Here is a 57,671-nt window from a genome sequence, read left to right as displayed (position 1 = left end):
GCACGGACGGCGCCAGCGCGTGAGCGGCGTCGAGACGCTCGTCCGCGCCGGCTACGGCGTGGTGTTCCGCACGGTCTTCGCGAAGATGGACCCCGAACGGGCGCACCACCTCGCGTTCGCCGTCATCCGGTGGCTGCCGAAGGTGCCCGTCGTCGCCGGCGCCGTCGAGCGCTCCGCCCGGCCGCCCGCCGAGGACGGGATCACCACGATGGGCATCCACTTCCCGTCCCGTTTCGGGATGGCCGCCGGGTTCGACAAGGACGCCCGCGCGATCGCCGGACTCGGCGTGCTCGGGTTCGGGCACGTCGAGGTCGGCACCGTCACGGCGCGACCCCAGCCGGGCAACGAGCGTCCGCGGCTCTTCCGACTGATCGCCGACCGTGCGCTCATCAACCGGATGGGCTTCAACAACCACGGCGCCGTCAAGGCCGCCGGACGCCTCGAGCGTGCCCGCCGGAACCCGGGGCGCCCGGTCATCGGCGTGAACATCGGGAAGAGTCGGGTGGTCTCGGTCGAGGACGCCGTCGAGGACTACCTCGAGTCGACGCGCCTGCTCGCGCCCTTCGCCGACTACCTGGCCGTGAACGTCAGCTCGCCGAACACGCCGGGCCTCCGCGGACTGCAGGAACTCGACCACCTCCGCCCGCTGCTCGCCGCCGTCCACGAGGCCGCCGGACGGACCCCGGTCCTCGTCAAGATCGCGCCGGACCTGACGGACGAGCAGATCGACGCCATCGCCGGACTCGCGGTCGACCTGGGCCTGGCCGGGGTCATCGCGACGAACACCACCGTCGAGCGCGGCGGACTGACCACCCCGGCCGCCGACGTCCGGGCGATGGGTGCGGGCGGGCTGTCCGGCGCACCGCTCGGGGAGCGCTCGCTCGCGGTGCTGCGACGCGTCCGTGCCGCCGTGCCCGCGGGGTTCTGCGTCATCGCGGTGGGCGGCGTCACGTCGGAGGCGGACGTCCAGGCGCGGATCGAGGCCGGTGCGACGCTCGTGCAGGGCTACACCGCGTTCCTCTACGAGGGGCCGACCTGGGCGATGCGGATCAACCGGCTCCGGCGGCGGCGACTGCGCCACAGCTGACGCGACTGCGCCGCAGCTGACGCGACTGCGCCGCAGCTGACGCGACTGCGCCACAGCTGACGCGTCAACGGCTCCGCGGACGACGCAGTGCGTCGTGCTGCTCCGCTGACGACCCGTCCCATGCCGGACCGCGACCTGCGTCCCGCGTTGCGCACCGTCGGCCGGGAGGCGCGCGCCGGGCTGGTACCGAGCCGCCCGTCAGCGGGAGGTGCGCGTCGGGCTGGCGCCGCGCCTCCCGGCCGATCGCTCGACGCGATCGGCGCCCCCGGACGACGAGAGCGCCGCCGACCCGGAGGTCGACGGCGCTCTCGTCCGCCGGCTGCCGGCGGAAGGCCCTGTTTCAGAGCAAAGGGTCTGTGTCAGAGCGTCGGATCTGTGTCAGAGCGTCGGGTACTGCCCGCGCTTGACCTGCGGCTTGGGCAGGCGGAGGAACCGCAGCTGCCACCCGCGCGTGAGGATGTAGAGGAAGTTCCCGCGCTGGAAGGTCCGGCCGGCGGCGGCGAAGCGTCGACGCAGCATGAACCAGATGACCGTGCAGTCGAGCACGAAGAGCAGCACGAACGCCCAGATGAACAGCAGCGAGTACGAGGCCGCGGGCGTCTGCGCGGCGACGAAGCCGACGATCAGGAAGAGCACGAGGACGGGCATCATGACCTCGCCGACGTTCCAGCGGGCGTCGATGAAGTCGCGGATGAAGCGGCGCTCCTCGCCCCGGTCCTTCGCCGGGAGGTAGCGCTCCTCGCCGTTCGCCATGCCGACCCGCGCACGCTCGCGCTCCGTGTTCAGACGCGCCCGGGCGGCCTTCTTGTCCGCGGGGGAGTTGCCGACGATCGGACGCCGGTTCGCGGCTTCCCGCTCGCGTCGCGAGGGCGTCGGGCGACCCTTGCCGTGTGCGACGAGGTCGTCGTCACCGGGGTTCACGGTCACGTTGGTCTTGGGGGCTGCCTTCGCCACGGTGGTTCCTAACGGCGTTGTGCGGGCTGGACGTCCTCTAGATTACCGGCCATGACCGACTCCGAGAAGCACAGCCCCGACGCCGGGTCCCAGGCACCCGCGACCGACCCCGCCCTGCTCGAGGCGCTGCGCGAGCACGTGCACGGTGCACTGCCCACGACGATCGCCGACCTGTCCGCCCTGGTCCGCATCCCGTCGGTGTCGTGGTCCGCGTTCGACCCCGCCCAGGTGCAGCGCAGCGCGGAGGCGGTGGCCGACCTGGTGCGGTCGACCGGTGTGTTCGACGAGGTCCGCATCGTCCGCTCCGCCGTCGAGGGCGACACCCCGACCGACACTGCCGACACGGACACCGAACTCGGCCAGCCGGCGGTGCTCGCGGTGCGCCCTGCCCGCAACGGCAAGCCGACCGTGATGCTGTACGCGCACCACGACGTGCAGCCGCAGGGCGACGACGCGCTCTGGGAGACCCCGCCGTTCGAGCCGACGCTCCGCGGTGACCGCCTGTACGGGCGCGGCGCCTCGGACGACAAGGCCGGCGTGATGACCCACGTCGCGGCGCTCCGTGCCGTGCACGCCCAGTTCGGCGACGACCTGGACCTCGGCATCGTGCTGTTCGTCGAGGGCGAGGAGGAGTTCGGCTCCCGCTCGTTCCGCACCTTCCTGCGGGAGCAGCGTGACCACCTCGCCGCCGACGTCATCGTCGTCGCGGACAGCGACAACTGGTCGACCGAGGTGCCGGCGATCACGGTGTCCCTGCGCGGCAACACCACCTTCAAGCTCACCGTGACGACCCTCGAGCACGCGAGCCACAGCGGCATGTACGGGGGAGCGGCGCCGGACGCCATGATGCCGATGGTGCGTCTGCTCGCCTCGCTGCACGACGACGACGGAGCGGTCGCGGTCGCGGGGCTGACCGCGCACGACGCGCCCGTGCCGGAGCGCTCCGAGGCGGACTTCGCGGCCGAGGCCGCCCTGGTCGACGGTGCGCGTCCCGTGGGCAGCGGTCCCGTGCTGTCCCGGATGTGGTTCCAGCCGTCGATCACCGTGACCGGTCTCGACGTCCCGAGCGTCGCGAACGCGTCGAACACGCTGCTGCCCACCGTCTCGGCGCGGGTGTCGGTGCGGGTCGCGCCCGGCCAGGCCGCCACCGAGGCGTTCGCCGCCGTGGAGGCCCACCTCCGCGACCGCGTCCCCTTCGGCGCCCGGATGGAGATCACGGAGGTCGACACCGGTGACGGTTTCCTGGTGGACGCGTCCGGCTGGGCGGTCCGCGAGGCCCGCACCGCGATGTCCGAGGGCTGGGGCGCCGACCCGGTGGAGCAGGGCATCGGCGGGTCCATCCCGTTCGTCTCGGACCTGGCCGCGGAGTTCCCGGAGGCGCAGATCCTCGTGACCGGCGTCGAGGACCCGGACACCCGGGCGCACAGCCCCAACGAGTCGCAGCACCTCGGCGTGCTGCACCGTGCCGTCCTGTCCGAGGCCGTCCTGCTCGCCCGCCTGCAGGGCCGCGCATGAGGTGTCTCCTCCACAGGTGCTGGACCGGGGTCCCGGAGGTCGGTTCGCGTGCTTAGAATCGACGCGACGGCCGGTGAACGTCACCGCCAACGAGGGAGACGCCGATGAGCGACACCATCACGACCGAAGCAGCGACCGACGCCCCGTCGCACGGTGTGCTGCTGAGCGACGCGGCTTCGGCGAAGGTCGCGAGCCTGCTCGAGCAGGAGGGCCGCGACGACCTGCGCCTGCGCCTCGCCGTCCAGCCCGGCGGCTGCTCGGGCCTGATCTACCAGCTGTACTTCGACGAGCGGCTCCTCGACGGTGACGCCACCGCGGAGTTCGACGGGGTGGAGGTCGTCGTCGACAAGATGAGCGTGCCCTACCTCGACGGCGCCACGATCGACTTCGAGGACACCATCCAGAAGCAGGGCTTCACGATCGACAACCCGAACGCGCAGGGCAGCTGCGCGTGTGGCGACAGCTTCCACTGATCGTCCGACGATCCGACACGCGAACGGGGAGCGACCGACACGGTCGCTCCCCGTTCGCGTCCCCGGACCGGTTCCCCGACGTCGATGACCAGGGGAAACCGGCTTCCGCAGCCCTCGTTCCGTCCACAACGCGTGTCGGTTGTGCGCTCGGTGTCGACGGCTGCGAGTAAGCTAGGAGTGTTCCAACCAAGCTGGGAGCCACCCATGTGCCGGCCTCGTGCCGACCGCGGAGCTCGTCGACGGGATCCTCGTCGTCAGCCAGTCGACCACCGACTGGATCCGGCCCACGTCTTTCCGAGAGGTAACAGTGCGTTCGAATCGCCGTATACGTTGGGCGGCCGTCCCGGTGGCCGTCGGTCTGGTCATCGCACTGGCTGGTTGCTCGCAGCAGCAGCTGAACGGATGGCTCCCCGGCACGGAGGAGACGAAGGACGTCACCAACCACACGAGCCGCATCGTCGGCCTGTGGACGACGAGCTGGATCGTCCTGCTGGCGGTCGGTCTGATCGTGTGGGGCCTCGTCATCTGGGCCGCGATCGTCTACCGCCGCCGGAAGGGCCAGACCGGCCTGCCCGTGCAGATGCGGTACAACATGCCGCTCGAGATCTTCTACACGCTCGTGCCGCTCATCCTCGTGCTCGGCTTCTTCGCCTTCACCGCGAAGGACCAGGAAGCGATCGAGAAGCCCTTCGCGCAGCCGGACGCCACCGTGCACGTCTACGGCAAGCGCTGGGGCTGGGACTTCAACTACATCGACCAGAAGAACCCGAACGACAGCGTCTACTACCAGGGCATCCAGGCCCAGGAAGAAGAGAACGGCGGCGGGGCGGTCGACGAATCGCTGCTCCCGACGCTGTACCTGCCGGTCGGCAAGAAGGTCGAGATCGAGCTCAGCTCGCGCGACGTCAACCACTCCTTCTGGGTCATCGACTTCCTCTACAAGAAGGACATGCTCCCGGGGAAGACGAACTACGAGTACTTCATCCCGGAGAAGGAAGGCACGTACCAGGGCAAGTGTGCCGAGCTCTGCGGTGAGTACCACTCGCTGATGCTCTTCCAGGTGAAGGTCGTGTCGCAGGCGGAGTACGACGACTACCTCCAGTCCCTCGCGGACGAGGGCAACGTCGGTCTGCTCGGCAACGAGTACGACACCAACACGAACCAGCCGAACAACGAGGCGCCTGCCGAGGCGTCGAGCGACAAGAAGTAAGGGCGCGTCTCAATGACAACGTCATTCGTCGGCCAGGCGACCACCAGGCCCTCGACGCCGGACTTCCAGGCATCGAAGGTCGGTCGCAAGGGCAACATCATCGTGCGGTGGGCGACGTCCACCGACCACAAGACGATCGGGTACATGTACCTGATCACCTCGTTCCTCTACTTCCTGCTCGCGGGCATCATGGCGCTCGTCATCCGCGCGCAGCTGTTCGAGCCGGGTCTCCAGGTCGTGCCGACCAAGGAGCAGTACAACCAGCTCTTCACGATGCACGGCACGATCATGCTGCTGATGTTCGCGACGCCGCTCTTCTCGGGCTTCGCGAACGCGATCATGCCGCTGCAGATCGGCGCGCCGGACGTGGCGTTCCCACGTCTGAACGGCCTGGCCTTCTGGATGTACTTCTTCGGCAGCGCCATCGCCGTCGGCGGCTTCCTCACCCCGCAGGGTGCAGCTTCGTTCGGGTGGTTCGCCTATGCGCCACTGAGTGACACGACGTTCACACCAGGGTTGGGTGGCACGTTGTGGGTGTTCGGTCTCGGCATGACCGGCTTCTCCACGATCCTCGGTGCGGTCAACTTCATCACCACGATCATCACGATGCGTGCCCCGGGCATGACGATGTTCCGCATGTCGATCTTCACCTGGAACGTCCTCGTGACGAGCCTCCTCGTGCTGATGGCCTTCCCGGTCCTCGCGGCAGCGCTGTTCGGCCTCGGTCTCGACCGCGTGTTCGACGCCCAGATCTTCAACCCGGCCAACGGTGGGGCTCTGCTCTGGCAGCACCTGTTCTGGTTCTTCGGGCACCCCGAGGTGTACATCATCGCGCTGCCGTTCTTCGGCATCGTCTCTGAGGTCTTCCCGGTCTTCAGCCGCAAGCCGATCTTCGGGTACAAGACCCTCGTCTACGCGACCATCACCATCGCGGCCCTGTCGATCACGGTGTGGGCACACCACATGTACGTCACCGGCGGCGTGCTGCTGCCGTGGTTCTCGCTCATGACGATGCTCATCGCGGTCCCGACCGGCGTGAAGATCTTCAACTGGGTCGGCACCATGTGGCGCGGCTCGGTGACGTTCGAGACCCCGATCCTCTGGGCGATCGGGTTCCTCGTCACCTTCACGTTCGGTGGCCTGACCGGCGTGATCCTCGCCTCGCCGCCGCTCGACTTCCACGTGTCCGACTCGTACTTCGTCGTCGCGCACTTCCACTACGTGGTCTTCGGCACCGTCGTGTTCGCGATGTTCTCCGGCTTCTACTTCTGGTGGCCGAAGTTCACGGGCAAGATGCTCAACGAGCGTCTCGGCAAGATCCACTTCTGGCTGCTCTTCGTCGGGTTCCACACGACGTTCCTCATCCAGCACTGGCTCGGTGTCGTGGGCATGCCCCGTCGGTACGCGACCTACCTGCCGGACGACAACTTCACGTGGATGAACCAGGTGTCCACGGTCGGCTCGATGATCCTCGGCATCTCGTTCCTGCCGTTCATCTTCAACGTCTACGTGACGGCTCGGAACGCGCCGAAGGTCGCCGTGAACGACCCGTGGGGCTACGGCCGCTCGCTGGAGTGGGCGACCTCCTGCCCGCCGCCGCGGCACAACTTCACGTCGATCCCGCGGATCCGTTCGGAGTCCCCGGCGTTCGACCTGAACCACCCGGAAGCCGGCGTGCCGGTCGGTGTGGGACCCGCGAAGGACGCTCCCGACGCTCCGACCTACGACGCCGCGAAGGGCGAGGTGAAGTAACACGCCATGCGCGCCAACACCAATCTGTTCTGGATCCTGTTCATCTTCTTCGTGATCGCGGACGCCGCGTACACGATCTGGTCGGTCATCTACTACGGCAACATCGAGTGGGTCGGTACCCTCTCGATCGGCCTGACCGGGATCATGTCCGCGTTCATCGCCTTCTACCTGGGCCGCGTCATGTCGGCACAGGGCGGGGTGCTGCCGGAGGACCGCCAGGACGCGAACATCGAGGACGGCGACGCCGAGCTCGGGCACTTCAGCCCGTGGTCGTGGTGGCCGATCTTCCTGGCCGCAGCCATCGCGGTCTGCTTCCTCGGCGTCGCCGCTGGTCTGTGGATCGTGCCGATTGGTCTCGCGCTCGTCGCGATCACCCTGGTCGGCTGGGTCTACGAGTACTACCGCGGCAACTTCGGTCACTGACCTCCACTCCACGCGCTTCGGGCGGCACCATCTCGGTGCCGCCCGAACTGCGTCCGGGGTGATCCGGGCCTCCACAGGAGAGCTCGACGCCCCGGTCATCCACATCGCCCACTTCTCGACAACGGCCCGGGAACAACCCGGGCACGATGGGCCTTGGGTCCTGAGGACCGCATGCTCGCGGCCTGAGGTCCAGCGGACCGTCCACAAGCGAAAGGAGTCACCTCAGGTGACCGACAAGCGCACCCTCATCATCTTCGGCGCGACGGGCGACCTCGCCTCCCGCCTCCTCCTGCCCGGTCTCGGCACGTTCCTCCAGAGCGGCCGGTCGGTCCCGGTGCAGCTCATCGGCACGGGTCGCAGCGCCCGCAGCGAGGAGCAGTGGAAGGACATCGTCACGAAGTCGTTCGCGTCGCAGGACGTGACGGGCCCGGAGGTCGACGCGACCATCGAGTCGACGCAGTTCATCCAGGGCGACCCCACCGACCCGGAGCACCTGAAGGCGCTGCTCGCCGCGGCCGACGCCGAGCCGATCCTGTACTTCGCCCTCCCGCCGCAGATCGCCTCGGACATCTGCGAGGCCCTGCAGGGCGTCGAGCTCCCCGAGGGCACCACCCTCGCGTTCGAGAAGCCGTTCGGCACCGACGTCGCGTCGGCCGAGGCACTCAACAAGACCGTGCTCGAGCTGGTGCCGGAGGAGCGGGTCCACCGCACCGACCACTTCCTCGGTCGCACGACGGTGCTCAACATCATCGGCCTGCGCTTCGCAAACCGCCTGTTCGAGCCGATCTGGAACGCCGAGAACATCGAGAAGGTCGACGTCTTCTACGACGAGACCCTCGGCCTCGAGAACCGCGCCCAGTACTACGACGAGGCAGGCGCCCTCGTCGACATGATCCAGTCGCACCTGCTGCAGATCCTGGCCCTCGTGACCATGGACGCACCGGCCGCGATCGACTCGGTCGAGTTCCGGTCCTCGTTGGCCCGTGTGCTCCGCTCCACCCGCCTCAAGGGCGACGACGCCACCATCGCCTCGCGCCGGGCGGTCTACACCGCCGGCACGATCGACGGCAAAGAGCTCCCCTCGTACCAGGAGGAGGACGGCGTCGACGCGTCGCGCGCGACCGAGACGCTCGCCGAGATCGAGGTCGAGGTCGACACCGCCCGCTGGGCCGGCGTCCCCTTCACCCTCCGCTCGGGCAAGGCGCTCGGCGCGAGCCGCAAGGAGGTGCTCATCACCTTCAAGCCGGTCACCCGCCTGCCGTCCGGCCTGACCGGTCGCCCGAAGGCCGACACGCTGCGCATCGTCCTCAACCCGGACGAGATCGAGCTGTCGGTTTCGGCGAACGGCGGCGGCAACCCGTTCGAGATGGGGCAGGTCACCCTGTCGTCGTCCTTCGACGACGGCGAGCTGACGCCCTACGGCGAGGTGCTCAACGGCATCTTCCACGACGACCCGCTGCTCTCCATCCGCGGTGACGTGGCGGAGCGCTGCTGGGAGATCGTCGAGCCGGTCGTCACGGCGTGGAAGTCCGGAGCGGTCCCGCTCGAGGAGTACCGCGCCGGTTCCCGTGGGCCGGCTGACTGGGTCAGCTCGTCCTGACGCACGGCACGACGTCTTGACAGGAGGCCCGGTACCAGTCGGTACCGGGCCTCCCGTCCGTTCCGGGCACGAGCCGGGCGCTGGTTACGGAGCGGACCGCTGGTTGCCGCGCGGGCCGCCGTTGCCGGGCCGGTGGTGGGCTGGGCGTGTGCTCGTCGAGGTTCCTGGACACGCCGTGCGCGCACGGCGGGGTTCCGCAGTTCCGGAACCTGGCCGGGCAGGGTTCCGACATTGCGAAACCTCGCGGAGCCGGTCTCGACGTTGCGGAATCTCGCCGAGCGGCGTTCCGACATTGCGGAACCTCGGGGGCCGACGGCGGAGCAGCCCGCCCGCGGGTCAGGCGGTGTTCCCCGCTCGGGCGCCGGCACCGGTGACGCTCGCCGTGCCGCCGCTGTGCTGCGCCGCGCGCGTCCGGTGCCCCGCGGCCGCTCCCTGCGCCCGCGCGATCGCGTCGGCCGCCGTGACGAGGGTGAGGTGCGACAGCGCCTGCGGGGTGTTGCCGATGTGGTGCCCCGTGGCGACGTCGACCTCCTCGGAGAGCATGCCGACGTCGTTCGCGTAGCCGACGAGCACGTCCATGAGCCGCTCGGCGTCGGCCAGGCGCCCGGAACCGGCGTACTGCTCGACGAGCCAGAACGAGCAGGCGAGGAACGGGTGCTCCGTCCCGCTCAGTCCGTCGAAGCCGGAGGACGTCCGGTACCGCAGCACGAGGCCGTCGTCGCCGACGCGCAGGTCCTCCTCGATCGCCGCGACGGTCCCGAGCATCCGCGGGTCGTCCGGCCGGCAGTACCCGATCTGCGGCAGGACGAGCAGGCTGGCGTCGACCTCGTCGGTGTCGTAGTGCTGCCGGTAGGAGCCACGCTCGGCGTTCCAGCCGTGCTCCTCGATCTCGGCGCGCACCTGGTCGCGCAGGGACCGCCACCGTTCGACCGGTCCCTCGAGCCCGAACTCCTCGCAGGCGGCGACCCCGCGGTCGAAGGCGGCCCAGATCATCGCCCGCGAGTGTGTGAAGTGCCGCCGCGGCCCACGCATCTCCCAGATCCCGTTGTCCGCGTCCTGCCAGTGCTCCTCGACGTGCGCGAGCAGGGCGCGTTGCAGCGACCACGAGGCCCCGCTCTCCTCGACGCCGAGCTCCCGGGCGTCGTGCAGCGCCGACAGCACCTCGCCGAACACGTCGCCCTGGTACTGCGTGTACGCGCCGTTGCCGACGCGGACCGGCGTCGAGTCGGCGTAGCCGGTCAGGTGTTCCAGGGTCCGTTCCGGCAGCTCGCGTTCGCCGGCGATGCCGTACATGATCTGCACGTCGTCCGGGTCCCCGGCGATCGCACGGAGCAACCACCTGCGCCAGTCGGCGGCTTCGTCGCGGTACCCGTGGGCGATGAGGGACGCGAGCGCCATGGACGCGTCGCGGAGCCACACGAAGCGGTAGTCCCAGTTGCGTTCGCCGCCGGGGTCCTCCGGGAGGCTCGTGGTCGCGGCCGCCACGACGCCGCCGGTCTCGGCGTGGGTCATCGCCCGCAGGTACATGAGCGAACTCCGGACGGCGGGCGCGTACGTGCCCTCGGCCCGCGTCCGGGACGTCCAGTCGTGCCACCAGTCGCGGGTCCGGTGGAGTGCATCGTCGACGTCGAACGGCTCCGGGGGTTCGCGGTGCGACGGGAACCAGGTGAGCGTGGTGTCGAGGACGTCACCGTCGTGGATGGTCGTCGTCACGACGTGCCGGTGGTCGTCCGCGCGGAACCGGGGTCCGCGGACGACGACGGCGTCCGGGCCGGCCGTGGCGACGAGCACGGGCTCGTCGTCGTCCCCGACCTGGCGGATCCAGGGGAGGACGTCGCCGTAGCCGAACCGGATGCGGAGCACCTGTCGCACCTCGACGGAGCCGGTGAGGCCGCGCACCCGCCGGACGATCGAGGCGCGGTGCTCGTCGACCGGCATGAAGTCGGTGACCTCGACGACGCCGGTCGGGGTCGTCCACACCGTCGACAACACGAGGGAGTCGCCGTCGTGTCGGCGGACGGGGGTCGCGGTGCCGTCGGTCGGGCGGAGCGACCACTGCCCGTCGTGCTCGTCGCCGAGCAGCGCGGCGAAGGTGGAGGCACTGTCGAACCGGGGTAGGCACGCCCAGTCGACGTCACCGTCCCGCGTCACGAGAGCAGCGGTGTGGCAGTCCCCGATGAGGGCGTGGTCCTCGATGCGCTGAGCCATGTCCTCGATCGAACCACCCGGTCCCCGTGGGCACCTGCGCTGAGGGTGCGTTCAGATCACACCCGGCATGACTTCGGGCGAAGCGGCGCGGTCCGGACGAGCAGGGCGGGCGGTCGGTCAGTCGACGTCGGCGATCCCGACCCGGCCGAGCTCCGTCCAGAGCCCGGCACCGTCGGGTGCGTAGACCCAGGGCTTCGTCGAGTCCCTCGTCCGCTCCTGCGCCCGGGAACGGCCACCGGCGAGGACGGCCTCGCTCGTGGAGAGCTGCCGGATGGCGACCGCGGCGACGTTGTCGGGGTGCTCGCGGACGAACTCGCCGTACAGGTGCTCGTCGTGCTGGCCGTCGTCGCCGACGAGGAGCCACTGCACGTCCGGGAAGTCCCGGGCGAGGCGCCGCAGGTTGTCCTGCTTGTGCTGCTGCCCGCTGCGGAAGAAGCGGTCGTGCGTCGGGCCCCAGTCGGTGAGCAGGAGCGTGCCGGACGGGTACATGTTGCGGGAGAGGAACCGCCCGAGGGTGGGCGCGACGTTCCAGGCACCGGTGGACAGGTAGACCGTCGGCGCGCCCGGGTGCTGCGCGAGGACGCGTTCGTAGAGGACCGACATGCCGGGCACCGGACGGCGGGCGTGCTCGGTCAGCACGAAGGAGTTCCACGCCGCCAGCATCGGACGGGGGAGGCTCGTGACCATCACGGTGTCGTCGATGTCGGAGAGCAGGCCGAAGCGGGTGTCCGGGTGCACCACGAAGACGTCGGCGTCGACGTCGCGCATGCCGCCGGCGGACAGCCGGATCTTCTGCCAACCCGGTTCGAGGTCGATCGGGACGATCGTGTCGACCACGCCGCCGCGGTCGCTCGTCACGGTGTGCGTCGAGCCCCCCGCAGTGATCGTGACCTCGGCGTGGTCGACGGCGACGCTCGTGAAGCTGCGCCAGCCGCGGACCCCGGAGTACGACACGTCCGACGCCAGGCCGCGGCGGGTCAGGAGCACCCGGCAGAGCACGCGGACCCATCCCGGCGCGCCGTACCCCGTGTACGGGATCACGGTCGGGACCAGGCCGCGCTTCCGGGCGTGCTGCTCGCGGAACTCCTGCACGGCGTCCTCGATCCGGGCCGCGCGGTGCAGGATCGGCTCGGGGATCGCCGTCTCCCACTGCTGGATGCCCCACGGCGCCTGCTCACGACGGTCGTGTTCCCGTTCGACGGACCGGGCGTCGCGCTGCGGGGGAGTGCTGGTGTCCCGGGGCGCAGAAGGGTCCGGAGGCGTCGTCTCGGGCATCGCACCATCATCCCATGCAGGGGTGTCCAGGAGGCCCGCCAGCGTCCGACACCCCGGGAATCGCAGCCAAGACCAAGGCGGTCTCTGTCAGAGTTGCCGTCTCAGTCATTCAGCCCGCGGTCACCGCGAGAAGGAGAACACGTGCTCGTCACCGAGGTTCCGAACGCTCTGCCAGGGGGATCTTCACTGCTCAGGAACGAGCCGGTCCAGGCACGGAGCTCGGCCCGCCTCGCAGGTCTGCTCGACGCCGCCGCGGCGGTGATCGACGAGATCGGGTTCGAGCGCCTGACGACCGCCATGGTCGCCGAACGTGCCGGAGCGTCCATCGGCACGGTCTACCGGTACTTCCCGGATCGGATCGCCGTCGTCGAGGCGCTCGCGATCCGCTGCACCCAGCGCCTCGCCGCTCGGTTCGTCGAGACGCTCGACGCGTCCGGCGCCACCACCTGGCAGGAGGGCTGCGACGCCCTCATCGAGATGACCGCCGAGATGTACCGCACCGAGCCCGGCTTCCGGGCGATCCGCTTCGCCGACATCGACACCACCTCCGGGGACGAGGACGCCGACCGGCTGGCGGCCCTGGGCGGTGCCGTCGGCGTCGTCATGCGGGAGCGCTTCGACCTGCCGCAGTCGGAGGCGCTGAGCCGCGCCTGGGTCGTGCTCGCCGAGTCGGCGCACGCCGTCCTGGCCCGTGCGCACGTCGACCGCGAGAACCCGGACCACGCGCTCATCGACGCGTACCGCGCGATGAGCCGGCCCTACCTGGAGTCGGTGATCCGAGCCTCCTGACCGGTCGTTCGCCGGACCGAACCGCGACGCCCGTCCCTCCGAACACGAGGGGCGGGCGTCCGTGCGTCCGGACCTGTCCGGACTGCGCGGGAACCGCACCGATGTCCGCCAGGCGTCATGCGCCGACACGACCGGACCGGTATGGGCCCGGACCTGTACTGTCTCCGGAGTCGGGCTACCTCCACCAAGAAGGGCACCCATGATCGAGTTCCGCTCGGTGCGCAAGACCTACCCGGACGGCACGACCGCCGTCGAGTCGTTCGACCTCGTGATCCCCTCGCGGACCACGACGGTGTTCGTCGGATCGAGTGGATGCGGCAAGACCACGCTGCTCCGGATGATCAACCGGATGATCGACCCCACGGCGGGTTCCGTCCAGATCGACGGCGAGGACATCGCCGGCGTCGACCCCGTGCAGCTCCGCCGCCGGATCGGCTACGTCATGCAGAACGCCGGCCTGCTGCCGCACCGGAAGGTCGCGGACAACATCGCCACGGTGCCGGTGCTGACCGGGGTCCCGAAGGCGGACGCGCGGGCGCGTGCCCTCGAGCTCATGGACACCGTCGGCCTCGACCGCTCCCTCGCGGACCGGTACCCCTCCCAGCTCTCCGGCGGCCAGCAGCAGCGGGTCGGTGTGGCCCGCGGGCTCGCCGTCGACCCGAACATCCTCCTGATGGACGAACCGTTCGGTGCCGTCGACCCCCTCGTGCGCAACGACCTGCAGGACGAGCTGATCCGGCTCCAGCGCGAGCTCGGCAAGACCGTCGTCTTCGTGACGCACGACATCGACGAGGCGTTCAAGCTCGGCGACCAGGTCGTCATCCTCAAGAAGGGCGGCGAGATCGCCCAGCTCGGCACCCCGGCGGAGATCCTGTCCGCGCCGGCCGACGACTTCGTCGCGAACTTCATCGGAGCCGGGCGGGGGCGCCGCGCGCTCCGGGTCGAACAGACCCCGACCGGTCCGATCGTCGTCGACGGGGACGGCCGCGCCGCCGGCGTCCTGACCGGTCCCACAGGCGTCGTCGACGCCGCTGCCGCTGTCCGCTCCGAGGCCGGGACGCCCGCACGCGTCCCGGGTGCTGCGGCGCAGGGTGGGAGCACCCGGTGAAGTGGGTGCTGTCGAACCTCGACACGATCGGGGACGACACGCTGGCGCACCTGGCCGTCGCCCTGCCGCCGATCGTCATCGCGTTCCTGGTGTCGATCCCGATCGGGTGGCTGGTCGTCCGACTCCGTCGTCCCGGCGCCGCGCGACTCAGCAGCGGGTTCGGCGGCGGCATCGTCACCGTCGCCGGGCTGCTCTACGCCGTACCGTCACTCCCGCTCTTCATCGCGCTGCCCGGCATCATTGGCACCGGGCTGCAGGACCCCGTCAACGTCGTCGTCGGGTTGACGCTGTACGGCCTCGCGCTCATGGTGCGGTCGACCGTGGACGGGCTCGGGTCGGTCGACCCGGCAACCACGTCGGCGGCGACGGCGATGGGCTACTCCGGCGTGCAGCGCTTCTTCCGCGTCGACCTGCCGCTCGCCGGTCCGGTCCTGCTCGCCGGTCTCCGGGTCGTGTCGGTGTCGACCATCTCGCTCACCACGGTCGGCGCGGTGCTCGGCATCCGGAGTCTCGGGTCGCTGTTCACCGACGGCATCGGGCGGAACATCCCGGAGGAGATCGTGGCGGGCATCGTCATGGTCCTCGTCCTCGCGTTCGCGATCGACGGGCTGCTCGTGCTGATCGGCCGGATGGTGATGCCGTGGACGCGCGCGTCGACCGGGTCGGAGCGGGCCGCGCGGCGCGTGCTGCAGACCGCGGAGGTGTCCTCGTGATCATCGGACAGGCCTTCGCGTGGGTGCTCGACCCCGCCAACTACCCGGGCCCGAACGGCATCCCGGTCCGGCTGTGGGAGCACGTCTGGATCTCTCTGGTCGCCGTCGTCATCGCCGCGGTGATCGCCGTGCCGATCGGGTACCTCATCGGCCACACCGGCAGGGCGCGCGGCGTCGCGATCGCGCTCTCCGGCGGCGTCCGCGCGCTGCCGACCCTCGGCGTGCTGACACTGTTCGGCCTCCTGCTCGGCGTGAACCTGCAGGCGCCGCTGCTCGCGCTCGTCATCCTGGCGATCCCGTCGGTGCTCGCCGGTGCCTACGCCGGGATCGAGTCCGTCGACCCGGTCACCGTCGACGCGGCACGCGCACAGGGCATGACCGGGTGGCAGATCCTGACCAAGGTCGAGATCCCCCTCGGGCTCCCACTGCTCGTCGGCGGCATCCGTGCCGCCGTGCTGCAGGTCGTCGCGACCGCCACCCTCGCCGCGTACGTCGGATCCGGTGGCCTCGGCGGCTACGTGTTCCTCGGGCTCAAGACCCAGGACTACGCCATGATGCTCGGCGCCTCCGTCCTCGTGATCGTCCTGGCGATCGCGTTCGAAGTCGTCTTCGCCGTGCTCCAGCGGGCGGTGGTGCCCGCGGGCGTCGCCGAGCGCGGGTCACGACGACGCTCGGGATCGCGTGAGCGGCCCCGCAAACCCATCCCGGAAGGAACCCCCTCGTGATCACAGCACCCAAGCTCCGCGCCGGCCTCGCCGCAGCGGTCGCCCTGGGCGCGGCAGCGGCACTCGCCGGCTGCTCGTCCAGCAGCCCGCTCGACAGCGGCTCCAGCGCCCCGTCCGACTCGAAGACCATCGTCGTCGGGTCGCAGGCCTACTACTCGAACGAGATCATCGCCGAGCTCTACGCGCAGGTCCTCGAGAAGGACGGCTTCACGGTCGAGCGCAACTACCAGATCGGTCAGCGCGAGGTCTACCTTCCCCAGCTGCAGAAGGGCGCGGTCGACGTGATGCCGGAGTACAGCGGCAACCTGCTGCAGTACTACGACAAGGACTCGACCGCGAAGAGCGAGTCGGACATCGCCGACGAGCTCGAGTCGGCGCTGCCGAAGGGCATCCGTGCCCTGGACGCCGCCGAGGCCACCGACCAGGACAGCTACACCGTGACGAAGGAGTTCTCCGAGGAGAACGACGTGACGAGCCTGGCCGACCTGAAGAACGTGAAGGAGAAGCTGACCGTCGGGGCGAACTCCGAGAACCAGACGCGGCCGTACGGCCCGAAGGGCCTCAAGTCCGTGTACGGCGTCGACGTCGAGTCGAAGGCGATCGAGGACTCGGGCGGCGCGCTCACGGTCAAGGCGCTCAAGGACGGCACCGTCCAGCTCGCCGACATCTACACCGCGGACCCGAGCATCAAGGCGAACGGCTTCGTCACGCTGAAGGACCCGGAGAACCTCATCGTGCCGCAGAACGTCACGCCGGTCGTGTCCGACAAGGTCGACGAGAAGGCCGCCGACGCGATCGACGAGGTCAGCGAGGTCCTGACGACCGAAGCGCTCATCGACCTGAACACGAAGAGCACGGTCGACAAGGAGAAGTCCGCGGACATCGCCAAGGAGTTCCTGACGGAGAAGGGTCTCCTCTAGGAGGCGGATCCTCGTTCTCGAAGACAGGCGTCGGGCCTCCAGCCCGGCGCCTGTCGCCGTTCCCGGGAGGGGTGTCGACGGGCACAGCTGTTCCGCACGGATGTGCCCCCGGAGTGACATGTGTTCCGCACGGTTGTGCCGTGCAGGAGCCGTGCACGTATGTGCAGGAGGGGTCTCTACAACTTGTCGAAGTGGGGCGTCCAGCAGTACCGTCGAAGGGTCCCGACGACGTGACGGCAACGAGCAGAACCCCTTCCACAGGAAGCATCTCAACGTGCACGAACAGCGCGCGGCGATCCCGACGGGCCCGGCCGCATGAACGACCTCCTCGATCCGCTCCTCCTGTCGCGGTGGCAGTTCGGTCTGACGACGATCTACCACTTCCTCTTCGTCCCGCTGACGATCGGCATGGCGGTCGTCGTCGCGGTGTTCCAGACGGCCTGGGTCCGCACCGGTCGCGCGCACTACCTGCAGCTGACCCGCTTCTTCGGGCGCATCTTCCTCATCAACTTCGCGATGGGTGTCGTCACCGGCATCGTGCAGGAGTTCCAGTTCGGGATGAACTGGTCGGACTACTCGCGGTTCGTCGGCGACGTCTTCGGTGCCCCGCTCGCGCTCGAGGGCATCCTGGCGTTCTTCTTCGAGGCGGCCTTCATCGGCGTCTGGATCTTCGGCTGGGACCGCCTGCCGAAGAAGCTCCACCTGGCGAGCATCTGGTGCGTCAGCGCGGGCACGATCATGTCGGCGTACTTCATCATCGCCGCCAACGCCTTCATGCAGCACCCGGTCGGGTACGCGCTGAACGAGGCCAAGGGCCGAGCGGAGCTCACCGACATCTGGGCCGTCCTCGGCAACAAGGTCGCCCTCGCCGCGTTCCCGCACACCGTCTTCGCGTGCTTCATGGTCGCGGCCGGCGTGATCATCTCGGTCGCCGCGTTCCACCTCTCGCGCAACCAGAACCTCGAGACGATGATGCCGGCGCTCAAGTTCGGGCTGTGGACGATGGTCGCGGCCGGGGCGCTCACCGTCCTCACCGGGGATCAGCTCGGCCTGACCATGGTCGAGACGCAGCCGATGAAGATGGCCGCGGCCGAGGCACTCTACGGCACCGCGACCGGCAAGGACGCCTCGTTCTCGGTCTTCACCCTCGGCACCCCCGACGGTGTCCGCGAGCTGTTCTCGATCCGCATCCCGTACCTGCTCTCCTTCCTGTCGACCCACACGTTCACCGGCACGGTCGAGGGCATCAACGACCTGCAGGCGCAGTACACGCAGGTGTACGGCCCCGGGGACTACAAGCCGGTCATCTGGGTGACCTACTGGTCCTTCCGCTGGATGATCGCCCTCGGCGTCGGCGCCGTGATGGTGTCGCTCGCCGGGCTGTGGCTCACCCGCAAGGGCCGCTTCCCGCAGCAGCGCTGGATCTGGCGCATCGCGATCTGGGCGGTCCCGCTGCCGATGGCCGCGATGATCGTCGGCTGGGTCTTCACCGAGATGGGCCGCCAGCCGTGGCTCGTGTTCGGACTGCTGAAGACCGCCGACGGCGTCTCCCCGAACGTGACCGGCCTCGAGGTGCTCATCTCGCTCGTCGTGTTCACGCTCATCTACGGATCCCTCGCGGTGGTCGAGTTCCGACTCATCAAGAAGGTCGCCCAGGAGGGCCCGGCCGCTCCGGCCGCGGTCGACGAGGAGACCGGCGAGGTCGAGCACGAAGTGACGGTGTACTGAGATGGACCTGCCTGTTCTCTGGTTCGCGATCGTCGGACTGTTCTTCGTCGGGTACTTCGTGCTCGACGGGTTCGACTTCGGTGTCGGGATGTCCCTGCCGTTCCTCGGCAAGGACGACACCGACCGACGCGTGCTCATCAACACCATCGGCCCCGTCTGGGACCTCAACGAGACCTGGGTCATCGTCGCCGGAGCGTGCCTGTTCGCGGCGTTCCCGGAGTGGTACGCGACGATGTTCTCCGGCTTCTACCTGGCGCTGCTGCTCATCCTGGCCGCGCTCATCGCCCGCGGGGTGTCGTTCGAGTACCGCCACCAGGACAAGCGCCTCGAGTGGAAGCGCCGCTTCGACCTCATGATCATCGTCGGCAGCGCGGTGCCGTCGTTCCTGTGGGGCGTCGCGTTCGGCAACGTCGTGCGGGGGATCCCGATGGACGCTGGGCACGACTACACCGGCACCCTGTTCGACCTGCTCAACCCCTTCGCCCTGCTCACCGGCGTGACGACGCTCCTGGTGTTCTTCACGCACGGCGTCGTCTTCGTCGCGCTGAAGACCGAGGGGGAGATGCGTGAGCGGGCCATCCGGCTGGCGAAGCGCTCCGGTGTCCTCACCATCGCGGTGGCCGCCGCGTTCCTCGTCACGATGGCGTCCGTCCGCGCCACCCCGGCGTCGCTCGTGCTGTCCGCCGTCGCCGCGGTCGCGCTGGTGGTCGCGGTCCTCTGCGCCGCCCGCGGGCGGGAGGGGCGAGCGTTCACGCTCATGGCCGTCACGATCGGCGCGGTCGTCCTGGCCATGTTCACCGCCGTGTTCCCCGACGTCATGCCGGCGTCGAACGACCCGGCGAACAGCCTCACCGTCGCGAACGCCTCCTCCGGCGACTACACGTTGACCGTGATGAGCTGGGTCGCGGTGGTGTTCCTGCCGCTCGTGCTCGCGTACCAGGCGTGGACGTACTGGGTCTTCCGCAAGCGGGTCTCGCGCGCGACCGTCGCGCAGGCCGCGCACTGACCAGGAGGCCCGGATGAAGCCGCTCGACCCCCGTCTGCTCCGGCTGTCCCGGACCGCGCGCGGGTTCGTCCTCGCCGCCGCCGGGACGGGCGTGGTGCGGACGACCGCCACCATCGGGATCGCCTGGGGCATCGCCGCGGCGGTGACCCAGGTCGTCGACGCGGTCCGGGACGGGCAGGTGCCCGGGACGTTCCCGGCCACACTCGCGCTCCTCGGCGCGGCGTTCCTGCTCCGCGCGCTCGCGGCATGGGCCACCGACGACCTGGCGGCGCGCGCGGGGGCCCGCGTGAAGAGCGAACTCCGCGCCGCCGTGCTCCGGCGCGCGGCCGACCGGGGCCCCGGGTGGCTCGCCGGTCGGTCGAGCGCCGGGTTCGCCACGACGCTCGGTCCGGGTCTCGACGCCCTCGACGCGTACTTCGGCCGCTACCTGCCGCAGCTCGCGCTCACGGCGGTCGCGACCCCGGTCCTCGTGGTCGCGATCGCGCTCGGGGACCTGACGAGCGCCGTCGTCATCGTGTGCGCGATGCCGGTCATCCCGGTCTTCATGGTCCTCATCGGTCTGGCCACGCAGACACTGCAGCGCCGTCAGGCGGACGCGCTCGCCCGACTCGGCGGGGCGTTCACGGAGGCGGTCGAGGGCCTGGCGACCCTCAAGGTGTTCGGACGGGCCCGGCGGCAGGTCGGTCGGATCGACCGGGTCACCGACGAGTACCGCCGCGGCACCCTGGGCGTGCTCCGACTGTCGTTCGTCAGCGGGTTCGCGCTCGAACTCGCCGCGAGCCTGTCCGTCGCCCTGGTCGCGGTGTCGATCGGCATCCGGCTCGTGGACGGGTCGCTCGGCCTCGGCGCGGCGATGTTCGTGCTCGTCCTCGCACCCGAGGCGTTCGCCCCGATCCGGCAGGTCGGCGCCGACTTCCACGCGGCCCAGGACGGGGTCGAGGCCTCGCAGGCCGTCCTCGACGTGCTCGCCGAGCCTCAGCACGCCGACCCGCAGCAGGCCGTCCCCGAGTCGTCGACGGTGCCCAGCCGGCCGACGGGGACCGGGGACGCCGGCGCGCTGGTCCTCAGCGGCGTGACCGTGCACCGGCCGGACGTCGTCATCGGCCCGGTCGACCTGACCGCTCCCGCCGGGACCGTGGTCGCGCTCGCCGGACCGAGCGGATCCGGCAAGTCGAGCCTCCTCGCCGCACTCCGCGGTGTGCTCCCGCACGAGGGCACGGTCGTCGTCCCCGGTCCGGCCGACGTGTCCGTGGCGGACCGGACCACCTGGGTGGACCAGCGGGCGCGGCTCGTCCGCGGCACCGTCGCCGAGAACGTGACCCTGTCCGCCGCCGGAGGCGACGCCGCACAGGTACGGAGCGCGCTCGGTGCGGTCGGGCTGGGCGTGGACCCGGGCCTGGCGGTCGGCTCCGGCGGTGCCGGACTGTCGGGCGGTGAGGCGCAACGCGTCGCCGTGGCGCGCGGGCTGTACCGGGCCGCGACCGCCAGCACGCCGCTGGTGCTCCTCGACGAGCCGACGTCGGCGCTCGATGCCGAGTCCGAGGCGCTCGTGGTCGCCGCCGTGCGGCGGCTCGCGGACGGCGGCGCGGTCGTGGTCGTCGCCAGCCACCGTCCGGCCGTCGTCGCAGCGGCCGACGTCGTCGTGTCGACCACCCCCGACGGCTCGGTCGCCGTCCGGACCGCGCAGGCGGTGTCCGCATGAGCGCGCCCGACGGCACGACCGGGACCGCCCGGGAGGCCCGTCCTCCGTCGGTCCTCCGGCTCGCGATGCCCCGTGGTCGCGGATGGGCGAAGGCGGTCGCCGCCGGCGTGCTCAGCGCGTTGTGCGCCGTCGCGCTCCTCGCCGCGAGCGGGTACCTCATCACCCGGGCCGCCGAGCACCCGCCGATCCTGTACCTCACCCTCGTCATGGTCGGCGTCCGCGCCTTCGCGCTCGGCCGCGCCGCCCTCCGGTACGTCGACCGCCTGTCCGGTCACGACGCATCGTTCCGGCAACTCGCCGTCGTGCGCACCGAGATGTACCGCAGACTCGCCTCCGTCGCGCCGGCCGGACTCGGGTCGTCCGGTCGCGGCGACCTCCTGACACGGCTGGTCACCGACACCGACCGCCTGCAGGACCTGCCCATCCGGGTGGTCGGCCCGCTCGTCTCGGCCGGGGTCACGGCTCTGCTCTCCGTGGTCGCGGTCGCGTTCGTGTCCCCGCCGGCCGCCCTCGTGCTCCTGCTGGCGCTCGGCGTCACCGCGCTCGTCGGCACGGTCGTCACGAGCGTCGTCGCGACCCGGTCGGACCGGGAGACCGCTGCGGACCGCGGGCACGTCGCCGACCTCGTGCTCGACACCGTGCGGACGCTCGACGTCTTCACCGCGTACGGCACCCTCGAGGAACGGCTCGCGCACATCGCGCGGCTGGACGACCGCGTCACGCGTGCCGTCCGTCGCCGCGGGGCGGTGGAGTCCCTCGTCGGCGCGCTCGTCGGGCTCGTCGGCGGTGCCGCCGTCCTCGGTGTCCTCGCCGTCGGTGCGCCCGCGGTGGTGTCGGGTGCCCTCGACGGTCCGCTCTGGGCGCTGGCGGTGTTCGTCCCGCTCGCCCTGTTCGAGGTCGTCGGCGTCGTGCCGCTGGCGGTCCTGACCCTGCGCCGGGTGCGCGCGGCCGCGGAGCGTGTCGAGCAGGTCGTGCCCGCCGAGCTGCCCGCAGGCCTGGTACCGGAGCCGGACGCCGCGGCCCCCGCCGAGGAACTCGCCGCGCCCGCGACCGTGGCCGTCCGCGTGCGGGACCTCTCCGTCCGGTGGCCCGGTACCGCGGCACCTGCGGTGGACGGGGTGTCGTTCGACCTCGAGCCCGGCGAGGTCGTCGTGCTGCGCGGGCCGAGCGGGTCGGGCAAGTCGTCCCTCGTCGACGCACTCGTCCGCTTCGTCGAGCACACGGGCAGCTACACGCTGGACGGCGTGGAGGCGCGGACGCTGCACCCCGACGCCGTCCGCGCCCGGGTGGGGCTCATCGAGCAGGACCCGTTCGTGTTCGACCAGTCGGTCCGCCAGAACCTGCTGTTCGCCAGGGACAGTGCGACGGACGCGGACCTGCTCGCGGTGCTCGACCGCGTCGGTCTCGGCGAGTGGGTGGCCCGACGCGGTGGACTCGACGCGGGCGTGGGGGAGCGCGGGACGCTCGTGTCCGGCGGGCAGGCCCACCGACTGGCGCTAGCGCGAGCGCTCCTGCACGCGTTCCCGGTCCTCGTGCTCGACGAACCGACCGCCGACATCGACCCCGACCTCGGCGACGCCGTCCTGCGCGACCTGGTGTCGGCGGCCCGCGCAGCGGGGCGCACACTCCTCGTCGTCTCCCACGTGCCGGTGCCGGCCGACCTCGTCGACCGGACCCTCCGGATGGCGGACGGACGCCTGCTCGCGGCGTGAGCCGACCGGAGGACGCAGGAGGAGCCTCCCGGCTTGTATCGTTGTGGACCGTGACCATCGAGCAGCACGTCGAGGACCCGCACACCTACGACTTCCGGCGCATCCAGGAGAAGTGGCAGGCACGGTGGGAAGAGCTCGGCCTCTTCACCGCCGACCCCGACGACAAGCGCCCGCGCAAGTACATCCTCGAGATGTTCCCGTACCCGTCCGGTGACCTGCACATGGGGCACGCCGAGAACTGGGCGCTCGGCGACTTCGTGGCGCGGTACTGGCGGCAGCAGGGCTTCAACGTGCTCCACCCCATCGGCTGGGACTCGTTCGGGCTGCCCGCCGAGAACGCGGCGATCAAGCGGGGCGTCGACCCGAAGGACTGGACCTACGCGAACATCGCGCAGCAGAAGGCCTCCTTCAAGCGCTACGCGCCGTCGTTCGACTGGTCCACCGAGATCCACACCTCGGACCCCGAGTACTACAAGTGGAACCAGTGGCTGTTCCTCAAGATGTACGAGAAGGGCCTGGCGTACCGAAAGGACAGCTGGGTCAACTGGGACCCGGTGGACCAGACCGTCCTGGCCAACGAGCAGGTCCTGCCCGACGGCACCTCGGACCGTTCCGGCGCCGTCGTCGTCAAGAAGAAGCTCACGCAGTGGTACTTCAAGATCACCGACTACGCGGACCGGCTGCTCGACGACCTGAACCAGCTCGAGGGACGGTGGCCGTCGAAGGTCATCGCGATGCAGCGCAACTGGATCGGCCGCTCGGTCGGCGCCGACGTCGACTTCGTCATCGAGGGTCGGGACGAGCCCGTCACGGTCTTCACCACCCGCCCGGACACCATCCACGGTGTGACCTTCCTGGTCGTGGCGCCCGACTCGGACCTGGCCGCGGAACTCGTCGCCGACCCGTCCGTCGACGACGCCACCCGCGCCGCCTTCCAGGAGTACCTGGTCGCCACGCAGAAGGCGTCGGACATCGACCGGCAGAACGCCGACCGCCCGAAGACCGGTGTGCCGCTCGGCCGCTCGGCGATCCACCCGCTCACCGGGGAGCGCCTGCCGCTCTGGGCTGCCGACTACGTCCTCGCCGACTACGGGCACGGAGCCGTCATGGCCGTCCCCGCGCACGACCAGCGCGACCTCGACTTCGCCCGCGCCTTCGACCTGCCCGTCAAGGTGGTCGTCGACACGAACCAGGCCGTCACCGGCGCGATCCCGGTCATCCCCGAGGGCGCGACGCTCGAGGACCTGCCGGCGCTCGACCCGGTCTCCACGGGGGAGGCACTCACCGGGCAGGGCCGGATGATCAACTCCGGACCGCTCGACGGCATGAGCAAGCAGCACGCCATCACCGCGGCGATCGGCCTGCTCGAGGAGCGCGGCACCGGACGCGCCGCCAAGACGTACCGCCTGCGTGACTGGCTCATCTCCCGCCAGCGCTTCTGGGGCACCCCGATCCCGATCATCCACGGTGAGGACGGCACCCAGTACCCGGTGCCCGAGGACCAGCTGCCCGTGGTCCTGCCGGACACCGAGGGCCTCGACCTCAAGCCGAAGGGCACGTCGCCCCTCGGTGGCGCGACCGAGTGGGTCAACGTGCCGAACCCGGTCGACGGCAGCCCCGCCCGCCGCGACCCGGACACGATGGACACCTTCGTCGACTCGTCGTGGTACTTCCTGCGCTTCCTGTCCCCGCAGGACGAGACGCAGGCGTTCGACCCGGCGCTCGTCAACAAGTGGGCCCCGGTCGACCAGTACATCGGCGGCGTCGAGCACGCGATCCTGCACCTGCTTTACGCACGCTTCGTCACGAAGGTGCTCTTCGACCTCGGCTACCTCGACTTCACCGAGCCGTTCTCGGCGCTGCTCAACCAGGGCATGGTGCTCTCCGGTGGCTCGAAGATGTCGAAGTCGAAGGGCGGCGTCTCGCTCGGCGACGAGCTCGACGCACACGGCGTCGACGCGATCCGTCTCGTGATGGGCTTCGCGGGGCCCCCCGAGGACGACATCAACTGGGAGGACGTCTCGCCGGCGGCCTCCGCACGCTTCCTGGCCCGCGCGTACCGCATCGCCGTCGACGTCACCTCGACGCCCGACGCGGTGTGGTCCACCGGGGACCGTGGTGTCCGCCAGGCCACCCACCGTTTCCTGTCCGACGCCCCGGGCCTGATGGAGTCGTTCAAGTTCAACGTCGTGATCGCGCGGCTCATGGACCTGGTGAACGTCACCCGCAAGGCGATCGACAGCGGGCCCGGTGCCGCCGACCCGGCCGTGCGCGAGGCCGCCGAGACCATCGCCCTGGGCCTCAGCGTCTTCGCGCCGTACACCGGCGAGGAGATGTGGCAGACGCTCGGCTACGACTCCCCGGTCGCGACGTTCGGGTGGCGGAAGGCCGACCCGACGCTGCTCGTGCAGGAGACCCTGACCGCGGTCGTGCAGGTCAACGGCAAGGTGCGCGACTCGTTCGAGGTGTCGAAGTCCATCGAGGCGGACGAGCTCGAGCAGCTCGCGCGTGCATCGAAGTCGGTGCAGCGGTACATCGGCGACCGCGAGATCGTGAAGGTCATCGTGCGGGCGCCGAAGCTCGTGAACATCGCGATCAAGGGGTAGCAGCCGGGGCATGCCGTACGCCAGGACTGCCGACACCGCCTCCGGTGTCGTCGCCGTCGGGGACGGCACCGAGATCGCGTGGGAGGAGTCCGGCACCGGGTTGGGTACGCGTCGCCTGCACGGGATCGGTACGATCACGACGTGACGACACAGCGCCCGTGGCCCCGTTGGTTCGCGTGGACCACGGTGGTCTCGTCGAGCCTGCTCCTGTTCGTGGCCCTCGTGAACGCCGTCCTCAACACCGCGAACATCGCCTCGTGGCTGTTGTTGCTGCTCGTGGCGCCGATGACCCTGCGCCGAGCCGTCTGGAGCCTGAAGAACCAGGACAAGCGCTGAGGCCGCAGGTCAGTCCGAGGATGCCCGTCATTGAGCGGAGGACGACCTTCCACATCTGACCGAGGGTGGGCGGTCGTCCACAGGTGCATCCTGCGTGGGCGGATCGATGAACCGGGCTCCGTAGCGTTCCGGCATGTCCCGCTTCGCGCTCCCGCCCCGTGCCGCCCTGGTGCTCGTCGGCATCGTGGTGCTGGTCGCGGTCGGCGTGGTCTGGCTGGGCGGGCGCACTGATGGCGACGGCGGCGCCGACACGGGCGTGACGGTGGTGTCCGGCGCCCCGACGGTGGCGGCGTCCGACGGCGACGGCGACGGAGGTGCCGGTGCAGGGTCGGCGGCTGCGCCGACTGGAACTGGTGCTGGTGCTGGAACTGGTGCTCGTGCCGGTGCTGGTGCCGGCAGCGTGGGTGCGGAACCGTCAGCGTCGGCCGCCGTCGCCGTCGTGTACGTGGTCGGGGCGGTGGCACATCCCGGCGTGGTCCGGTTGCATGCCGGTGACCGGGTGACCGATGCCCTCGACGCAGCCGGGGGAGCCGCGGCGGACGCCGACCTCACGCGCCTGAACCTGGCGCGCCCCGCGGTGGACGGTGAGCGGCTGTACGTCCCTCGTGCCGGCGAGACCGAGGTGCCCGCCGAGCTGCCGGCGGGCGATGGTCCCGGAGGCGCGAGCGGGGGCGGAACAGCCGGGGGAGACGGCACAGACGGGAGTGTGCCGGCGGACACGGTCGTGGACCTCAACACCGCCGATGCCATGACACTCGAGACGCTCCCCGGGATCGGTCCGGCCATGGCCCAGCGCATCCTGACGTGGCGGGAGGAGCACGGTGGGTTCCGGACCGTCGAGGACCTGCTCGAGGTCAGCGGCATCGGTGACGCGCGCTTCGCCGAGCTCCGGGACCGGGTGCGGGTGTGAGCGCGGGGACGACGGGTGCGAGTACGGACTTGACGACGGGTGCGAGTACGGGCTCCACGGGGGTCGGGTCATCTCTGTGGGCACCCCAGGGTTCCCGCTCCTGCGAAGCGGATGCACATGGTCCCGCCCCAGGAGGTACTGCCGGGTCGCACCGCGCTTCGGTCGCCGATCTCCGGCTGGCCGGTCCGGTCGCGGTGACGTGGGTCGTCGTCGCGGTGCTGGTCGGCGCTCCTCGCGTTGCCGTCTTGGTCGGTGTGGTGGCGGCAGCCGTTGCGGTGGTGGCGCTCGGGACCATCGCGCTCCGGCCCGGACGCGGACCGGCGCCGTTCGGCGAGACCGTTCGAGCTCGGCGACTGTCCGGACCGGCGGCTGGCTCCTCGGTGCGGGCGGTGGCCGCGCTGGTGCTCACGGCCGCGCTCTTCGTCGCTCTGGTGGCCGTGGCGGTCGCGGTGGGTCAGGGACGACGAGAGCCGCCGGGTGTCCGCGATGCCTCCGGACGTACCGTCCACGCGCAGGTGCTTCTCGATCGTGACCTCGCGCCCGCTGACCGGTCTGTGGTGGGGACGCTCCTGGCGGTCGGCCAGCGGGCCTCCCTGCGGGACAGCATCCGGGTCCCGGTGAGGCTCGTTCCCGCGCGCGACGATCCGCGTCGGCAGGCGCTCGCGGCCGGATCGGTCGTCGAGATCCGGGGTCACCTGGACGAGGACGAGCCCGGGGCTCCGACGGCGTTCGTCCTCTTCGTCCGCGGCGACCTCGGCACCGCCGCGCCACCGCACGGGCTGCTCGGTCGCACCGCAGTGGCCCGGTCCGCCTTCGTCGCCGTCACCGCCGACCTGCCGGAGCCCGGCGCAGCGCTGCTCCGGGGACTGGCGATCGGTGACCGCTCCGGACTCGACCCGGAGACCGAGCAGGCCATGGAGGCCACCGCCCTCACCCACCTCACCGCCGTGTCCGGGTCGAACTGTGCCGTCATCGTCGCGCTGGTGGTGCTGCTCGGACGTGCGGTCGGTGCTCCTCGTGTGGTGCGTGCCGGCTCTGCGGTCGTCGTGTTGCTCGGGTTCGTCGTGCTCGTCCGACCGGACCCGTCGATCACCCGGGCGTCCGTGATGGCGATCGTGGTGCTCCTCGTGCACCTGACCGGGCGGCCGGTGCGTGGTGTCCCGCTCATCGCACTCGCCGCGATCGGGATGCTCGTCGCCGACCCGTGGGTGGCGCGGTCACCCGCGTTCGCGCTCTCGGTGCTGGCGACCACCGGGATCGTCGTCCTCGGCCCGCCGCTGACCGATCTGTTCACGCGACGGCTCTGGCCCCCGGTGGCGGCCGCGGTCGCCGTGCCCGTCGCCGCGCAGATCGCGTGCTGGCCGGTCACCGTCGCACTGTCGCCCACCCTGCCGACGTACGCCATGCCGGTCAACCTGCTCGCCGAGGTGCTCGCGCCGGTCGCCACCGTCGTGGGGCTCGTGGCGTGCCTGCTCGCGCCGGTGTGGCCGCCAGGAGCGCAGGTGCTCGCGACGGTCGGGTGGGTCCCCGCCGCCGGCATCGGTGGGATCGCGCACCGTGCCGCGGGACTGCCGGCGGCCTCGATGCCGTGGCCGGCTGCTCCGGTCGGGGTCGTCCTCGCAGCCGCGGTCTGCATCGCGCTGGTGGTCGCGGTGCTCCGTCCGGGGCGCGTCCGCCGAGTGGCCTGCATCGGAGCGGCGATGACGGTCGTCCTCGGCATCGGTGCGGTCACCGTGCCCGACGTGCTCGTCCGCAGCACGGTGCCGACGGGCTGGACCACCGCGATGTGCGACGTCGGCCAGGGCGACGCGACCCTACTCAGGAGTGACGGGCAGACAGCGCTCGTCGACACCGGCGACGACCCCGAGCGACTCCGGGCATGCCTCACCCTGCTCGGCATCCAGCACGTCGACCTGCTCGTCCTCACGCACTTCGACCGCGACCACGTCGGGGCGGTCGACGAGGTCGCTGACCAGGTGGACACCGCCCTCGTCGGCCCGGTCGGCAGACCCGCGGACACCCGCGTCGTGTCCGAGCTCCGGTCTGCCGGCGTCGACGTCCGCCAGGCCGCAGACGGGACCGGGGGCGTCCTCGGAGACCTGCGCTGGCAGGTGATCTGGCCACCCTCGGGCGACGACCGTTCCGGGAACGCAGCGAGCATCGTCATCCGCGTCGACCCGGCACCCGGCAGACCCTGTCCGGGGTGCATGACGGCACTGTTGCTCGGAGACCTCGGAGAGGACGCGCAACGGCGCCTCCTGCGGACCGCGCCACCGGAGACCCTGTCGCCGGTGGACGTCGTCAAGGTCGCGCACCACGGATCCGCCGACCAGGACCCCGAGCTCTACCGGGCGCTCGCCGCCCGCGTCGGCCTGATCGGGGTCGGGGCGGACAACGACTACGGGCACCCGACCGCCAGGGCACTGGAGATGCTCGCGGCGGCCGTCACGATCCCGTACCGGACGGACCGGTCGGGCACCATCGTCATCCGGAGCGGCGAACACGCCGACGGGAGGCCCGGCGACGGTAGCGACGGGAGGCCCGGCGACGCGTCCGACGGGAGCGCCGGCGACGGGGCCGACACGGGAGGCAACGGCGGCCCGGCCGGCACGACGACTCCTCGCCCTCTCGAGGTGTGGACCGAACGCCACGATGACGGAGCCGACCCGGACCAGGGCGTGCCCGGCGACGGAAGCGGGCCGGCGACGCCGCGAGGTGGCCGGCGGCCCGGCTCGTCGGTTGCCGCCCGTAGGATCGGAGCGACCCCGCCCGGCCCCTGCCCGCTGTGCAGCGGCAGGGTCGGCGTCGCCACCGAGCACCACCGGAAGGACCCGCATGCCCGCCAAGAAGCCCGCGCGCGCCGCAGCGAAGATCGACCAGGTGCCGTGGTCCGCGATCCGTCCCGCACCGGTCGTCCTGGTCACCGGCGCCGAGACCTTCCTGGCCGAGCGCTCGATCGGCATGCTCCGCGACCTGCTCGTCGGCGAGGACCCGGCACTCGAGGTCCACGACCTCGAGGCCGACGAGTACGCCCCGGGCTTGCTGGCGACCCTGGCGAGCCCGTCCCTGTTCGGTGAACCACGCCTGGTGCGCGTCACGAACGTCGAGAAGTGCACAGACGCCTTCATCACCGAGAGCATCTCGTACCTGCAGGGACCCGCTGACGACGTCACCCTCGTGCTCCAACACGGTGGGGGAGTCCGGGGCAAGAAGCTGCTCGACACCATCCGCAGCGGGGTCGGTGGCGGCATCGAGGTCCAGTGCGACGAGATCAAGCGCGACACCGACCGGATCGACTTCGTCAACGCCGAGTTCCGTGCCGCCCGTCGGAAGATCGCGCCGTCGGCGGTGCGGACCCTCGTCGCGGCGTTCGCCGACGACCTCGCCGAACTCGCCGCGGCATGCCGGCAGCTCCTGGCCGACGAGGCCGACGAGATCACCGACCGCACCGTCGACAAGTACTACGGCGGACGCGTCGAGACGAACGCCTTCAAGGTGGCCGACATCGCCCTCGCCGGTCGCTCCGCCCCGGCGATCGTCGAACTACGGCACGCCCTCGCGACCGGTGAGGCACCGGTCCCGATCGTCGCCGCCTTCGCGAGCAAGATCCGCACGATGGCGAAGGTGAGTTCCTTTCGCGGTTCAAGCGGGCAGGCCGCTTCCGCCCTCGGCCTGGCGCCGTGGCAGGTGCAGCGCGCGCAGCGCGACGTCGCCGGGTGGAGCGAAGCCGGCCTCGCCAACGCGATCACGAGCATCGCGGAGGCGGACGCCGCCGTGAAGGGCGGCGCCCGCGACGCCCATTTCGCGCTCGAGCTCATGGTCCGCACCATCGCCCGGCGCGGCGAGGCCCGCTGACGGCCCCGGGCCTCCCTCCCGAGCGCCGACGCCCCGCCGTCCCGGCGCTGGAGCCGGGTCGCCCGGCCTCCGGGCGAGCCGCGGCGCCGCGGCGCCGGCCCGCTCAGCCGTGGTTCCGTTTGCCAGCGCACAACAACTTCCCGTTCGAACCGCTGATCCCCGTGGTGTGGACCGGATGCGGTGGGCGGAAACCAGCTGACGCCGCACCGCACCGCACCGCGGCGCGACGCCGCAGCACCCCGCGAACGACGAAGGCCCCGCACCACCGGTGCAGGGCCTTCGGTCGTCAGCGACTCAGATCAGAGCGCCGAGACCTTCTTCGCGATGGCCGACTTGCGGTTCGCGGCCTGGTTCTTGTGGATGACACCCTTGCTCACGGCCTTGTCGAGCTTCTTCGCGGCGAGCGACAGGGCGGCGACGGCCTTGTCCTTGTCGCCCGAGGCGATGGCCTCGTTGGTGTGACGGATGTACGTCTTCAGCTCCGACTTGTACGCCTTGTTGCGGTCGGTGGCCTTCTGGTTGGTCTTGATGCGCTTGAGCTGCGACTTGATGTTCGCCATGCGTGTTGCTCCTGGTTTCGTCTCGGACGGGTGGTTGCGATCCCGGGTAGAGGGGCCCTTCGTCGCATCGCGTTCCACCCGTGGGCGACGGAACGCGTAAGCCAGCCAGCAACGTTACCAGGCCGACCCCGCGTCACCAAAGCGCAACACGTCGGACACGCGGCGGGATCGTGACGGGTTACGGTGACGGGATGCCGTCCCTCGCGCCCCGCATCGACACCGTCCCGCCCTCGGGCATCCGCCGGGTCTTCGAGCAGGCGTCACTCCTCGACGACGTGACGATGCTCGTGATCGGCGAGCCGGACGTCCCGGTCGCGAAGCACATCGGTGACGCCGCCCGCCGTGCATGGGCCGAGGACCGCACGGACTACGGCCCGAACGGCGGCATCCCGCAGCTGCGCCAGGCGATCCAGGAGAAGCTCCGGCGCGAGAACCGGGTGGACGTCGACCTCGAGCAGGTGTGGGTGACGGTCGGGGCGACGCAGGCGCTGTTCACCGCGATGACGCTCGTGCTCTCGCCCGGGGACGAGGTCCTCGTGCCGGATCCCGGGTACACGACCTTCACGATGAACGCGCACATCATCGGTGCCGACCCGGTGCCGTACCAGTTGTCGCCGGCGCACGGTTTCGAGCCCGACCTGGCCGCCCTGGAGGCGCGGATCACCGACCGCACGCGCGCCATCGTCGTCAACTCGCCGTCCAACCCCCTCGGCTCCGTCTTCGGCGAGCAGACGCTGCGGGACCTGCTGGCCCTCGCGAAGCGCCACGACCTGTGGGTGATCAGCGACGAGGTGTACGAGTACTTCACCTACGGCACCCGGCACGTCAGCCTGGCGTCGCTCGACGAGGACGACCGGGTGTTCTCGGCCTTCTCGCTGAGCAAGACGTACGCGATGACCGGCGTCCGGGTCGGGTACCTCGTGACCCCGAAGGGCCTCGGTCCGACGATGCGGACCGTGCAGGAGTCGATCATCAGCTGCGTGGCCGAACCCGACCAGTGGGCCGCCCTCGCGGCGATCGTCGGCGACCACTCGCCCGTGCAGGACGCCCGCGAGCACTACCGCCGGAACCTGGAGGTCGCCACCGGCGTGCTCGACGCCGCCGGCATCCGGTACAACGACCCGAAGGGCGCGTTCTACCTCTGGATCGACGTGTCGCACGCGACGGACGGGGACGTCGCCGAGTGGGCGCTCGCGTTCCTGCAGCGTGAGCGGGTCGCCGTCGCACCGGGCAGCGCGTTCGGTCGGACCGGCGAGGGCTGGATCCGCGTCTGTCTCGCGGCGACGCCGGAGGACCTCCGTCGCGGTCTCGGGGCCCTGCCGACGCCCTGACCGTCCACGGACACCCGCACACTGCGCGCCGCCGAGGCGCGAGCATGGGACAATCGTCGGACCGTCCGACCCACCCCGAGGAACCGTGAGCCCACAAGCATCTGCGCCGCTCGAGCCCGCCTCGACGCCGGCCGCCGCGATCCGCAACTTCTGCATCATCGCGCACATCGACCACGGCAAGTCCACGCTGGCCGACCGCATGCTGTCGATCACCGGCATCGTCGAGGACCGGGCGATGCGTGCGCAGTACCTCGACCGGATGGACATCGAGCGTGAGCGCGGCATCACGATCAAGTCGCAGGCCGTGCGCATGCCGTGGGAGCTCGACGGCGAGACCTTCGCGCTGAACATGATCGACACGCCGGGCCACGTCGACTTCTCGTACGAGGTCTCCCGCTCCCTGGCCGCGTGCGAGGGCGCGATCCTGCTCGTCGACGCCGCACAGGGCATCGAGGCCCAGACGCTCGCGAACCTGTACCTGGCGCTCGAGAACGACCTCGAGATCATCCCGGTCCTCAACAAGATCGACCTGCCGGCCGCCGAGCCGGAGAAGTACGCCGCCGAGCTCGCGCAGCTCATCGGCGGGGAGCCGGAGGACGTGCTGCGGGTCTCCGGCAAGACCGGACAGGGCGTCGCGGAGCTGCTCGACCGCGTGGTGCGGACCGTCCCGGCGCCCGTCGGCACGGTCGACGCCGCACCCCGCGCGATGATCTTCGACTCCGTGTACGACAGCTACCGCGGTGTCGTGACGTACGTGCGCATGATCGACGGCTCGATCAAGCCGCGCGAGAAGGTCCAGATGATGTCGACCAAGTCGACGCACGAGATCCTCGAGATCGGGGTGTCGAGCCCGGAGCCGACGCCGACCAAGGGGCTCTCCGTCGGCGAGGTCGGGTACCTCATCACCGGCGTGAAGGACGTCCGCCAGTCCAAGGTCGGTGACACGGTCACGAGCGCGCAGCGCCCGGCGACCGAGGCGCTGTCCGGGTACACGGACCCGAAGCCGATGGTGTTCTCGGGCCTCTACCCGATCGACGGCAGCGACTACCCGGTGCTCCGTGAGGCCCTCGACAAGCTGAAGCTGTCCGACGCGGCGCTGGTCTACGAGCCGGAGACGTCGGTGGCCCTCGGCTTCGGCTTCCGCTGCGGCTTCCTCGGCCTGCTGCACCTCGAGATCATCACCGAGCGGCTGCGGCGCGAGTTCGACCTCGACCTCATCACGACCGCGCCGAGCGTGGTCTACGAGGTCACGACCGAGGACAACACCGTCACCGAGGTCACGAACCCGTCGGAGTTCCCGACCGGCCGCATCGTCGAGGTCCGCGAACCGATGGTCCGCGCGGCCATCCTCGCCCCGAAGGACTACGTCGGCGCGATCATGGACCTCTGCCAGCAGCGGCGCGGGTCGCTGCTCGGCATGGAGTACCTCGGCGAGGACCGGGTCGAGATCCGCTACGAGATCCCGCTCGGCGAGATCGTGTTCGACTTCTTCGACCAGCTGAAGAGCAAGACGCAGGGCTACGCCAGCCTCGACTACGAGCCCACCGGCGACCAGGCGGCCGACCTCGTGAAGGTCGACATCCTGCTGCAGGGCGACCAGGTCGACGCCTTCAGCGCGATCGTGCACCGTGAGAAGGCCTACGCGTACGGCACGCTGATGACCGAGCGCCTGCGGAAGCTCATCCCGCGCCAGCAGTTCGAGGTCCCGATCCAGGCCGCGATCGGCGCCCGCATCATCGCCCGCGAGAGCATCCGCGCGATGCGCAAGGACGTCCTGGCGAAGTGCTACGGCGGTGACATCACCCGGAAGCGCAAGCTCCTCGAGAAGCAGAAGGAGGGCAAGAAGCGCATGAAGACCATCGGTCGGGTCGAGGTGCCGCAGGAGGCCTTCATCGCGGCGCTCTCCGGCGACGTGGAAGAGAAGAAGAAGTGAGCCGCGGGCAGCACCGGACCGCCCTGACGTACGGCGCGGTCGGCGCGACCCAGGCCTCGGACCTGATGACCTACCCGCCGGAGGGCTTCACGCCCGCCGAGTCCCGCGCCCGCATCGGGCACGGTGACCAGCGCTTCGAGACCGCCGTCATGCAGGCGCTGACGTGGCAGATCCAGGAGCGCAGCGGCATGGGCGTGCGGGTCGAGGACGCGCCCGAGGACGACGAGGTGCGGTACAACCCGGTCACGTTCGACGAGCACGGCGTCCCGATCGCCCCGGCCTCCATCGGGTCGGCCCGGGTCGAGCGGACGACGCCGGACGGCACCCCGCTCGTGACGGCGGGCACGACGGCGACGCTGACGATGCACGCATTCGGGCAGACGGTGCACGCGCCGGTGCGGGTCGTGGCGATCATCGACGAGCGCGACCGGAAGGGCTTCGCCTACGGCACCCTCGAGGGGCACCCGCTGTCGGGCGAGGAGTCCTTCGTCGTCGAGCGCACGCCGGACGGGTCGGTGTGGCTGCAGGTCCGGCAGTTCTCGCAGCCGGCGAGCCGGAAGTGGCGTTTCGTGGCCCCCCTGGTGCGCCGCCAGCAGCGCGTGATGGCCGAGAAGTACCTCGCCGCCCTGCGCGGCGACTGACCAGGCCGTCACCCACCCGGGCGACCCACCTGACGGACCGACGTCGGGCCTCCCGGCCTGGAGGCCCGCAGCGGGTCCGACGCTCCGGTCACCCCTCCCTAGGCCAGCGGCGCGAGACGCGCGATCGCGTCCTCGATGAGGCGTGCGTCCGCGACGCAGTCGCGGGCGACCGCCACAGCGCTCGTCGCCCGGAGTGCGTCGACGTCGTAGACGCCGGTCGCGACCGCGAGGAACGGGATCCCGACGGCGTCCGCGGCCTCGCCGTCGCGGGGCGTGTCGCCGACGATCACCGCCCGGGTCCCGCTGAGTGCGGCGGCCGCGAGGGCCGTCACCCCGGACCGCTCGACCTGCTCGTCCCCGAAGTACGAGTGGTCCCAATCGAAGGCGTCGACGTCGAAGCCCGCGCCGAGCAGCTTGATCCGGGCACGGTGGGCGGAGTTGCCGGTGAGCAGGCCGTTCCGCCAGCCGATCGCGGCGAAGTGCCGGACGAGGTCGATCGCGCCCGGGGCGGGTGTGCGGCGGTCCCCGGACCGGTGACGCTCCTCCGACAGGTCGCGCAGATGCCCGCTCACCGTCGGCACGAGCTCGTCCTCCAGGTGGTGCGCTCGGACGTGCTCGACGATGATGCCGGCGTCGGTCCGGCCGTGCTGGTGGCCGACGAGCAGCGGTAGGTCGCGACCGAGCGCCCGCTCGAGCGCCAGGTGGTACAGGTTGCCCGGTGACGCGGCGTTGCGCACGAGCGTGCCGTCGATGTCCCACAACACCGTGGTGGGGACGGGGGCCGGGGGAGTGACGGGCTGGTGCTCCATGCCGTCCATGATGACGGAGAATGGACCCCATGCCGAGTGCTCTCCCGATCGCCGACCCCGCTCCCGCGGACGGACTGGTCGAACCGGCCCCCGGGACCGGCGAGGTTCCCTTCGGCGTCTACGTCCACGTGCCGTTCTGCCGGGTGCGCTGCGGGTACTGCGACTTCAACACGTACACCGCGTCCGAGCTCCGCGGGGTGCGGCGTGACGACTACGCCGGGCACGCGCTGCGGGAGATCGCCTTCGCGGACCAGGTGCTCGAGCGCTCCGGCGTCCCGCGCCGCCCGGTCTCGACGGTCTTCTTCGGCGGTGGCACCCCGACGATGCTCCCGGCGTCCGACCTGGCGATGATCCTCCGGGCGATCGACGACACGTGGGGCATCGTCCCCGGGGCCGAGGTCACGACCGAGGCGAACCCGGACTCCGTCGACGCCGACTCGATCGCCACCCTGCAGCGGGCGGGCTTCACGCGGATGAGCTACGGCATGCAGTCCGCGGTCCCGCACGTGCTCGCGACCCTCGACCGCACGCACGACCCCGAGCGGGTGCCGGTCGTCGTCGACCTCGCGAAGCAGCAGGGTCTCGACGTCAGCCTCGACCTCATCTACTCGACGCCGGGGGAGTCCCTCGACGACTGGCGGACGTCGCTCGACGCCGCGATCGCCTGCGCGCCGGACCACGTCTCGGCGTACTCGCTCATCGTCGAGGACGGCACCGCGATGGGCCGCGCGGTCTCGCGGGGGCAACTCCCCGCACCCGACGACGACCTCGCCGCGGACATGTACGAGCTCGCCGACCGGGTGCTCCGGGACGCCGGGTACGACTGGTACGAGGTCTCGAACTGGGCGCGCGGCCCGCAGCACGCGAGCCGGCACAACCTGTCCTACTGGAAGGGCCACGACTGGTGGGGCGTCGGCCCCGGTGCGCACTCCGCGGTCGCCGGGACGCGCTGGTGGAACGTCAAGCACCCGGCCGCGTACGCGAACCGGGTGCTGCAGGACGTGTCGCCGGCGGCCGGTCGCGAGACGCTGGACGCCGAGACACGGTACGTGGAGCGCGTGCTGCTCGCCGCGCGGGTGCGCGGTGAGCTGCGCATCGACGAGCTCCGCCAGGAGGCCCGGAGCCGCGTCGCCGGGCTCATCGCACGTGGGCTCGTGGACGGTCGGGCTGCGCTCGGCGGCTCCCTGGAGCTGACGTTGCAGGGCCGCCTGCTGGCGGACGCCGTCGTGCGCGACCTGCTCGACGAGCTCCCGGACGAGGTCAGGGCTTGAAGAACTCGATCGAGAGCGGGTACTTGTAGAACTGGCCCTGGTTCGCGGCGATGGCCGCCATGATGCCGAACACGATCGACACGATCGCGGCGGCCGCGATGACGAGGAACCCGACGCCGAGCACGGACGTCAGGCCGCCGGCGAAGTAGGCGATGGCCATCGTGATGTGGAAGTTCAGTGCCACCCGGGTGTGCTCGCGGACGAACTGTCCGCGGTCCCGCAGCACGAGGTAGGCGACGAGCGGGACCAGGATGTTGAAGAAGATGCCGCCGACGTGCGTCAAGGTCGCCCAGAGGCGCTGGTCCTCGGGGGTCATCGGCTGCGGCGGCTGGTACCCGGCCGGGTACTGCTGCCCGGGGCGCTCCCACCCGCCGTACTGCTGACCGTTGCCGGGCTGCTGACCACCCGGGTACTGCCCACCGGGGTACTGCCGTCCGTCGGGCTTGCCGTCCCGGTGCTGCTCGGGGCCGCCGGGCTCCTGTCCGTAGCTCATGCCCGCAGCGTACCGAGCCGCCTGTGCAGAAGTCCCGCGACGTCGGCGGTCAGGCGTAAGATCAGCACTCGACCGGTGAGAGTGCCAGCCGGTCGCAGGTCAGCACGAGCGGAAGGGGAACCGGTGGTCAGCGAACGCAGTCTCGAGGTCCTCAAGGCCATCGTGCGCGACTACGTCGCCTCCCGTGAGCCCGTCGGCTCGAAGACGATCGTCGAGCGGCACGCGTTCGGCGTCAGCGCGGCCACGATCCGGAACGACATGGCGCAGCTCGAGGACGAGCAACTCATCATCGCGCCGCACACCTCGTCGGGGCGGGTGCCCACCGACAAGGGCTACCGGGTGTTCGTCGACCACCTCGCGGCCGCACGACCGCTCTCGGGTGCCCAGCGCCAGGCGATCGAGACCTTCCTCGGCGCGTCGAACGACCTCGACGACGTCCTCACCCGGACGGTCCGGCTGCTGAGCCAGTTGACGAACCAGGTCGCGCTCGTGCAGTACCCCACGATGGGTCACGCCCGCGTGCAGCACGTCGAACTGGTCCGTCTCGCCGACACCCGGCTCATGGTGGTCCTCATCACCGACACCGCCCGGGTCGAGCAGCGCGTGATCGAGACCGACGTCCCGTTCGACGAGTCCGCCCTGACCGAGGTGCGGTCCGTCGTGAACGGCGCCACGGTGGGCCTGCCGCTGCAGGATGCACCGCACGCGCTCCGCGCCATCCCCGGTCAGCTCCGTCCGGAGGTCCAGCCGCTCGCCGGTGTGGTCGTGGCGAGCCTGGTCGAGCAGGTCGCGGCGAACCGTCAGGACCGCCTGCTGATGGCCGGCGCGGCGAACCTGGCAAAGAGCGAACAGGACTTCTCCGGCGGACTCTTCCCGGTGCTCGAGGCGATCGAGGAACAGGTCACCCTGCTCCGCTTGTTCGGGGAGATGCAGGTCGACGACATCGCGGTCGCGGCGAGCATCGGTGCCGAGAACGCGGAGTACGGTCTCGACGCGACGAGCATCGTCGCGGGCGGCTACCTCGCCGCGCGCGGTGAGATCGCCAGACTCGGCGTCCTCGGTCCGACCAGGATGGACTACGGCACGAACATGGCCGCTGTCCGAGCGGTCGCCCGCTACCTGTCGCGGCTGCTCGGCGAGAACTGACCGCCGCGTCCGTCACCACCCCCGCCCACCCACGCACCCCCTGAGGAACACTTGGCAGACCACTACGACGTCCTCGGCGTCCCGCGCGACGCCTCCGATGCCGACATCAAGAAGGCGTACCGGCGGCTCGCGCGGGAACTCCACCCCGACGTGAACCCGAGCCCCGACGCGGCAGAGCGCTTCAAGGACGTCACGCACGCGTACGACGTCTTGAGCGACCCGGAACAGCGTCGTCGCTACGACGCCGGTGGGCAGGACAGCCCCTTCGGCGGTGGGGGCGCCGGCTTCAGCGACATCTTCGACGCCTTCTTCGGGGGCGGCGGCGGCGGTGGCGGCCGGGGGACCGGTCCGCGCAGTCGTGCCGAGCGCGGCGGCGACGCCCTGCTCCGGCTGGAGGTCGACCTCGACGAGGTCGTCTTCGGCACCCACAAGGACCTCGAGGTCGACACGGCGGTCCTCTGCGACACGTGCGGTGGCTCGTGCTGCGCGCCCGGGACGAGTCCGCAGACGTGTGACATCTGCGGCGGCTCCGGACACATCCAGCGCCAGGTCCGCTCGCTCCTCGGCAACGTCGTGACGAGCGCCCCCTGCGGCACCTGCCGCGGCTACGGCACCGTGATCCCGAACCCCTGCCCGACCTGCCAGGGCCAGGGCCGTGTCCGGGCCCGTCGGACGGTTCCGGTGGACGTCCCCGCCGGCGTCGACACCGGTCTCCGGTTGCAGATGCCCGGCCAGGGCGAGGTCGGTCCCGCCGGTGGTCCCGCCGGCGACCTGTACCTCGAGGTCCGGGTGCGCCACCACGACGTGTTCAGCCGCGACGGCGACGACCTCCTCGCCACGCTCGAGGTGCCCATGACGGACGCGATCCTCGGCGCCACGACGACCATCGACGGGCTGGACGGTCCGGTGGAGCTCGAACTCCGTCCGGGCGTGCAGAGCGCCGACGTCCTGGTGATCAAGGACCGCGGCGTCACGAAGCTGCGCGGCTCGGGCCGTGGCGACCTGAAGGTCGGCGTGCACGTGGTCACCCCGACCAAGCTCTCGCACAAGGAGCGGCAGCTCGTCGAACAGCTGGCGAAGACGCACAAGGCCGGCGCCCCGCAGCTGTCCCGCTTCCAGCAGGGCATGTTCGGCAAGCTCCGCGACCGGTTCTTCAACTTCTGATGGCCTCGCTGTACCTCGTCGACGCGCTCGACGACGTCGCCGTGGGCGCCCGGGTGTCGCTCGACGGCGCCGAGGGCCGGCACGCGGTGTCGGTGTCGCGGGTCCGCGTCGGCGAGCAGCTCCGGCTGTCGGACGGCCGGGGCACGGTCGTCACGGGACCGGTGGCCTCGGTCGGCAAGGACTCGCTGGTCCTGACGGTCGAGGCGGTGGAGGTCGACGAGGCCCCGCGGCCGTCGCTGACCCTCGTGCAGGCCCTCGCGAAGGGCGGACGGGACGAGATGGCCGTGCAGGCCGCGACCGAGATCGGCGTCGACCGCGTCGTGCCGTGGGCGGCCGCCCGCAGCGTCTCGCGCTGGGACGGCGCGAAGATCGAGAAGGGCCGTGCCCGCTGGGCGGCCATCGCGCAGGAGGCGTCCAAGCAGGCGATCCGGTCACGGGTCCCGCAGGTGCTCGCTCCGGTGACCACGGCGCAGCTCGCCGGAGGGGCAGGAGCCGCTCCGGCGGCACCCGGACGGGAGGCGCGGCGCACGCTGGTCCTGCTGGAACCGACCGCGACGGTCCGGTTGGCCACCTGGGAACCACCGGCGGAGACGGACGAGATCGCGCTCGTCGTCGGCCCGGAGGGGGGCATCGACCCGTCCGAACTCGAACGGCTCGAGACGGCCGGCGCCGTCCGGGTGCGCCTGGGCGACACGGTGCTGCGGACCTCCACCGCCGGACCGGCCGCCCTCGCGGTGCTGCAGGCACGGCTCGGACGCTGGTGAGCGGCCACCGCGTTGATCGGACCCGGCTCGGACGGCGGGAAGGCGTGGCATCGGTCGCGCGTTCTACGATGGTGCCATGACCAGCACCGAGCCCAGCGTCTTCACGAAGATCGTCGCGCGTGAGATCCCGGCCACGATCGTCGCCGAGGACGACCGTGTCATCGCCTTCGAGGACATCGCGCCGAAGGCCCCCGTCCACGTGCTCGTCGTCCCGAAGACCCAGGAGTACGCGACCGTGAGCGAGCTCGCGAGCGCGGACCCCGGACTGCTCGCCCACGTCGTGGCGACCGCCCAGCGCATCGCCGACGAGCGTGCGGGCGGTCAGTTCCGACTCGTGTTCAACTCCGGCGAAGCCGCCGGTCAGACCGTGTTCCACGTGCATGCGCACGTACTCGCAGGAGACCTGCAGGAAGGCACCCTTGCCAGCTGACGAACCAGCCACCACCGAGCCGGAGTCCGTCTCCGAGCCCGTGTCCGTCTCAGAGCTCACCGTCGACGGCATCGCCATGGTGCAGTTGCTCGGGCCGCAGGACCGCCTGCTGAAGACCGTCGAGCGCCAGTACCCGAACGTGACGGTGCTCGTGCGCGGCAACCAGGTCTCGCTGTCCGGTCCGGAGCGTGACGTCACCCGCGCGCGTGCGCTCGTCGACGAACTCGTCGGCATGGTCCGGCGCGGGCAGGACATCGGCCAGTCGGACATCCCGAACTCGGCCCGCATCATCGACGCGGACCGCAGCCCGTCCGATGTGTTCGGCACGCCGATCGTGTCGAGCCGCGGCAAGTCGGTCCGTCCGAAGACGGACGGGCAGCGGGCGTACGTCGACGCGATCGACGAGAACACCATCACGTTCGGCATCGGGCCGGCCGGTACCGGCAAGACGTACCTGGCGATGGCGAAGGCCGTCCAGGCCCTGCAGCGCCGTGAGGTCTCCCGGATCATCCTCACCCGCCCCGCGGTCGAGGCCGGTGAGCGGCTCGGGTTCCTGCCGGGGACGCTGACCGACAAGATCGACCCGTACCTCCGCCCGCTGTACGACGCGCTCAACGAGATGATGGACCCGGAGCTCGTCCCGAAGCTCCTCGCTGCCGGCACGGTGGAGGTCGCACCGCTCGCCTACATGCGCGGGCGGACGCTCAACGACTCCTTCGTGGTGCTCGACGAGGCGCAGAACACCACGCCCGAGCAGATGAAGATGTTCCTCACCCGTCTGGGCTTCGGCTCGAAGATGGTGATCACCGGCGACATCACGCAGGTCGACCTGCCGGGCAACGTCTCGGGACTGCGTCTCGTGACGCGGATCCTGCGGGACGTCGAGGACATCCACTTCGCCCGCCTCGGCAGCGAGGACGTGGTCCGCCACACCCTGGTCGGGAAGATCGTCGACGCCTACACGGTCCACGACGAGGAACGGCTCGCCGAGCAGGCCGCGAAGCGCTCCGAGCACCAGGACGACCGCCGAGGAGGCACCCGGTGAGCATCGAGCTCAACAACGAGTCCGGCGTCGCGGTGGACGAGGACACCGTCCAGCGCCTCGCCGCCTTCGCGCTCGACGCCATGCACGTGCACGCCGACGCCGAGCTCGCGATCGTCTTCGTCGACGAGGGCGCGATGGAGCAGCTGCACATCCGGTGGATGGACGAGCCCGGCCCCACCGACGTCCTGAGCTTCCCGATGGACGAGTTGCGTCCCGGCACCGAGGACGAGCCGACGCCGGCCGGGCTCCTCGGTGACATCGTCGTCTGTCCGCAGGTGGCCGAGGAGCAGGCGCGGACCGCGGGGCACTCCACCCTCGACGAGATCCTCCTGCTCACCTGCCACGGCATCCTCCACCTGCTCGGGTTCGACCACGCCGAGCCGGACGAGAAGGCCGAGATGTTCGGCCTGCAGGGCGAGATCCTCCGCGGTTTCGCCGCCCAGCGTCGGGGGCGGTGACCGCAGTGCTCCTCGTCACCGGTCTGCTCGCGGTGGCGTTCGTGCTGGTGGTCCTCGGTGGACTGCTCGCGGCCGCCGACTCCGCGCTCTCCGTGCTGTCCCGCGCGGACCTCGAGGAGATCGCCCGCGGGAGCAAGCGCCGCCGTGCCGTCGAGGCGCTGGCGGACGACCCCGGCGCGCACGTCAACGCCCTCAACTTCTTCCGCGTGCTCGCCGAGACGGCCGCCGCGGTCCTCGTGACGATCGCCCTCGTCCGGGTGACCGACACGTGGTGGGTCGCGCTGATCCTGTCCGCGGCGATCATGACCGCGGTGTCCTTCGTGCTCGTCGGCTCGAGCCCGCGCAGTGTCGGTCGCGCGCACGCCGAGGGCATCATCGCCGCGACGGGCGGCCTCGTCCGCGGTGTCCGCATCGTGCTCGGTCCGCTCGCCGGGCTCCTCGTGGCGATCGGCGACCGGGTGACACCGGGCCGGGTCCGGAGCGCCTCCAGTGTCTCGAGCGAGGAGCAGCTGCTGTCGCTCGTCGACGAGGCCACGGAGAGCAACGTGCTCGAGGCCGACGACCGCGAACTCATCCACTCGGTCTTCGCGTTCAGCGACACCCTGGTCCGCGAGGTGATGGTGCCGCGCACCGACATGGTGACGGCCGACGCGCACGACACGGTCGCCGCCGTCATGGAGCAGTTCCTCGCCACGGGCGTGTCCCGGATGCCGGTGACCGGTCGCGACAGCGACGACGTGCTCGGCGTGGCGTACCTCCGCGACCTCGCCCGTGCCCTGTACGAACGGCCCGAGGTCGGGTCGCGGTCGGTCCGCACGATGCTCCGACCGGCGGAGTTCCTGCCGGAGTCGAAGCCCGCGGACGACACCCTCCGCCACATGCAGCTCGCGAAGAACCACCTCGTGCTCGTGGTCGACGAGTACGGCGGGGTCGCCGGCCTGGTGACGATGGAGGACCTCATCGAGGAGCTCGTCGGGGACATCTCGGACGAGTACGACCGTGCCGTGGTCGACCGCGCCGAGGTCGAGCCGGGGCGCTGGCGCATCTCGGCGCGGCTCCCGATCGACGAGCTCGGCGACCTGTTCGGCATCGAGCTCGACGACGACGACGTCGACACGGCCGGCGGTCTGCTCACGAAGGAGCTCGGCCACCTGCCGTCCGCGGGGGACACCGTCACCGTGTCCGGCGTCGTGCTCACCGCCGACCGCGTCGAGGGCAAGCGGCGCCACCTCATCACGGTGCTCGCCGAGCGCACCACCGACCTCGCGTCGGCCGAGCAGGCCTTCGGCGACACCGACACCACCACGACGGGAACACGAACCACATGACGGACCCCGGAACCGACGCCGCCCCCGAGACGACCACCCCCTACCGCGCGGGGTTCGTCTCCTTCGTCGGCCGGCCGAACGTCGGCAAGTCCACGCTGACGAACGCCCTGGTCGGGCAGAAGGTCGCGATCACGTCCTCGAAGCCGCAGACGACGCGCCGCGCCATCCGCGGGATCGTGCACCGGCCGAACGGACAGGTCATCGTCGTCGACACCCCCGGGGTGCACCGTCCGCGCACGCTGCTCGGTGAGCGGCTCAACGACCTCGTGCAGTCGACGCTCGGCGACGTCGACGTCATCGGCTTCTGCGTGCCGGCGAACGAGCCGATCGGCCCGGGCGACCGCTTCATCAACGACACCCTCGACCAGTACCCGCGCGCTCGGAAGGTCGCGATCGTCACGAAGATCGACCGTGCCGGCAAGGAGAAGGTCGCCGAGCAGCTGCTCGCGGTCTCGCGACTGCGCGAGTGGGACGCGATCATCCCCACGTCGGGCACCGAGGGCCTGCAGCTCGAGGACCTCCTCGACGAGGTCGTGTCGCTGCTGCCGGAGTCGCCGCAGCTGTACGACGACCAGGCCGTGACCGAGGAGACCGACGAGGAGCGCATCGGCGAGCTCATCCGGGAAGCCGCGCTCGAGGGCGTGCGGGACGAACTCCCGCACTCGCTCGCGGTCGTCATCGAGGACGTCGTCGAGCCGGACGCGGACGACGACCCGGACGGCCCGCTGCGGGTCTTCGCGAACCTGTTCGTCGAGCGGGACAGCCAGAAGGCCATCGTGATCGGTCACAAGGGCGGTCGGCTCAAGGACGTCGGCACCCGTGCCCGCGTCGAGATCGAGGGGCTCCTGGGGCGGCACGTCTACCTCAACATCCGCGTGAAGGTCGCCAAGGAGTGGCAGCGGGACCCGAAGCAGCTCGGACGCCTCGGGTTCTGACCCGGACCAGGCCGATGCGGACCGCGGAGCAGGGGTCATCCCGTCGTCGGACGCGCGCGACGCATCCCGCCGCCTACCGTGGTCAGGTGTTCCGTCCGATGCTCCGCAACCAGGTCGTGGTCGACGTCCTGATCGCCCTCTTCGCCGGCGGGGTCTTCGCCGTGCTGTCGGTCGGCGGGGTCGACCAGGTCGTCATCCTCGCGGCCATCGGCGGCTTCGTCGTCGCGCTCGCGCTGCGGCGGGCCGCTCCCGGTCTGGCGCTCGCGCTCGCGTGGCTGACCGCGGTGTTCCAGATGGTGACGGCGCAGCGCGGCAACCTCTTCGACATCATGATCGCGGGCGTCATGTACACGACGAGCGCGTACGGCGGTCGGAAGACCCGCGTCGCCGGGCTCGTGTCGGCCGTCCTCGGGAGCGTGGTCGCGGCGGTCTACTCGGCGGCCCAGGAGTGGGCCCGGCAGGTCGACTACGGGTCCTCGCAGGCCGACGCGTGGGACCAGACGCTGAAGACGCTGCTGGCGTACCTCGTCATCGTCCTCGCCGTCCTCCTCCTGCCGTGGCTCGGTGGTGTCGTCGCCCGCGCCCGGCGTGCCGCGGGCATGAGCCGGGAGGCGCAGCTGCTCGCCGAGCGTGACGCCGCCCGGGCCGACCGCGCCGTGGCGATCGAGCAGGAACGGGTACGCATCGCCCGCGACATGCACGACATCGTTGCGCACTCACTCGCGGTGGTGATCGCCCAGGCCGACGGCGCACGGTACGCCCTGCGCGCCGACCCGTCCCTCGCCGACGAAGCACTCGGCACGATCGGGTCGACCGCACGTCGGGCCCTCGGGGACGTCCGCGAGCTGCTCGGAGCACTCCGCCACGAGCAGGGCACCGCGCCCACGCCGGACGTCGACGACATCGAACAGCTCGTCGGCCAGATGCGGGAGGTCGGCCTCGACGTGCACGTCGAGCGCGAGGGCGACCCGTCCGCGCTGCCGACGACCACGCAGCTCGCCGTGTACCGCATCGTGCAGGAGAGCCTGACGAACGCCTACAAGCACGGCGCGCGCGGTGCACCCGTCCGGGCCAGACTGGCCTACCGCCCGGACACGGTCGAGATCGCCGTCGTGAACCGCCGCGCCGAGGACGACCGACCGGGACCCGGCACCGGACACGGACTCGTCGGCATGCGCGAGCGTGCCACCATGTCCGGCGGGAGCATGACCGCGGGACCCCGAGGCGACGACTTCGCCGTCGAGGTACGGATGCCCGCCCAACCCGCCACCGGGCAGATGCCCCGGGCCACGATCCCGTCCACCGATCAGGAGCGCAGCACGAGATGACCACCGCGGACAGCACGAGCAGCACCGAGCCGGCACGGATCCGCGTCGCCCTCGTCGACGACCAGGCACTCTTCCGCACCGGGATCCGGATGCTCATCGGGTCGCAGCCCGACCTGCAGTTCGTCGGCGAAGCGGGTGACGGCGCGGAGGGCGTGGAACTCGTCCGGCAGAGCCGTCCGGACGTCGTGCTCATGGACGTCCGGATGCCGGTCATGGACGGCATCACCGCCACGGCCCGGATCGTCGACAGCGGTGCGTCCGCCAAGGTGCTCGTCCTCACCACCTTCGACTTCGACGAAGCCGCCGCGAAGGCCATCCGGGCCGGGGCGAGCGGCTTCGTGCTGAAGGACGCCGACCCCGAGTTCCTGCTCGCGGCGATCCGCACGGTGCACGCGGGCACGACGGTGTTCGCGGCCTCGGCGACCCGCGAGCTCCTGCGTCGCTACGAGGACCCGGCAGAGCAGCGGCAGAGCGTGCCGCCCGCCTTCGCGGACCTGACGCCCCGCGAGCGCGAGATCTTCGACCTCGCGGCCCGGGGGTTCAGCAACGCCGAGATCGCGAAGCACGAGTACGTCAGCGAGGCGACCGTGAAGACCCACATCTCGCGGGTCCTGACGAAGCTCGAACTGCGGGACCGCGTCCGCCTGGTCGTCTTCGCCCACGAGTACGGGCTCGTCACCAAGGGCGACTGAAACATCATCCGTCAGGCGGACCCGGACGGGGGAACCGAGCCGAACGGATGACGGACGCGAGCCAGGCGACGGACGCGGGACGGTCCTCCCGGACGCGATCGTGGAGCCATGACCAACCACGCTCCGATCATCCGTCTCGACCACGTGTCCAAGCACTACGGTGACGCCTCGCGCCGGGTGACGGCGCTCGACGACGTCAGCGTCGACATCGGCGCGGGCGAGTTCACCGCCGTCATGGGCCCGTCCGGCTCCGGCAAGTCCACCCTCATGCACGTCGCCGCCGGACTCGACCAGGTGTCGTCCGGTCGCATCACCATCGACGGCACGGACATCACCGGCCTCGGCGACCGGGAACTCACCGAACTCCGTCGTCGCCGTCTCGGCTTCGTGTTCCAGTCCTTCAACCTCGTGCCGACGCTCGACGTCAGCGAGAACATCCGGCTGCCGTTCCTGCTCGGCGGCCACAAGCCGGACCGCGAGGAGTCGGCGTGGATCGACCGCCTCGTCGACATGCTCGGCCTCGGCAACCGTCTCACGCACCGACCCCACCAACTCTCCGGCGGGCAGCAGCAGCGCGTCGCCATCGCCCGCGCGCTGGCCTCCCGACCCGCCGTCGTGGTCGCCGACGAGCCGACCGGCGCGCTCGACTCCCGCACCGGCCGTGACGTGCTCGCCATCCTGCGCGGTGCGGTCGCCGACTGGGGGCAGAGCGTCGTGATGGTCACGCACGACCCCGTGGCGGCGGCGAACGCGGACCGGATCCTGTTCCTGGCCGACGGCCGGATCGTCGCCGACCGCCCCGCGATGGCCGCAGCGGACATCTCCGCCACGATGCTCGGGATGGAGGCCGCCGCGTGAACGGCCTCCGACAGTTCGCTCCGACCGTCCTCGTCGCGGCGCTCGGCACGACGTTCGGCTCCGCGCTCGTCATCGCACCCGGCATCGTCACCGAGGCGATGGCGATGAGCCCGCTGGACGACGTCGCCACCGTCAAGGCGATCCTCTCGGTGATCGGGTGGCTCTTCCTCGGCATCGCCCTGTACGTCGGGGCGATCGTCACCGCCAACACGTGCGCGACCCTCATCGCCGGGCAGACCCGCGTCATCGCCCTGCAGCGGCTCGTCGGCGCCACGGGGGCGTCCATCCGGTCCCGCATCACCCGCACCGGGCTGCTCGTCGGGCTGGTCGGCGGGGTCGTCGGCGCCCTGGTCGGCACGGGGCTGTCGGCGGTGTTCGTGACCGTCCTCCGCGGGAACGGCTTCCTGCCGGACCGCTCGTACACCCTCGTGCCGTGGGAGCTCGTCCTGCCGGTGGTCGCGGTGGTCCTCGCGACCTGGGGCGCCTTCGCCGCGGGGTCGCGCCGCGTGCTCACGGTCACCCCGCTCGAGGCCCTGTCGTCGAGCGTCGAGCCGAGCCACGACGACGTCCGTTCCGGCACCGCGCGCAAGGTCTGGGCGATCGTCCTCATGTCCGGCGGCGCGCTCCTCGCCGTCCTCGGGCTCGCGCTGAGCGCCGTCACCCCGCTCGCCGTCCTGCCGGCGGCGCTCGGCGGCTTCGTCTCCTTCGCCGGGGTCGCCGTCGGCGCGACGATCGTCATGCCCCCGGTGCTGCAGGCGATCGGCCGGATCGGCGCGCACGACCCGGTGGTCCTGCTCGCCGGACGCAACGCCATGCGTGCTCCGGCGCGGTCCGCCCGTGCCACCATCGGGCTCGTCATCGGCGTCACGCTGCTCGTGACCTTCGCCGTGGCGCTCGGCATCATGCAGCACGTCACCGAGTCGACCCTGTCCGGCGTGGACGGCATGACGCCCGCGATGCTCGAGGAGCAGCGGAGCTTCTTCGAGCAGCTCAACGCCGTCGTGAGCGTGATCGTCGGGTTCTCGGCCGTGATCGCCGCCGTCGGGGTCGTCAACGCCCTCGCGCTCGGCGTCCTGCAGCGCCGTCGGGAGCTCGGGCTGCTCCGCGTGCTCGGACTGACCGGTGTGCAGGTCCGTCGGATGATCGTCACCGAGGCCGTGCAGATGGTGGTCGCCGCCGTCGTCACCGGCCTCGTGCTCGGCACCTTCTACGGGTGGCTCGGCGGGCAGACGCTGCTCGGTGTGCTCGGCTCGGTCGTCACGCCCGTCCTGCCGCCGCTGACGATCGCGATCGTCGTGGTCGGGGCGCTCGTCCTCGCGGTCGTCGCGACGGTCGCGCCGGTGCGGCGCGCGATGCGCGTGCCGCCGACGGAGGCGCTCGCGGTCGACTGAGCGGCCGCCGGTCCGGTGCGACGCGCCAGCGGCGGGTCGACCGTGCCGGACGGGAGGCCCACCACCGGACCGGTGGCGGGCCTCCCGTCCGTGCGCCTCCCGTCACACAGTGCGCCGGCGGTCACCTCCGGTGCTAGCGTGAACCCGATGTCCTCGGCACTCCTCCTCCTTCGTCGCCGCGACGAGGCCTGACAACCGGCCCACCTCGTCGCGGAGTCCGTCGTGGCCGCTCCTGAACCACACCGACGAAAGCGAACCGATGCAGAACGCACAGCGCCCCTCCGGGATGCCGATCCACAAGTACGTCCCCTTCTCCGAGCAGATCACCGTCGACCTGCCCGACCGGACCTGGCCGACCAAGCGCATCGACCGTGCGCCGCGCTGGTGCGCCGTCGACCTGCGTGACGGCAATCAGGCCCTCATCGACCCGATGGACGCCGAACGCAAGCGGGCGATGTTCGACCTGCTCGTGCAGATGGGCTACAAGGAGATCGAGGTCGGGTTCCCGAGCGCCTCGCAGACCGACTTCGACTTCGTCCGGTCGCTCATCGACGAGGGCGCCATCCCCGACGACGTCACGATCCAGGTCCTGACGCAGGCGCGTGAGCACCTCATCGACCGCACGTACGAGGCGATCGACGGCGCGAAGCAGGCCATCGTGCACCTGTACAACTCGACGAGCATCGTGCAGCGGGAGGTCGTCTTCCGCACCGACGTGCAGGGCGTCATCGACATCGCCGTCGCCGGGGCGCACATGTGCAAGGCGGCGGAGGCCCGGCTGCAGCACGGCACGACGGTCTACTACGAGTACTCGCCGGAGTCCTACACGGGCACCGAGCTCGAGGTCGCGGTGCAGATCTGCAACGCCGTGCTCGAGGTCTTCGAGCCGACCGCCGAGCGCAAGGTCATCGTCAACCTGCCCGCGACCGTCGAGATGACGACGCCGAACGTCTACGCCGACTCGATCGAGTGGATGTCGCGCCACCTCGCCCACCGCGAGGACGTCATCCTGTCGCTGCACCCGCACAACGACCGCGGCACCGCCGTCGCCGCCGCCGAGCTCGGCTACATGGCCGGTGCCGACCGCATCGAGGGCTGCCTGTTCGGCAACGGGGAGCGCACCGGCAACGTCGACCTGGTCGCCCTCGGGATGAACCTGTTCACGCAGGGCATCGACCCGGAGGTGGACCTGTCGGACATCGACCAGGTGAAGCGCACGGTCGAGTACTGCAACCAGCTGCCGGTGCCGGAGCGCCAGCCGTGGGCGGGTGACCTCGTCTACACCGCGTTCAGCGGGTCGCACCAGGACGCGATCAAGAAGGGCCTCGAGGCGCTCGAGGCCCGTGCGGCCGCCGAGGGCGTCGGTGTCGACGACGTCGTCTGGGCCGTCCCGTACCTGCCGGTCGACCCGAAGGACATCGGCCGCTCGTACGAGGCCGTCATCCGGGTGAACTCGCAGTCCGGCAAGGGCGGTGTCGCGTACCTGCTGAAGACCGACCACGCGCTCGACCTGCCCCGCAAGCTGCAGATCGAGTTCTCCGGGGTCGTGCAGCGGCGGACCGACGCCGAGGGCGGCGAGTTCACGTCCGAGCGGATCTGGGAGCTGTTCTCCGACGAGTACCTGCCCGCGCACGTCGACGACGACAAGTGGGGCCGATACGAGATCACGAAGACCGCGACCTCGAGCGACTTCGACGGCACGACGAAGCTGTCCGTCGCGATGCGCGTCGACGAGGGCTCGGTCACATCCGAAGCGGTCGGCACCGGTCCGATCGACGCCTTCCTCTCCGTGATGGCGGAGCAGGGCGTCGCCGTCACGCTGTACGACTACTCCGAGCACACGATGAGCGCCTCCGGGGACGCGAAGGCGGCGTCGTACGTGGAGCTCGACGTCGACGGCGTCCGGCTCTGGGGCGTCGGGATCGACGCCGACATCGCCACCGCGTCGCTCAAGGCGATCGTGTCCGCGGTGAACCGTGCCGTGCGCGCGGGTGCGGCCTCCGGCGCGCCGGAGCTCGTCTCCGCGTAGCACCGCGGCGGACGGGAGGCGCGGTGCGGGCCCGCCCTGCGCCTCCCGTCCGTCCGCCGGTCCCGTCCGTGCGCCCATCCCGTCCGTCCGCCGGTCCCGTCCGTCCGCCGAAGTCGCACGACCTGCCGCCCGGAGCGCGCCGGGCCGGCACGTCCTGCGACCTCGGCGATCTGCGCGCGGCGCGTCGTGCGACCGCGGCGACCAGCGGGCAGGTCGTGTCGGTCGGGCGGGGGATACTGGGGTCATGCCGCTGTACCGGGACGAGTGCGTCGTGTTGCGCACCCACAAGCTCGGTGAGGCCGACCGCATCGTCACCATGCTGAGCCGGCAGCACGGCAAGATCCGGGCCGTCGCGAAGGGCGTCCGGCGCACCGCGTCGAAGTTCGGCTCTCGGCTCGAACCGTTCATGGTCGTCGACGCCCAGTTCTACGAGGGCCGGTCGCTCGACATCGTCACGCAGGCCGAGTCCCTGGGCGCATACGGCGCCCGCATCGTCGCCGACTACGGCGCGTACACGGCGGCGAGTGCGATGGTCGAGACCGCCGACCGACTGAGCGAGGCGGACGCCGGGCTCCAGCAGTACCTGCTGCTCGTCGGTGCCCTGCGGTCGCTGTCGCGCGGGGAACACCAGCCGAGCGCGACCCTCGACTCGTACCTGCTCCGCGCGATGAGCATCGCGGGGTGGGCGCCGTCGTTCAGCGACTGTGCCGTCACCGGGGAGCCCGGGCCGCACTCGGCGTTCGTCGTGCAGCTCGGCGGGGTCGTGGCGGACTCGGCCGCGCCTCCCGGCACACCGCGCCTGGACCCCGCGACGCTCGACGTCCTCGGGTCGCTGCTCGCCGGTGACTGGGGGACCGTCGACGCGACGGACGAGCGGACGAGATCCCGGGCCTCCGGCGTGGTCGCGGCGTACGCGCAGTGGCACCTGGAACGATCGCTCCGGTCGTTGCCGCACGTCGACCGCACCGAGCACCCGTCGCCCCTGGCCCCGCACCCGGGCGGGGTGCCGGCGGCGGTGGCAGCGGTGCCGGCGCCGCCGGTGCCGACGCCCGACCCGGCGGACCCCGACGCCGCCGGCGCCGTACCCGCACCGCCCGAACCCGAAGGAACCCGCGCATGAGCCCTCGCCGTCCCGCTGCCGAGCCGGAGTCCTTCCTGCCGGTCGACTGGACGGGCGAGCAGCCGCCCGCCATCCCGGGGCGCTTCGTCCCCGAGCACGTCGCGATCGTCATGGACGGCAACGGCCGGTGGGCGAACCAGCGCGGACTCACCCGCATCGAGGGACACAAGGCCGGCGAGGCCTCGCTGCTCGACGTGGTGGCCGGCGCGATCCAGATCGGCGTCACGCACGTGTCGGCGTACGCGTTCTCGACCGAGAACTGGAAGCGCTCACCGGAGGAGGTCCGGTTCCTCATGGGCTTCAACCGGGACGTCATCCGCCGTCGGCGCGACCAGCTGCACGAGTGGGGCGTCCGCGTCCGGTGGGCGGGTCGCACGCCGCGGCTGTGGCGGAGCGTCATCGACGAGCTGCAGACCGCCGAGGAGCTGACCGCGGGCAACGACGTCCTCACGCTCACGATGTGCGTCAACTACGGCGGACGCAACGAGATCGCCGACGCCGTGCGCTCGATCGCGGACGACGTCGCCGCCGGACGCCTCAAGCCGAGCCAGGTGACCGAGAAGACCCTGGCGAAGCGGCTGTACGTCCCCGAGCTGCCCGACGTGGACCTCTTCCTCCGGAGCTCGGGGGAGCAGCGGACGAGCAACTTCCTGCTCTGGCAGTCGGCCTACGCTGAGATGGTGTTCCTCGACCGGCTGTGGCCCGACTTCCGTCGCTCCGACCTGTGGGGCGCGATCGAGGAGTACGCCCGCCGCGACCGTCGGTACGGCGGCGCGGTGGACACCCCGACGGCCTAGGCCGCCCGCGCAGCCGAGGCCGGTGCGTGTGGCCGCCCGGTCAAGCGAGGAGGTGTGCCGCCGACCGCACGGCGTCGAGCGCGGCCCGCACGCTCGGCACGCGCTCGGCGCCGCGGGCGACGACGACCTCGACGCGTCGGGCCAGGTCGTCGTCCACGGGGTCGATCGCGACACCGGCGGGGATGACCGTCGTCGCGAGCGCCAGCCGGGGGAGCAGTGCCACCCCGAGCCCGGCGGCGACGAGCCCCACCACCGCGGCCGCGTTGTCGGTCTCGAGGACGATGTCCGGCGTGAACCCCGCCGTGGCGCACGAGGCGAGCAGGTGGCCACGGCAGCGCGGGCAGCCGCCGATCCACCGGTCGTCCCGATGCGCCGCGAGGTCGACGACGGCGGCGGCGGTGCGGTCGGTGTCCGGGCCTCCCGGCCGACCCGCGTCGACCGGCGTCACCAGCGCGAGCGGGTCGCGTCCGAGCGCCCGGGTGACGAGCCCGGGGTCGGGGACGGCGCCGACCTCGTCCCCGACGTAGGTGAACGTGAGGGCGACGTCGACCTCGCCACTGCGGACCAGGTCGAGCGCCTCGGGCGGCTCGACCTCGACGTACGAGGTCCGCACGCCCGGCGCCGTCACCGCCAGCCGCGCGAGCACCGTGGGCACGAGGCCCGAGGAGGCGCTCGGGAACCCGGCCAGCCGCACCCGGCCGCGGGTGAGGCCGCCGACGGCGTCCAGGTCCTCGCGCGCGGCGGTCAGCGCTGCCTGCACGTGCAGGGCGTGGTCGGCGAGCACCTGCCCGGCGTGTGTGAGCGTGGCACCGCGGCCGCCACGGAGGACGAGCGCGTGCCCGAGCCGCTGCTCCGCGCGGGTCAGCAGCTGGCTGACGGCGGGTTGGCTCGAGCCCAGGGAGGTCGCCGCACGCGTGATCGAACCGTGGTCCGCGACGGCGCGGAGGACCCGGAGCAGCTGCGGATCGATCTCGTCCATCACGTCATGTTACCGGTGGCACAAGCAGGATGCTCTGGCGTGATGGGTCGGTCGGGAGGACCCTGTCGGACATGGACTCGTTCCCCGACGGCCGCGGCTACCTCGCGGCGTGCACCGCAGGCCTCCCGACGCTCGGCACCCTCGCCGCCCAGCGCGCCGACCTCGACGCGTGGTCGCGCGCCGAGACCTCCCCGGCCCGCTACGGCGCCCTCGTGGAGGAGGGGCGCGCCCTGTTCGCGTCCCTCGTCGGCGTCCCGGCGGCGCAGGTCGCGACCGGCTCCCAGACGTCCGTGATGGCTGCCGTCGTCGCCGACGCCCTGCCCGACGGCGCCGAGGTCGTCGTCCCCGACGGGGACTTCAGCTCGGTCGTGTTCCCCTTCCTGGCGCAGGCCCACCGCGGCGTCCGCGTGCGCAGCGTCCCGCTCGACCGACTCGCGGCGTCCGTCGGACCGGACACCGCGCTCGTCGTCTGGTCCGCCGTGCAGTCGGCGAGCGGCGTCGTCACCGACCCGGACCCGGTCGTCGCCGCGGCCCGCCGGGTGGGTGCGCTCACGCTCTGCGACCTGACGCAGGCGGCCGGGGTGCTGCCGGTCTCCGCCGCGCCCTTCGACGTGACGCTCACGCACGCCTACAAGTGGTTGTGCGCCCCGCGCGGCGTCGCGTTCATGACGCTCTCGGACGAGGCACTCGGTCGGCTGCGCCCCGTACAGGCCGGGTGGTACGCGGGCGAGGACGTGTGGTCGTCCTGCTACGGCCCCGCCATGCGTCTGGCCGACGACGCACGCCGGTTCGACGTCTCCCCGGCCTGGCCGGCGTGGCCCGGCGCGGTGGCGGCGCTCCGGCACGCCGTGGCCCTCGACCAGCGCTCGACCTGGAGGCACGCCACCGCTCTGGCGGACCGGCTCTGCGATGCGCTCGGGTCGCCACGGCAGGGGCGCGGTGTCGGTGCTGCGGCCGGCGGCGGTGTCGAGGGGCAGGCGATCGTCACGTTCCCGGACGCCGACGGGACGGCACTCCGGGCGGTGACCGCTGCGGGGCTCACCGCCTCGGGTCGGGCCGGCCGCCTCCGCATCGCGTTCCACCACTGGAACGACGAGGAGGACGTGTCCGCCGTGGTCGCGGCGCTGGCGGGGGTGGAGCCGGCCACGTCGGAACCGTGACGAGCCGAGGAGGAGCCTGGGCGGGCCTCCCGGGCCGCTAGCATTGCCGGGTCCGCCCGCACACCGAGCACCCAGCTCGGCGAACACAGGAGCTCTCCGTGGCACAGCCCTCCCGTCTCGACAGCGTCATCGCCCTGGCCAAGCGCCGTGGCTTCGTCTTCCAGTCGGGGGAGATCTACGGCGGATCCCGCTCCGCGTGGGACTACGGGCCCCTCGGCGTGGAGCTCAAGGAGAACATCAAGCGCCAGTGGTGGCAGCGGTTCGTCCGCGGCCGCGGCGACATGGTCGGCCTCGACTCCGCCGTCATCCTGCCCCGCAAGGTGTGGGAGGCCTCCGGGCACGTCGCGACGTTCACCGACCCGCTCGTCGAGTGCCTCCACTGCCACCACCGCTTCCGCGAGGACCACCTGCTCGAGGCGTTCGAGGCGAAGAAGGGCCGCGCCCCCGAGGGCGGCATGGCCGAAGTCGCGTGCCCGAACTGCGGCACCCGCGGCGAGTGGACCGAGCCCCGCGAGTTCTCCGGCATGCTCAAGACGTACCTCGGCCCGGTCGAGTCCGAGGAGGGCCTGAACTTCCTCCGTCCGGAGACCGCGCAGGGCATCTTCGTCGACTTCGCGCAGGTCGTCACGACCAGCCGCATGAAGCCCCCGTTCGGTATCGGCCAGGTCGGCAAGGCGTTCCGCAACGAGATCACGCCGGGCAACTTCATCTTCCGCACCCGCGAGTTCGAGCAGATGGAGATCGAGTACTTCGTGCCGCCGGCCTCGGCCGAGGAGCACTACGAGCAGTGGATCGCGGACGCCGTCGCGTTCTACACCGACCTCGGCATCGACCCGGAGAACCTCCGCCGCTTCGACGTGCCGGACGGTGAGCGGGCGCACTACTCCGACGCCACCGCCGACATCGAGTACCGCTTCGGGTTCGCCGGCACCGAGTGGGGCGAGCTCATGGGCGTCGCGAACCGCACCGACTTCGACCTGAAGAACCACATCGAGGCGTCGGGCCAGGACCTCCGCTACTTCGACCAGGCCGCGAACGAGAAGTACGTCCCGTACGTCATCGAGCCGTCCTTCGGCTTGACCCGTGCCCTCATGGCGTTCCTGCTCGACTCGTACTCCGAGGACGAGGCCCCGAACGCGAAGGGCGGCGTCGACAAGCGCACGGTCCTGCGCCTCGACCCGCGCCTGGCACCCGTCAAGGCCGCGGTGCTCCCGCTGTCCCGCAACGAGCAGCTCTCGCCGGTCGCCCGCGGCCTGGCGGACGACCTCCGCAAGAACTGGAACGTCGACTTCGACGACGCCGGTGCGATCGGCCGCCGCTACCGCCGCCACGACGAGATCGGCACGCCGTTCTGCATCACGGTCGACTTCGACACGCTCGAGGACAAGGCCGTGACGGTGCGCGAGCGCGACACGATGGGCCAGGAGCGCGTCGGCCTCGACCGCCTGCAGGGGTACCTGGCGGAGCGGCTGCTCGGCGCGTAGCGCCGCCGGCGGTCGGCCGTGCCGTCGGCCGGCGCCGATCGGACTCGCACGACCAAGACCGCCTCGAACCACGGGATCCGTCGGTTCGGGGCGGTCCTGGTTGTGCGGTGCCGAACGACGCCGGCGGGGCGGGAATGGGGAACGCCGGCGCGCGTTGGGGTGAGCATGAGCGACACTGTCAAGGTCGATGTCTGGTCGGACATCGCCTGCCCCTGGTGCTACATCGGCAAGCGCAAGTTCGAGGCGGGCGTCTCCGCGTTCGGCGGCCCGGTCGAGGTCGAGTACCACTCGTTCGAACTGAGCCCGGACACCCCCGTCGACTTCGAGGGCACCGAGGCCGAGTTCCTCTCGCAGCACAAGGGCCTGCCGGTGCAGCAGGCCCAGCAGATGATCGACCAGGTCGCCGGCATCGCCGCCCAGGTCGACCTGCACTACGACTACGACGCCCTACGGCACACGAACACCGTCAAGGCGCACCAGGTCATCCACGTGGCCAAGCAGCACGGCAAGCAGCTCGAGATGGTCGAGCGGCTCTTCACCGCCTACTTCGAGCGCGGCGAACACGTCGGGCAGGACGAATCGCTCGCCGACCTGGCCGCCGAGGTCGGACTCGACCGTGACGAGGTGCTCGCCACCCTCCGCGACGACGCCCAGCTCGCCGCGGTCCGTGCCGACCAGGCGCAGGCCCAGGCGTACGGCATCAACGGCGTCCCGTTCTTCGTCATCGACGGCAAGTACGGCGTTTCGGGTGCCCAGGACCCGGCGGCGTTCGAGCAGGTCCTCCGCCAGGTGGTCGCCCTCCGGGAGTCGACCCCCGCCGAGGTGGCCGAGGCCGCCCAGCGCGCCGAGGACGACGCGGCAGCGGACGCCGAGGTGACCCGATGACGGGCGCGACGGGCCCGCTGGGTGCCGGGTCGG

General features: G+C 71.3%; 52 protein-coding genes (1 of these 52 only partly in view). 45 read left to right on the top strand and 7 right to left on the bottom strand.

The window, feature by feature from the left end; translation table 11 throughout:
• Together nrdR and DEI95_RS08675 are read left to right on the top strand one after the other, a co-directional pair.
• Positions 1–23: the end of a transcriptional regulator NrdR gene (gene nrdR, locus DEI95_RS08680; RefSeq protein ID WP_110825286.1), read on the top strand. The gene continues 481 nt to the left of window position 1, outside the view; only the last 23 of its 504 coding nucleotides appear in the window; the start codon falls outside the window, past its left edge; it ends in the stop codon at positions 21–23.
• A gap of 62 nt (positions 24–85) precedes the next feature.
• Positions 86–1,087 carry a quinone-dependent dihydroorotate dehydrogenase gene (locus tag DEI95_RS08675; protein ID WP_375342348.1) on the top strand — a complete coding sequence of 334 codons (1,002 nt, stop codon included), beginning with the start codon at positions 86–88 and terminating at the stop codon, positions 1,085–1,087.
• Between the two features lie 378 nt (positions 1,088–1,465).
• Here DEI95_RS08675 and DEI95_RS08670 read toward each other — a convergent pair whose 3' ends face one another.
• The gene (locus tag DEI95_RS08670; protein ID WP_110825288.1) at positions 1,466–2,041 is read right to left on the bottom strand and encodes a DUF3043 domain-containing protein; all 576 of its coding nucleotides are present in this window, start codon (positions 2,039–2,041) and stop codon (positions 1,466–1,468) included.
• 51 nt (positions 2,042–2,092) lie between these two features.
• Between DEI95_RS08670 and DEI95_RS08665 the strand changes: the two genes are divergently transcribed.
• The 6 genes from DEI95_RS08665 to DEI95_RS08640 all read left to right on the top strand — a co-directional run bounded on the left by DEI95_RS08665 (position 2,093) and on the right by DEI95_RS08640 (position 9,014).
• Positions 2,093–3,556: a dipeptidase gene (locus DEI95_RS08665; protein ID WP_111059989.1), complete on the top strand. Its 1,464-nt coding sequence runs from the start codon at positions 2,093–2,095 to the stop codon at positions 3,554–3,556.
• 104 nt (positions 3,557–3,660) lie between these two features.
• Positions 3,661–4,029, top strand: a complete 369-nt coding sequence (locus DEI95_RS08660; protein WP_110825290.1) for an iron-sulfur cluster assembly accessory protein — start codon at positions 3,661–3,663, stop codon at positions 4,027–4,029.
• 307 nt (positions 4,030–4,336) lie between these two features.
• Positions 4,337–5,239 (top strand): cytochrome c oxidase subunit II, encoded by a 903-nt coding sequence (coxB, locus tag DEI95_RS08655; protein WP_110825512.1) that lies wholly within the window; start codon positions 4,337–4,339, stop codon positions 5,237–5,239.
• Positions 5,240–5,251: 12 nt separating this feature from the next.
• Complete coding sequence (gene ctaD / locus DEI95_RS08650) at positions 5,252–6,991, top strand: cytochrome c oxidase subunit I (protein WP_181419595.1); 1,740 nt, start codon at positions 5,252–5,254, stop codon at positions 6,989–6,991.
• 6 nt (positions 6,992–6,997) lie between these two features.
• Positions 6,998–7,414, top strand: a complete 417-nt coding sequence (locus tag DEI95_RS08645) for a cytochrome c oxidase subunit 4 (RefSeq protein WP_110825291.1) — start codon at positions 6,998–7,000, stop codon at positions 7,412–7,414.
• 226 nt (positions 7,415–7,640) lie between these two features.
• Complete coding sequence (locus tag DEI95_RS08640; protein WP_111059988.1) at positions 7,641–9,014, top strand: glucose-6-phosphate dehydrogenase; 1,374 nt, start codon at positions 7,641–7,643, stop codon at positions 9,012–9,014.
• Between the two features lie 336 nt (positions 9,015–9,350).
• Here DEI95_RS08640 and DEI95_RS08635 read toward each other — a convergent pair whose 3' ends face one another.
• Positions 9,351–11,222, bottom strand: coding sequence for a glycoside hydrolase family 15 protein (locus DEI95_RS08635; RefSeq protein ID WP_111059987.1), 1,872 nt, complete (start codon positions 11,220–11,222; stop codon positions 9,351–9,353).
• 117 nt (positions 11,223–11,339) lie between these two features.
• The gene (locus DEI95_RS08630; protein WP_111059986.1) at positions 11,340–12,497 is read right to left on the bottom strand and encodes an App1 family protein; all 1,158 of its coding nucleotides are present in this window, start codon (positions 12,495–12,497) and stop codon (positions 11,340–11,342) included.
• Between the two features lie 141 nt (positions 12,498–12,638).
• Between DEI95_RS08630 and DEI95_RS08625 the strand changes: the two genes are divergently transcribed.
• The 15 genes from DEI95_RS08625 (at position 12,639) to holA (ending at position 30,607) form a co-directional block, all read left to right on the top strand.
• The gene (locus DEI95_RS08625; protein ID WP_181419594.1) at positions 12,639–13,286 is read left to right on the top strand and encodes a TetR/AcrR family transcriptional regulator; all 648 of its coding nucleotides are present in this window, start codon (positions 12,639–12,641) and stop codon (positions 13,284–13,286) included.
• 199 nt (positions 13,287–13,485) lie between these two features.
• Complete coding sequence (locus DEI95_RS08620) at positions 13,486–14,394, top strand: ABC transporter ATP-binding protein (protein ID WP_110889623.1); 909 nt, start codon at positions 13,486–13,488, stop codon at positions 14,392–14,394.
• Complete coding sequence (locus tag DEI95_RS08615; RefSeq protein WP_110889624.1) at positions 14,391–15,107, top strand: ABC transporter permease; 717 nt, start codon at positions 14,391–14,393, stop codon at positions 15,105–15,107. The genes DEI95_RS08620 and DEI95_RS08615 overlap by 4 nt, the downstream gene beginning before the upstream one ends.
• A complete protein-coding gene (locus DEI95_RS08610; RefSeq protein ID WP_110900113.1) occupies positions 15,104–15,832 on the top strand; it encodes an ABC transporter permease in 729 nt (242 codons plus the stop codon). Before DEI95_RS08615 ends, DEI95_RS08610 begins: the two co-directional genes overlap by 4 nt.
• A complete protein-coding gene (locus DEI95_RS08605; protein ID WP_110889625.1) occupies positions 15,829–16,752 on the top strand; it encodes an ABC transporter substrate-binding protein in 924 nt (307 codons plus the stop codon). Before DEI95_RS08610 ends, DEI95_RS08605 begins: the two co-directional genes overlap by 4 nt.
• 315 nt (positions 16,753–17,067) lie before the next feature.
• Positions 17,068–18,480: a cytochrome ubiquinol oxidase subunit I gene (locus DEI95_RS08600; RefSeq protein ID WP_111059985.1), complete on the top strand. Its 1,413-nt coding sequence runs from the start codon at positions 17,068–17,070 to the stop codon at positions 18,478–18,480.
• A gap of 1 nt (position 18,481) precedes the next feature.
• Entirely contained in the window at positions 18,482–19,486 is a 1,005-nt protein-coding gene (gene cydB, locus DEI95_RS08595; protein ID WP_110825300.1) for a cytochrome d ubiquinol oxidase subunit II, read from the top strand.
• Between the two features lie 13 nt (positions 19,487–19,499).
• Positions 19,500–21,188, top strand: a complete 1,689-nt coding sequence (gene cydD / locus DEI95_RS08590) for a thiol reductant ABC exporter subunit CydD (RefSeq protein ID WP_111059984.1) — start codon at positions 19,500–19,502, stop codon at positions 21,186–21,188.
• Positions 21,185–22,900 carry a thiol reductant ABC exporter subunit CydC gene (cydC, locus tag DEI95_RS08585; RefSeq protein WP_111059983.1) on the top strand — a complete coding sequence of 572 codons (1,716 nt, stop codon included), beginning with the start codon at positions 21,185–21,187 and terminating at the stop codon, positions 22,898–22,900. Before cydD ends, cydC begins: the two co-directional genes overlap by 4 nt.
• Positions 22,901–22,950: 50 nt before the next feature.
• Positions 22,951–25,506: a leucine--tRNA ligase gene (gene leuS / locus DEI95_RS08580; RefSeq protein WP_111059982.1), complete on the top strand. Its 2,556-nt coding sequence runs from the start codon at positions 22,951–22,953 to the stop codon at positions 25,504–25,506.
• A 10-nt stretch (positions 25,507–25,516) separates the two neighbouring features.
• Entirely contained in the window at positions 25,517–25,651 is a 135-nt protein-coding gene (locus tag DEI95_RS16970) for a hypothetical protein (protein ID WP_258367535.1), read from the top strand.
• Positions 25,648–25,842, top strand: coding sequence for a hypothetical protein (locus tag DEI95_RS08575; protein ID WP_111059981.1), 195 nt, complete (start codon positions 25,648–25,650; stop codon positions 25,840–25,842). Before DEI95_RS16970 ends, DEI95_RS08575 begins: the two co-directional genes overlap by 4 nt.
• Positions 25,843–25,975: 133 nt before the next feature.
• On the top strand, positions 25,976–26,752 hold the full coding sequence (locus tag DEI95_RS08570) for a helix-hairpin-helix domain-containing protein (protein WP_111059980.1): 777 nt from the start codon (positions 25,976–25,978) through the stop codon (positions 26,750–26,752).
• A gap of 617 nt (positions 26,753–27,369) precedes the next feature.
• Positions 27,370–29,829, top strand: a complete 2,460-nt coding sequence (locus DEI95_RS08565) for a ComEC/Rec2 family competence protein (protein ID WP_181436250.1) — start codon at positions 27,370–27,372, stop codon at positions 29,827–29,829.
• Positions 29,714–30,607: a DNA polymerase III subunit delta gene (holA, locus tag DEI95_RS08560; protein WP_181436256.1), complete on the top strand. Its 894-nt coding sequence runs from the start codon at positions 29,714–29,716 to the stop codon at positions 30,605–30,607. Before DEI95_RS08565 ends, holA begins: the two co-directional genes overlap by 116 nt.
• Positions 30,608–30,906: 299 nt before the next feature.
• Here the strand turns inward: holA and rpsT are convergent, their stop codons facing one another.
• Entirely contained in the window at positions 30,907–31,167 is a 261-nt protein-coding gene (gene rpsT, locus DEI95_RS08555) for a 30S ribosomal protein S20 (protein ID WP_110889633.1), read from the bottom strand.
• A gap of 191 nt (positions 31,168–31,358) precedes the next feature.
• Here rpsT and DEI95_RS08550 point away from each other — a divergent pair, with 191 nt between their 5' ends.
• The 3 genes from DEI95_RS08550 (at position 31,359) to DEI95_RS08540 (ending at position 35,072) form a co-directional block, all read left to right on the top strand.
• Complete coding sequence (locus DEI95_RS08550; RefSeq protein ID WP_110899962.1) at positions 31,359–32,498, top strand: pyridoxal phosphate-dependent aminotransferase; 1,140 nt, start codon at positions 31,359–31,361, stop codon at positions 32,496–32,498.
• Between the two features lie 85 nt (positions 32,499–32,583).
• Positions 32,584–34,431: a translation elongation factor 4 gene (lepA, locus tag DEI95_RS08545; RefSeq protein WP_110889635.1), complete on the top strand. Its 1,848-nt coding sequence runs from the start codon at positions 32,584–32,586 to the stop codon at positions 34,429–34,431.
• Positions 34,428–35,072 carry a DUF1990 family protein gene (locus DEI95_RS08540; protein ID WP_258367534.1) on the top strand — a complete coding sequence of 215 codons (645 nt, stop codon included), beginning with the start codon at positions 34,428–34,430 and terminating at the stop codon, positions 35,070–35,072. Before lepA ends, DEI95_RS08540 begins: the two co-directional genes overlap by 4 nt.
• Before the next feature lie 98 nt (positions 35,073–35,170).
• On the opposite strand, the gene DEI95_RS08535 is transcribed toward DEI95_RS08540, so the two are convergent.
• Positions 35,171–35,881: an HAD family hydrolase gene (locus tag DEI95_RS08535; protein WP_181419592.1), complete on the bottom strand. Its 711-nt coding sequence runs from the start codon at positions 35,879–35,881 to the stop codon at positions 35,171–35,173.
• 29 nt (positions 35,882–35,910) lie between these two features.
• On the opposite strand from DEI95_RS08535, the gene hemW reads away from it, so the two are divergent.
• Positions 35,911–37,152 (top strand): radical SAM family heme chaperone HemW, encoded by a 1,242-nt coding sequence (gene hemW / locus DEI95_RS08530; protein WP_111060024.1) that lies wholly within the window; start codon positions 35,911–35,913, stop codon positions 37,150–37,152.
• On the opposite strand, the gene DEI95_RS16965 is transcribed toward hemW, so the two are convergent.
• Entirely contained in the window at positions 37,142–37,645 is a 504-nt protein-coding gene (locus tag DEI95_RS16965) for a DUF4870 domain-containing protein (RefSeq protein WP_258367532.1), read from the bottom strand. The two genes, hemW and DEI95_RS16965, sit on opposite strands and share 11 nt — an antisense overlap.
• 123 nt (positions 37,646–37,768) lie before the next feature.
• Here DEI95_RS16965 and hrcA point away from each other — a divergent pair, with 123 nt between their 5' ends.
• The 15 genes from hrcA to DEI95_RS08450 all read left to right on the top strand — a co-directional run bounded on the left by hrcA (position 37,769) and on the right by DEI95_RS08450 (position 53,130).
• The gene (gene hrcA, locus DEI95_RS08520) at positions 37,769–38,791 is read left to right on the top strand and encodes a heat-inducible transcriptional repressor HrcA (protein WP_110825310.1); all 1,023 of its coding nucleotides are present in this window, start codon (positions 37,769–37,771) and stop codon (positions 38,789–38,791) included.
• Positions 38,792–38,842: 51 nt separating this feature from the next.
• The gene (gene dnaJ, locus DEI95_RS08515; RefSeq protein WP_110825311.1) at positions 38,843–39,955 is read left to right on the top strand and encodes a molecular chaperone DnaJ; all 1,113 of its coding nucleotides are present in this window, start codon (positions 38,843–38,845) and stop codon (positions 39,953–39,955) included.
• Positions 39,955–40,719, top strand: a complete 765-nt coding sequence (locus DEI95_RS08510; RefSeq protein ID WP_111059977.1) for a 16S rRNA (uracil(1498)-N(3))-methyltransferase — start codon at positions 39,955–39,957, stop codon at positions 40,717–40,719. Before dnaJ ends, DEI95_RS08510 begins: the two co-directional genes overlap by 1 nt.
• A gap of 76 nt (positions 40,720–40,795) precedes the next feature.
• A complete protein-coding gene (locus DEI95_RS08505) occupies positions 40,796–41,149 on the top strand; it encodes a histidine triad nucleotide-binding protein (RefSeq protein ID WP_110899965.1) in 354 nt (117 codons plus the stop codon).
• The gene (locus DEI95_RS08500; RefSeq protein WP_110899966.1) at positions 41,100–42,194 is read left to right on the top strand and encodes a PhoH family protein; all 1,095 of its coding nucleotides are present in this window, start codon (positions 41,100–41,102) and stop codon (positions 42,192–42,194) included. The genes DEI95_RS08505 and DEI95_RS08500 overlap by 50 nt, the downstream gene beginning before the upstream one ends.
• Complete coding sequence (gene ybeY / locus DEI95_RS08495; protein WP_110825315.1) at positions 42,191–42,652, top strand: rRNA maturation RNase YbeY; 462 nt, start codon at positions 42,191–42,193, stop codon at positions 42,650–42,652. The genes DEI95_RS08500 and ybeY overlap by 4 nt, the downstream gene beginning before the upstream one ends.
• A gap of 5 nt (positions 42,653–42,657) precedes the next feature.
• Positions 42,658–43,980 carry a hemolysin family protein gene (locus DEI95_RS08490; RefSeq protein WP_110825519.1) on the top strand — a complete coding sequence of 441 codons (1,323 nt, stop codon included), beginning with the start codon at positions 42,658–42,660 and terminating at the stop codon, positions 43,978–43,980.
• Entirely contained in the window at positions 43,977–44,915 is a 939-nt protein-coding gene (gene era / locus DEI95_RS08485) for a GTPase Era (protein ID WP_110825316.1), read from the top strand. The genes DEI95_RS08490 and era overlap by 4 nt, the downstream gene beginning before the upstream one ends.
• An 86-nt stretch (positions 44,916–45,001) precedes the next feature.
• The gene (locus DEI95_RS08480; RefSeq protein WP_111060022.1) at positions 45,002–46,243 is read left to right on the top strand and encodes a sensor histidine kinase; all 1,242 of its coding nucleotides are present in this window, start codon (positions 45,002–45,004) and stop codon (positions 46,241–46,243) included.
• Complete coding sequence (locus DEI95_RS08475) at positions 46,240–46,935, top strand: response regulator transcription factor (RefSeq protein WP_110889640.1); 696 nt, start codon at positions 46,240–46,242, stop codon at positions 46,933–46,935. Before DEI95_RS08480 ends, DEI95_RS08475 begins: the two co-directional genes overlap by 4 nt.
• A gap of 108 nt (positions 46,936–47,043) precedes the next feature.
• Positions 47,044–47,793 carry an ABC transporter ATP-binding protein gene (locus DEI95_RS08470; protein WP_110825318.1) on the top strand — a complete coding sequence of 250 codons (750 nt, stop codon included), beginning with the start codon at positions 47,044–47,046 and terminating at the stop codon, positions 47,791–47,793.
• Positions 47,790–49,184: an ABC transporter permease gene (locus DEI95_RS08465; protein WP_110825319.1), complete on the top strand. Its 1,395-nt coding sequence runs from the start codon at positions 47,790–47,792 to the stop codon at positions 49,182–49,184. Before DEI95_RS08470 ends, DEI95_RS08465 begins: the two co-directional genes overlap by 4 nt.
• A gap of 259 nt (positions 49,185–49,443) precedes the next feature.
• Complete coding sequence (gene leuA / locus DEI95_RS08460; protein WP_111059976.1) at positions 49,444–51,213, top strand: 2-isopropylmalate synthase; 1,770 nt, start codon at positions 49,444–49,446, stop codon at positions 51,211–51,213.
• A gap of 244 nt (positions 51,214–51,457) precedes the next feature.
• Positions 51,458–52,333 carry a DNA repair protein RecO gene (gene recO, locus DEI95_RS08455; RefSeq protein WP_110825321.1) on the top strand — a complete coding sequence of 292 codons (876 nt, stop codon included), beginning with the start codon at positions 51,458–51,460 and terminating at the stop codon, positions 52,331–52,333.
• Positions 52,330–53,130 (top strand): isoprenyl transferase, encoded by an 801-nt coding sequence (locus DEI95_RS08450; RefSeq protein ID WP_110825322.1) that lies wholly within the window; start codon positions 52,330–52,332, stop codon positions 53,128–53,130. The genes recO and DEI95_RS08450 overlap by 4 nt, the downstream gene beginning before the upstream one ends.
• A gap of 40 nt (positions 53,131–53,170) precedes the next feature.
• Here DEI95_RS08450 and DEI95_RS08445 read toward each other — a convergent pair whose 3' ends face one another.
• Positions 53,171–54,109, bottom strand: coding sequence for a LysR family transcriptional regulator (locus tag DEI95_RS08445; protein ID WP_110825323.1), 939 nt, complete (start codon positions 54,107–54,109; stop codon positions 53,171–53,173).
• Between the two features lie 71 nt (positions 54,110–54,180).
• Here DEI95_RS08445 and DEI95_RS08440 point away from each other — a divergent pair, with 71 nt between their 5' ends.
• From DEI95_RS08440 to DEI95_RS08430, 3 genes are all read left to right on the top strand, one after another.
• On the top strand, positions 54,181–55,269 hold the full coding sequence (locus tag DEI95_RS08440; RefSeq protein ID WP_111059975.1) for an aminotransferase class V-fold PLP-dependent enzyme: 1,089 nt from the start codon (positions 54,181–54,183) through the stop codon (positions 55,267–55,269).
• A gap of 98 nt (positions 55,270–55,367) precedes the next feature.
• A complete protein-coding gene (locus DEI95_RS08435; RefSeq protein ID WP_110899973.1) occupies positions 55,368–56,753 on the top strand; it encodes a glycine--tRNA ligase in 1,386 nt (461 codons plus the stop codon).
• A 165-nt stretch (positions 56,754–56,918) separates the two neighbouring features.
• A complete protein-coding gene (locus DEI95_RS08430) occupies positions 56,919–57,638 on the top strand; it encodes a DsbA family protein (protein WP_111059974.1) in 720 nt (239 codons plus the stop codon).
• Positions 57,639–57,671 lie beyond the last annotated feature (33 nt).

Origin of the sequence: Curtobacterium sp. MCBD17_008, from assembly GCF_003234475.1 — a bacterium.
In the GTDB taxonomy this organism is placed as follows: Bacteria; Actinomycetota; Actinomycetes; order Actinomycetales; family Microbacteriaceae; genus Curtobacterium.
Note: the sequence above shows the minus strand (reverse complement) of the source record. Positions and strands in the feature narration are given on the sequence as shown.

What these genes read in the sequence shown, in the direction of transcription:
- DEI95_RS08505 (WP_110899965.1), top strand. Translation starts at nt 40,796, where the DNA reads ATGACCAGCACCGAGCCCAGCGTCTTCACGAAGATCGTCGCGCGTGAG.
- DEI95_RS08450 (WP_110825322.1), top strand. Translation starts at nt 52,330, where the DNA reads ATGAGCCCTCGCCGTCCCGCTGCCGAGCCGGAGTCCTTCCTGCCGGTC.
- DEI95_RS08500 (WP_110899966.1), top strand. Translation starts at nt 41,100, where the DNA reads ATGCGCACGTACTCGCAGGAGACCTGCAGGAAGGCACCCTTGCCAGCT.
- DEI95_RS08550 (WP_110899962.1), top strand. Translation starts at nt 31,359, where the DNA reads ATGCCGTCCCTCGCGCCCCGCATCGACACCGTCCCGCCCTCGGGCATC.
- DEI95_RS08600 (WP_111059985.1), top strand. Translation starts at nt 17,068, where the DNA reads ATGAACGACCTCCTCGATCCGCTCCTCCTGTCGCGGTGGCAGTTCGGT.
- DEI95_RS16965 (WP_258367532.1), bottom strand. Translation starts at nt 37,645, where the DNA reads ATGAGCTACGGACAGGAGCCCGGCGGCCCCGAGCAGCACCGGGACGGC.
- DEI95_RS08475 (WP_110889640.1), top strand. Translation starts at nt 46,240, where the DNA reads ATGACCACCGCGGACAGCACGAGCAGCACCGAGCCGGCACGGATCCGC.
- DEI95_RS08445 (WP_110825323.1), bottom strand. Translation starts at nt 54,109, where the DNA reads ATGGACGAGATCGATCCGCAGCTGCTCCGGGTCCTCCGCGCCGTCGCG.
- era (WP_110825316.1), top strand. Translation starts at nt 43,977, where the DNA reads ATGACGGACCCCGGAACCGACGCCGCCCCCGAGACGACCACCCCCTAC.
- recO (WP_110825321.1), top strand. Translation starts at nt 51,458, where the DNA reads ATGCCGCTGTACCGGGACGAGTGCGTCGTGTTGCGCACCCACAAGCTC.
- DEI95_RS08660 (WP_110825290.1), top strand. Translation starts at nt 3,661, where the DNA reads ATGAGCGACACCATCACGACCGAAGCAGCGACCGACGCCCCGTCGCAC.
- leuA (WP_111059976.1), top strand. Translation starts at nt 49,444, where the DNA reads ATGCAGAACGCACAGCGCCCCTCCGGGATGCCGATCCACAAGTACGTC.
- DEI95_RS08620 (WP_110889623.1), top strand. Translation starts at nt 13,486, where the DNA reads ATGATCGAGTTCCGCTCGGTGCGCAAGACCTACCCGGACGGCACGACC.
- DEI95_RS08630 (WP_111059986.1), bottom strand. Translation starts at nt 12,497, where the DNA reads ATGCCCGAGACGACGCCTCCGGACCCTTCTGCGCCCCGGGACACCAGC.
- ctaD (WP_181419595.1), top strand. Translation starts at nt 5,252, where the DNA reads ATGACAACGTCATTCGTCGGCCAGGCGACCACCAGGCCCTCGACGCCG.
- DEI95_RS16970 (WP_258367535.1), top strand. Translation starts at nt 25,517, where the DNA reads ATGCCGTACGCCAGGACTGCCGACACCGCCTCCGGTGTCGTCGCCGTC.
- hemW (WP_111060024.1), top strand. Translation starts at nt 35,911, where the DNA reads ATGCCGAGTGCTCTCCCGATCGCCGACCCCGCTCCCGCGGACGGACTG.
- holA (WP_181436256.1), top strand. Translation starts at nt 29,714, where the DNA reads ATGCTCCGCGACCTGCTCGTCGGCGAGGACCCGGCACTCGAGGTCCAC.
- cydD (WP_111059984.1), top strand. Translation starts at nt 19,500, where the DNA reads ATGAAGCCGCTCGACCCCCGTCTGCTCCGGCTGTCCCGGACCGCGCGC.
- cydB (WP_110825300.1), top strand. Translation starts at nt 18,482, where the DNA reads ATGGACCTGCCTGTTCTCTGGTTCGCGATCGTCGGACTGTTCTTCGTC.
- DEI95_RS08470 (WP_110825318.1), top strand. Translation starts at nt 47,044, where the DNA reads ATGACCAACCACGCTCCGATCATCCGTCTCGACCACGTGTCCAAGCAC.
- DEI95_RS08645 (WP_110825291.1), top strand. Translation starts at nt 6,998, where the DNA reads ATGCGCGCCAACACCAATCTGTTCTGGATCCTGTTCATCTTCTTCGTG.
- DEI95_RS08535 (WP_181419592.1), bottom strand. Translation starts at nt 35,881, where the DNA reads ATGGAGCACCAGCCCGTCACTCCCCCGGCCCCCGTCCCCACCACGGTG.
- DEI95_RS08635 (WP_111059987.1), bottom strand. Translation starts at nt 11,222, where the DNA reads ATGGCTCAGCGCATCGAGGACCACGCCCTCATCGGGGACTGCCACACC.
- DEI95_RS08510 (WP_111059977.1), top strand. Translation starts at nt 39,955, where the DNA reads ATGGCCTCGCTGTACCTCGTCGACGCGCTCGACGACGTCGCCGTGGGC.
- rpsT (WP_110889633.1), bottom strand. Translation starts at nt 31,167, where the DNA reads ATGGCGAACATCAAGTCGCAGCTCAAGCGCATCAAGACCAACCAGAAG.
- DEI95_RS08675 (WP_375342348.1), top strand. Translation starts at nt 86, where the DNA reads ATGGACCCCGAACGGGCGCACCACCTCGCGTTCGCCGTCATCCGGTGG.
- cydC (WP_111059983.1), top strand. Translation starts at nt 21,185, where the DNA reads ATGAGCGCGCCCGACGGCACGACCGGGACCGCCCGGGAGGCCCGTCCT.
- DEI95_RS08430 (WP_111059974.1), top strand. Translation starts at nt 56,919, where the DNA reads ATGAGCGACACTGTCAAGGTCGATGTCTGGTCGGACATCGCCTGCCCC.
- DEI95_RS08570 (WP_111059980.1), top strand. Translation starts at nt 25,976, where the DNA reads ATGTCCCGCTTCGCGCTCCCGCCCCGTGCCGCCCTGGTGCTCGTCGGC.
- DEI95_RS08665 (WP_111059989.1), top strand. Translation starts at nt 2,093, where the DNA reads ATGACCGACTCCGAGAAGCACAGCCCCGACGCCGGGTCCCAGGCACCC.
- DEI95_RS08440 (WP_111059975.1), top strand. Translation starts at nt 54,181, where the DNA reads ATGGACTCGTTCCCCGACGGCCGCGGCTACCTCGCGGCGTGCACCGCA.